Here is a 44,599-nt window from a genome sequence, read left to right on the forward strand (position 1 = left end):
CTTCCCCGCGACCGCGCGCGGCCGCCGGGGCACGGGTGTCAGACCCAGGTGCCGCGGTCCTCCATGACCTTGCGCAGTGTGTCGATGTGATCGGTCATGATGCCATCCACCCCCAGGTCCAGGAGCCGGTGCATCCGCTCCGCCTCGTTGATCGTCCATACATGAACCTGCAGCCCGCGCGCGTGGGCGGTGCGCACGAAGCGGTGGTCGACCACCTGGATGCCCGACTGCTCCTCGGGGACCTGGGCGGCGACGGCCGACGGGCGCAGCGCGGCCGGCAGCCCCCAGGACCGCAACCGCAGGTTGAGCACGCCCCGGGTGCCGTACGAGGTGGCCAGCCGGGGGCCGGCCAGCCGCTGGGCGCGCACCAGGCGGGCCTCGGAGAACGAGCCGAGGCAGATCCGGTCCCAGGAGCCGGTGCGCCCGACCAGGTCCAGGAAGGGCAGCAGGGCCGGTTCGGCCTTCACGTCGACGTTCCAGCGGACCTCGGGGAAGGTCTCCAGGAGCTCCTCGAACAGGGGGACCGGTTCCTCGCCCGCCACGCGCGCCTGTGCCACGTCCCGCCACGGCAGGTCGGCGATCCGGCCGGCGCCGTCCGTCACCCGGTCCAGGGTGGCGTCGTGGAAGGCGACGAGCCGGCCGTCGCGGGTGGCGTGGACATCGGTCTCGATGTACCGGTAGCCCGCCTCGACGGCGCACCGGAACTGCCGGACGGTGTTCTCCAGGCCGTCCGCCGCGCCGCCCCGGTGGGCGAAGGGGATCGGGCCGGGGTGGTCGAGGTAGGGGTGGCGTATCCGCGGGGTCACGGACGCAGTATCGCCCTCCTCGGTTGACCGGTGGCAACGACCGTGCTGCCGTCGGCTGCCCGGGGGACGGCGAACGCGCGCAGGAACAGCTGGGCGAGCGGGCCGATCGCCACCGCGTACAGCACGGTGCCGACGCCCACCGTGCCGCCCAGCAGGAAGCCCGTGACCACCACCGTGATCTCGATGGCCGTGCGCACCAGGCGGATCGACACGCCCGTGCGCTGGTGCAGCCCCGTCATCAGGCCGTCGCGCGGACCCGAGCCGAAGCGCGCCGCGATGTACAGCCCGGTCGCCGCGCCGTTCAGCACGATGCCCGACACCATCAGCAGGACGCGGACGGCCGGGGGGTGCGCGTCCGGCAGCACGGCGAGCGTCGCGTCCATCGCCGCTCCGATCACCAGCACGTTGGAGACCGTGCCGAGCCCCGGGCGCTGGCGCAGCGGGATCCACAGCAGCAGCACCACCGCGCCCGTCACGGTCAGCACCACGCCCATCGACAGGCCCGTCCGCTCGGACAGGCCCTGGTGCAGCACGTTCCACGGTTCCAGGCCGAGGCCCGACCGCACCAGCAGCGCCGAGCTCGCGCCGTACAGCGCCAGTCCGGCGTACAGCTGGAACAGCCGCCGCCCGAGATGCCCGTGCCGGGACGACAATGTGGCCATGGAGTGCCCCCCTGTGGTGAAAAGTGGACCGATGCGTGACACCCTGTGGCGTGGTTGTTGATGTCATCCATGGCCAATCAGGTGAAGGTGGACTGATTGTATGGCGCAGTGGACCTCCGCGGTGGGGGCGGCGCAGCTCGCCCGGCTGCTCACGTCCCAGCAGGACCGGCCGGCCGGCCCCGGCACCCGCCGCCCGCCCGCCTACCGCGCGCTCGCCGACGGCATCCGCCTGCTCGTGCTCGAAGGGCGGGTGCCGGTCGCCGCGCGGCTGCCCGCCGAGCGGGAGCTGGCCCTCTCCCTGTCCGTGAGCCGCACGACCGTCGCCGCCGCCTACGAGGCGCTGCGCGCCGAGGGGTTCCTGGAGTCGCGGCGCGGCGCGGGCAGCTGGACCGCGGTCCCGGCGGGCAACCCCCTGCCCGCGCGCGGCCTGGAACCCCTGCCGCCCGAGTCGCTCGGCTCGGTGATCGACCTCGGCTGCGCCGCGCTGCCCGCCCCCGAGCCGTGGCTGACCCGGGCCGTCCAGGGCGCCCTGGAGGAGCTTCCGCCGTACGCGCACACCCACGGCGACTATCCCGCCGGGCTGCCCGCGCTGCGCGCGATGATCGCCGACCGCTACACCGCGCGGGGCATCCCGACCATGCCCGAGCAGATCATGGTGACGACGGGGGCCATGGGTGCCATCGACGCCATCTGCCACCTCTTCGGCGGGCGCGGCGAACGCATCGCCGTCGAGTCGCCGTCGTACGCCAACATCCTGCAGCTGATGCGGGAGGCCGGCGCCCGGCTGGTCCCCGTGGCCATGGCCGAGGGCCTGACCGGCTGGGACATGGACCGCTGGCGCCAGATCCTGCGGGACGCGGCGCCCCGCATCGCCTACGTCGTCGCCGACTTCCACAACCCCACCGGTGCCCTCGCCGACGAGGACCAGCGGCGCCGTCTGGTGGACGCGGCGCGCTCGGCGGGCACGGTGCTGGTCGCCGACGAGACGATGACCGAACTGTGGCTCGACGCCGACGTGGAGATGCCGCGCCAGGTCTGCGCCTTCGACCCGGCCGGGTCCACGGTGATCACGGTCGGCTCGGCGAGCAAGGCCTTCTGGGCCGGGATGCGCATCGGCTGGGTGCGCGCGGCCCCCGACGTGATCCGCAGCCTGGTCGCCGCCCGTGCCTACGCCGACCTGGGCACACCGGTGCTGGAGCAGCTGGCCGTGAACTGGCTGTTCGGTACCGGCGGCTGGGAGCAGGCGGTGGAGGTGCGACGGGCCCAGGCCCGGCAGAACCGGGACGAACTGGTGCGCGCGGTGCGGCGGGAGCTGCCCGACTGGGAGTTCGAGGTGCCCCGGGGCGGGCTCACCCTGTGGGTGCGTACCGGAGGCCTCTCCGGTTCGCGGCTCGCCGAGGCGGGCGAGCGGGTCGGCGTGCGGGTGCCGTCCGGGCCCCGCTTCGGGGTCGACGGGGCGTTCGAGGGATATGTGCGGCTGCCGTTCACGGTGGGCGGCGCCGTCGCCGAGGAGGCGGCGGTACGCCTGGCCGCGGCGGCCCGGGTGGTGGAGAGGGGCGGCACGACGGGGGCGGAGGCGCCGCGCACTTTCGTGGCGTAGGGGCGTAGGGGCGTAGGGGTGCGGGGGCGTAGGCGCGGGCGCAGGAGGTGTGCGGTCGGCGCGGGCGGGGCTGGTGGGGGCAGGCGCGGTCGGCGGGTCCGACCGCGCGCGGTCCCGGACGTGACTCCCGGGGGTGCGGGGACGGCACCCCTCAGGAGGACGACTCCGCCACCGCCGCCTCCGCGGGCACGGGCTCCTTGGACGCGGCCTCCTCGGTGGCCCCGTCCGGCGTCCCCTGTTCCGCGGGCGCCTCGGCCCCGGCGGTGACCGCCACCGCGGCCGCCTGCTCCGTCGGCACCTTGTCCAGGCTCTTCTCCGTCGTCAGTTTGTCCAGGCTGACGAAGACCGGCCGGTTCACCGGCACCACGTGTCCCGGCTCCAGCCGCTCCGGCTCCTCGTCCGCCGGTGTCGTACGGGGCGGCAGCAGGTCCAGGACCGCCTGCCGGTCGGCATCGCTGGTCGCGTCGTCGTACGGGTCCGGCGTCGCCGGGACCTGAAGACGGTGCACCGGCCCCGAGCCCAGGCGGGCGTAGCCGCGCCCCGGGGGGACCTGGTCGAGGGGAGTGGTGTGCGGCGGCGCCCCCAGGACGGCCTCCACCTGGCCCGCGGTCGCGGGACCGAGGACGACCCGCGCCCGGGTGTGCTGCCGCACCGGCTCGCCGAGGGCGTCCAGGCTGTCGAGCTGGTCGGCGACGACCACGGTGACGTTCGCCGGGCGGCCGTGCCGCAGCGGGACCTGGAGCAGTGACCGGGGGTCCTTGCGGTCGTCCGCGGCGGCCGGCCGCGCGAACGCGCTCGGCCGGTCCAGCAGGAGCCACAGGGGGCGTCGGGTGTCCTCGGGTGTCGGCTCGCCCGCCCGATGCGCCCGGTTGGCGGCGATCAGCCGCCGCTCGGTCTCCTGCGCGACCCATTCCAGCAGGGCCAGGGCCCCCGTCAGACCGCACTCGACGGCGAGCACGCCGTCCCGGCCGGTCAGGCAGGCGTACTCGCCGGTGCCGCCGCCGTCGACGATCACCACGTCGCCGTGGTGGAGGGCCTGGAGCGCGATGGAACGCAGCAGGGTCGAGGTGCCGCTGCCCGGCTGTCCGACCGCGAGCAGATGGGGTTCGGTGGAGCGGACACCGGTGCGCCAGACGACGGGGGGCACGTCGCGCTGCTCCTCGCCGTGGGTGCCGTGGGTGAGGGGCAGCGTCCGCTGCACCCCGGTGGGGTCCGTGAAGCCGAGGACCGTCTCGCCGGGGGCCGTGACGAAGGGCTGCGCCGCGATGTCGGTGGGCAGGGGCGCGAGGACGCGGACCGTGAGCCGGTTGCCCTCCTCGTCCCAGACGAAGTGGTACTCGCGGCCGCGCCCCGACTTGGCGCTGAGCAGATGCTCGATCCGGGCCCGGGACGCCGGCTCGCCGTCGGTGAAGTAGGCGGGGTAGCGGATCACCAGGTGGGTGATGCGGCCGGTGCCGTCGAACTCGTACTCGGAGAAGGTCCCGGTCCAGTCACCGCCGTGGGCGTAGAGCGGTTCGGGGTCCTCGGCGGCCGAGAAGTACGGCACCAGGGCCTCGTAGAGCGACTTCAGGCGCTGGGCCTGCGGCGCGTCGGGTCCGCCGGGGGCCGACGGGGCGCGGTCCCGGCCCTGCCAGGCCGCCGCCGCCATCAGGGTGATGACGGCGAGCAGCGGGCCGTACGGCGCCAGTGCCACGACCAGCACGACCGACGCCACCAGGAAGAGCAGCGCGCCGCGCTTGTCCTTGGGCGTGCCGGCCCACCTGCGCCGCCCGGCCGAGGCCAGCCGGCGCAGACCGCGCGTGATGGTGATCAGCGGGTGGAGGACATCCGTGGCGCTGTCGGCGGCCGTCCTGGCCAGCTCCCGGCTCCGGGCGAGCTGTGCGCTGCCGTTGCTCAGAATGCGGGGGAGAGGGCGCCGGGCCACTGCTGCCTCCAGAGGGTGCGTACGGGCGGGCGGGGCGTGGTCGGGCGGGTCAGAACTTGAATCCGCCCAGGAGGCCGGCCAGGCTCTCGCCGCCCGCCTTGATGCTTGGCGCGATGGCCGTGCTGGCCAGATAGAAACCGAACAGCATCGCCACCAGGGCGTGTGACGCCTTCAGTCCGTCCTTGCGGAAGAAGATGAAGACGACGATGCCGAGCAGGACCACGCAAGAGATCGAGACGATCATGTGAGTTCTCCTGGTTCGCGGGGACAGTCACCATGAGTCCTTCCAGGCTCACAGAATGTATCTATACGATAAAAGGTGCAACTGGGTGGTTTCTCGGCATTTACCCTCGGATGGTCCTGCTGTGATCCTTACCTCGGGCACATCCGCTCATGTGCCCCGCGAGCCAGTACGCTGGCGATTCACCCGTACGGCTCTGCACCGCTCGCAGACGTACGTCCTGTCCCCCGATGCGCGCCGCAGGCGCGCGTGCAGTGAGAGGCGGTCCGGCCGATGACCGATGCCCCCGACCCCGAGGTCGTGGAGCTGGCGACCAAGATCTTCGATCTGGCCCGGCGCGGCCGCACCGAGGAGCTCGTGGCCTATGTCGACGCGGGCGTGCCGGCCGACCTCACCAACGACCGCGGCGACTCGCTCGTGATGCTCGCCGCCTACCACGGCCACGCCGACGCGGTCCGCGCGCTGCTGGAGCGCGGCGCAGACGCCGACCGCGTCAACGACCGGGGCCAGACGCCACTCGCGGGGGCGGTCTTCAAGGGCGAGACGGCCGTCATCGAGGCCCTCCTCGCGGGCGGTGCCGATCCGTCCGCCGGCACCCCCTCCGCGGTCGACACCGCCCAGATGTTCGGCCGCACGGAACTGCTCGCGCTGTTCGGCGAGCGCTGAGCGACATGCTCTGACCAGCGACGACACGGAAAACGGGGGAGGCGGTACAGGGCCGCCGAAATTTCGGTCGCGGTAGATGTGACCGCCGGGTCATCATGACGACGTGATTCACGGACGCGATGGCTGGGCAGGTGTTGCCGCACCGCGCGGGCCGTGATCGGTCCGCATGGGCCACCGACGAGAGGCAGAGAGAAATGGTCTACAGCGAGCAGGAAACGGCGGGCGCCCCGACGTGTTGGCACGCGGCCAGGTAAGGCACGTTCCCGGTTGCGTCGACGCTTGATGTGAGGCTGTTTCCCATGTTCGATCCGGTCATAGCGCCCAGCGGTACGCTGCTCGGCCTGCTCCAGCGGGGCCGCGGCGACGGCACGCTGCACGCGCTCACCGCCCCGCGAGCAGAGGCGCTCGCGGCGTTGAACCACTGTGTGCTGCGCGACCCGCGCCACGACTGGCAGGTGGAGAACCGCTCCCTGTACTACGCCCGCCTCTACCTCGATCTGCACGGCGGACTGGACGCGATCGAGGCCCATCTCTTCGACCCCGAGGACGTCCTCGACACGGACGAGTCGCGCACCGGACTCGCCCTGGCCGTCCTCGGACACCTCGCCTCCTACGGCAGGCGGGAGGCCCTCGAACTGCTGCGCAGGTACGCCGCCCACGGCACCAACTGGGCCTGGGCCCTGGACGAACTGGCGCTGCGGGACGACGACGCGGGCCTGCGCGCCCTCGCCGCCCCCGTCCTCGCGCGGTTCGCCACCGACGCCGAGGGGGAAGCGGAGCTGGCCGCCACCGTCCGCGACGCCTTCGAGCCGCGGCCCTGGCGCCTGTGGGCCGACGACCCGCGCGAATCCATCGCCGGACGGGTGCGCGCCGCCCAGGAGACCGGCTGCTTCGACCGCTGGCAGCGGCAGATGCGTCCCACCGGGCCCCGCCCCGGCTGGAGCGTCGCGGCCGTCTTCGAGTGGGCCCAGCAGGGCATGGAGCGCGGCGCCGCGCTGCACGTCCCGGCCGCCCGCTGTCTCGCCGCCGTGGCGGGACCCGAGGACCGGCCCGAGATCGTCCGGGCCGCCCAGGACGGCACCGAGGGAGCCCGGTGCACCGCCCTGCGCTACCTCGCCGACAGCAACGACCCCGACGCCCTCACGCTCATCGAGGGCGCCGTGGCCACCGGCTCCGCCGCCGTCGTGGAGGCCGCCGTCGACGCCTTCGAGCGGATGCGCAGTCTCGCCGCCGTCGACCGGGCGCGCGGCTGGGCCCGCCGGCCCGACGCGCTGGGCGCCGCCGCCGGCCGGGTCCTCGCCTGCCGGGGTGGGGCGCGGGACCGGGACCTGGTCCTCGCGGCGCTGCGGGAGGCGGTACGGGGCGAGGGCCCCGACGCGCCCACCCTGTGGACGCTCGTCGACGGCGCCGGACGCCTCGGCATCACCTGCGCCGCCCCCGTGCTGCGCCACATCTACCGCGAGACCGCCTCCTCCCACCTGCGGGGCCGGGCCGCCCGCGCCCTGGCCGCGACCGACCCCTCCTTCGGCACCGGCTTCGCCGTCGAGTGCCTCTGGGACTGCGAGGAGACCACCCGCGAGATCGCCGCCCGGCACGCCGAGACCGGCGACACCCGCGTCGTCGAGCGGCTGCGCCGGCTCGCCGCGGACCCGGCCGAGGAGGCCGAGGTGCAGACCGCCGTACGCAGCCGTATCGGTCCCGAGGAGACCGCCGTGTGACCGCCCGGCCCCCACGCGGCGTGAACGGCGGATGGCCCGCGGGTCAGGTGCGTATGGATGCCACCTGACCTGCCCGGGCGAGGGGTCCAACGCTCACGGCACGTTCCCCGCGCGGAAAGATCCACGTTGACGTGACCACGTCCGGCGCGGCGACAACACCGGTATGCGTGTCGTCATCGTGACCGAATCCTTTCCCCCCGATGTGAACGGCGTGGCCCACTGCGCGCTCCAGACCGCCCGGCACCTCGTCGCGCGCGGCCACGCCCCCGTCGTCGTCGCCCCCGCCACCGCGGGCGACGTACCCGACGACGGGGCACCGTGCCCCGTCATCCGTGTCCCCTCCCTCCCGCTCCCCGGCTACCCGCAGGTCCGCGTCGCCCTCCCCAGCCGACGCCTCACCGCCGCGATCGCCGAGCACCGGGCCGATGTCGTCCATCTGGCCAGCCCCTTCGTCCTCGGCGTACGCGGAATGGCCGCCGCCGCCCGCCTGGGCCTGCCCGCCGTCGCCGTCTACCAGACCGACCTCGCCGGATACGCCCGTACGTACATGGGCGCGGGCGAGGCGGCCGCCTGGCGGCGCATCCGCTCCGTGCACACCGCCGCCGACCTCACCCTCGCCCCGTCCGGTGCCGCCCTGCGCGACCTGGAGGCGCACGGCGTGCCCCGGGTCCGGCTGTGGCCGCGCGGTGTCGACACCGAGCGCTTCCGGCCCGGCCTCCGTGACGAAACACTGCGCCGCGGCCTCGCCCCCAACGGCGAGCTCGTCGTCGGCTACGTGGGCCGGCTCGCCCCCGAGAAGCAGGTCGAACTGCTGGCGGAGGCGGGCGCCCTGCCCGGCGTGCGGCTCGTGGTCGTCGGCGACGGACCCAGCCGGCCCGGACTGGAACAGGCGCTCCCCGGCGCCGCCTTCCTCGGCCGCCGCACCGGCGACGACCTGGCCCGGATCTTCGCCTCGCTGGACGTCTTCGTGCACACCGGCCCCTTCGAGACGTTCTGCCAGACCGTGCAGGAGGCGATGGCGAGCGGAGTGCCCGTCGTCGCGCCCGCGGTGGGCGGCCCGCTGGACCTGGTCGCGCACGGGCGCACCGGGCTGCTCGTCCCGCCGCGCGACGCCGCCGCCGTACGCGACGCGGTGTGGTCCCTGGCCGCCGACCCCGGCCTGCGGGCCGCCTACGGGTCGGCCGGGCGCGCGATGGTCGAAGGGCGCACCTGGGCGGCCGTCGGCGACCAGCTGATCGGGTACTACGCGGACGTGCTCGCGGGCGGCCGTACGGCGGTGGCCGCGTGAACGCGTCGCTGCGGATCGTACGGCTGGCCAACTTCGTCGCGCCCGCGTCCGGCGGACTGCGCACCGCGCTGCGGGAGCTGGGCAAGGGCTACCGGGAGGCCGGCCACCGGCCCGTGCTCGTCGTCCCCGGGGAACGGGAGAGCGACCACGAGACCGAGCAGGGACGGGTGATCACCCTGCCGGGACCGCTGCTGCCCGGCACCGGCGGCTACCGCGTCCTCACCGACCGGCGGCGGCTCGCCGCCCTGCTGCACGACCTGGCCCCCGACCGCCTCGAGGTGTCCGACCGCACCACCCTGCGCTGGACCGGCAGGTGGGCCCGGCGGGCCCGGGTCCCGGCGGTCATGGTCTCCCACGAGACCGCCGACGGGGTGCTGCGCACCTGGGGCCTGCCGGAGCCGGCCGCCCGGCGCACCGCCGACGCCCTCAACATCCGCACCGCCCACACGTACGCGCGCGTGGTGTGCACCACCGAGTTCGCCGAGCGGGAGTTCGTGCGCATCGGGGCCCGCAACGTCGTACGGGCCCCGCTGGGTGTCGATCTGGTGCAGCGGCACCCCGCGCTGCGCGACCCGGGACTGCGGGCCCGGTACGCGCGCGGGGACGAGACGCTGCTCGTGATGTGCTCCAGGCTGTCCCTGGAGAAGCGGCCCGGGACCGCCCTGGACGCGCTGGAGGCGCTGCTGCGGCGCGGACGGCGGGCGGTGCTGGTGGTCGCCGGGGACGGACCGCTGCGCTCGCGGCTCGAACAGCGGGCGCGGGAGCACGCACTGCCGGTGGCCTTCCTGGGCCATGTGCGCGACCGCGGGCTCCTGGGGGCGCTCCAGGCGTCGGCCGACGTGTGCCTGGCACCGGGTCCCGCCGAGACCTTCGGGCTCGCCGCGCTGGAGGCCATGGCGTGCGGCACGCCCGTGGTGGCGAGCGCGTCGTCCGCCCTGCCGGAGGTGATCGGCGCGGCGGGCGCGGTCGCGGAGAACCGCGGGGAGGCCTTCGCGGACGCCGTCGAGCTGCTGCTGGAGCGAGCGGAGCCGGGCCGGCGCGAGGCGGCACGCGCGCGTGCCGAGTGCTTCGGGTGGGGGACGGCGGTGGCGGCCTTCCTCGCCGCCCACGACGCGCCGGTGCGCGCTACGGCGGCAGCGGCCGGCGGGACCGTGTTCCCGGTGCGGCCGGTCGTGCCCGGGGGGCTGTCGTGAGACCGCTGCGGTTCGTGGCCCTCGGGGACTCGCTGACCGAGGGGGTCGGGGACCGGGCCGGCGGCGGATGGCGGGGCTGGGCGGCGTTGCTCGCACCGTCGCTGGGCACGGAGCCGGTGCGGTTCACCAACCTCGCGGTGAGCGGGGCGCAGACGCGCGACGTGCTCGAACGGCAGCTGCCCGCCGCGCTGGCGCTGCGGCCCGGCCTCGTCTCCGTCGTCGTCGGCGTCAACGACACCCTGCGCCGCACCTTCGACATCCGCGACGTGGCGGCACGCCTGGACCGGGTGTACGCGGCCTGCACGGCACAGGGCGCCCTGCTGCTCACCGCCTGCCTGCCCGACCCGGGCGCGATGCTGGGGCTGCCGGGCGCGCTGGCCCGGCCGCTCGCCCGGCGGCAGCGGGCCGTGAACACCGTGGTGCACGTCCTGTCCGAGCGGTACGGCGCGGTGCACCTGCACGCCGCCGAGGGCGACTGGATCACCGACCGCGCCCTGTGGAGCGCGGACCGGCTGCACCCCGGCGAACCGGGACACCGCCAACTGGCCGTGCGCTTCCACGAGCTGCTCGCGCGGCGCGGCGTCGCGACCGGGCCGGCCCCCTCGGCCGAACCCGACTCCCCGGCGCCCACCCTGCGGGCGAGCGTGTGGTGGCTGGCCACGGCGGGCACCGGCTGGGTGGCCCGCCGGTGCACCGACCTGCTGCCGCAGCTGCTCTCCCTCGCCGTCGACGAGATGCGCCACCACGCGCGGGGCACCGGCATCCGCCTCGACCTGCGCGCCTCCGCCGCGGCCTCGGCGGCACTGGCCGCACTGGCGGCGGGGGAGCAACGCCCCGGCGCGGTCTGATGGGGCCGCCTCCGGGAAACGACGCAGGCGCCCGGCTCGGGCACGACCCGTACGGCGCCCCCGCGCGGTTCAGCGGCGCTGTACGGAGCGCGGCCGTCCGGCTCGGGCTCGATCGGTACGGGAGCCCCCGCGCGGTTCAGCGGCGCTGTACGGGGCGTCGGCGCCCGGGTTCGGTGCGATCCGTACGGCGCCTCCGCGCGGTTCAGCGGCGTCGTACGGCGGTGAAGCGGACCGGGGTGCCGGGGACGGCCTGGGCGGCGGCCGCGAGGTCGGCGGGACGCACCACCGCGATGACCGGGTAGCCCCCGGTGGTCGGATGGTCGGCCAGGAAGACCACCGGGGTGCCGTCCGGCGGCACCTGCACCGCGCCCAGCACCATGCCCTCGCTGGGCAGTTCGTCCCGCCGGGCCCGCTCCAGGGCCGGCCCGGTGGTGCGCAGCCCGATGCGGTTGCTCGCGGGGGACACCCGGTAGGTCCGGGACGTGAGGACCCGCACCGCGGCGGGGGTGAACCAGTCGTCGCGCGGGCCCGGGGTCACCCGCAGCACCAGCTCGTCCGGGGGCGCCGGCTGCGGGGCGGCGTCCACGCGCGCGGGGGGCCGCCGGGGCGTCCCGAGGGGGAGCACCGCGCCGTCCGTGAGCGGGGCCGGGCCGAGGCCGGAGAGCAGGTCCGTGGAGCGGCTGCCCAGCACCGGCTCGACGGCCACCCCTCCGGCGACGGCCAGATAGGCGCGTACCCCGGACGTCGCCGCCCCCACGTCCAGCACGGACCCGGCGCGCACGCGCACGGGCGCCCCCCAGGCGGCCGGGCGGCCGTCCACGGTGACCGGACAGGGCGCCCCGGCGACCGCCACGGTGACCGTCGAACGGGGGCGTACGGAACAGCCGTTGAGCGTCGTCTCCAGGACGGCCGCGTCCGGCGCGTTGCCGGCCAGCCGGTTGGCGAGCGCCGCCGCCGGCCCGTCCAGCGCCCCGGAGCGGGGCACGCCGACGTGCGCGTACCCGGGACGGCCCCGGTCCTGCACGGTGGTCAGGGCTCCCGCCCGTACGACGACGAGCGCGCGGTCCGTCATGCCGCGGGCCCCGTCGTGGCCACCGGGACGAAGCGCACGCGCGTGCCGGGGGAGAGCAGCGCCGCCGGCACGCGCGTGTGGTCCCACAGCACGAGGCCGGTCGTCCCGATCAGCTGCCAGCCGCCCGGCGAGGACCGCGGATACACGCCGGTGTACGGGCCCGCCAACGCCACCGATCCGGCCGGTACCGCCGTGCGCGGGGTGGGCCGGCGGGGCACGTCGTAGCGCGGCGGCAGACCGGTGAGGTAGCCGAAGCCGGGTGCGAAACCGCAGAAGGCGACGCGGAACTCGGTGCCCGCGTGGATGCGGGCCACCTCGCCCGGGGAGACACCCCAGTGCGCCGCGACCTCGGCGAGGTCCGGGCCGTCGTAGCGCACCGGGATCTCGACCGTCCCGCCCGCGCGCGGGGGCACGGCCGGCAGGTCGCGCGCGGACAGTTCGGCGGCCACCCGGGCGGGCTCGGACACGCCGTCGAGCAGCACCGTGCGCGCCGCGGGAACGATCTCGCCGATCCTCAGGGAGCCCTCCGCGCGGCGTCGCAGCAGCTCCGCGTGGAGCGCCTGGGCCTCCTCGCCCGAGGCGACCTCGACGAGCAGGGCGTCCTCGCCGGCGGGCAGCACCCTCATGCGAAGGCCTCCACCCGGACGCCGGACGCCTCCAGGGCGTCCCGCACCCGGCGCGCCAGTTCCACCGCGCCGGGCGTGTCGCCGTGCAGGCACAGCGAGCGCGCCCGCACCGCGATGCGCCGCCCCGACCGGGCGTCGACCTCCCCGTGGCGGGCCAGGTCCACCGAGCGCGTCACCACCGCCTCGGGATCCGTGACCACGGCGCCCTCCTCACGGCGCGGCACCAGCGTGCCCCCGTCGGTGTACGCCCGGTCGGCGAACGCCTCCGTGACGACCGGCAGCCCCGCCTCGCGGGCCAGGTCCAGCAGACGTGAGCCGGGCAGGCCGAGCACGGGCAGCGTGGCGTCCGCGAGGACCACCCCGTCGACGACCGCGCCCGCCTGCTCCTCGTCGCCCACGACGCGGTTGTAGAGCGCCCCGTGCGGCTTCACATAGGCCACACGGGCGCCCGCCGCGCGGGCGAACACCTCCAAGGCTCCGATCTGGTAGGCCACTTCGGCCGCCAGTTCGGCGGGCGGCACGTCCATGGCGCGCCGCCCGAAGCCCGCCAGGTCCCGGTAGGAGACCTGGGCGCCGATCCGTACCCCGCGCTCGGCCGCCAGCTCGCACACTCGGCGCATGGTGGCCGCGTCCCCGGCGTGGAAACCGCAGGCCACGTTGGCGCTGGTGACGACGGCCAGCAGCCGTTCGTCGTCGGTGAGCCGCCAGCGGCCGAAGCCCTCGCCGAGGTCGGCGTTCAGATCGATCGAGGTCATATTCCTTCGTCTCTCCTGCTCGTCCCGCACGGCCCGTCAGGCCACGCGGTACTGCTCGTCGCGGGCGTCGCTGAGGAACATCTGCCCCGGTGCGTGCGTGAGGGCGAACGGCGGGCGGGACGCCATGACCGCGGCCTGCGGCGTCACCCCGCAGGCCCAGAACACCGGGATGTCGTCCGGCTCGAAGTCCACCGGGTCGCCGAAGTCGGGGCGGCCGAGGTCGTCGACGCCCAGCCCGGAGGGATCGCCGCAGTGCACCGGACCGCCGTGCACCGCCGGCAGCAGGCTGCTCTCCCGGATCGCCGCCGACAGGTGCGCCGGCGGCACCGGACGCATGGACACCACCATCGGCCCGTGCAGCCGCCCCGCCGGACGGCACTGCCAACTCGTCACGTACATGGGAACGTTGCGGCCCTGCTCCACGTGCCGCACCGGCACGCCCGCCGCCGTCAGCGCCCACTCGAAGGTGAAGCTGCACCCGATCAGGAACGACACCAGGTCGTCGCGCCAGTACGCCCGCACATCCGTCGGCTCGTCCACCAACTCGCCGTTCTCCCACACCCGGTAGCGCGGCAGATCGGTGCGCAGGTCCGCGTCCGGGGCGAGGACGGTGGTGGCCGATCCGGCGTCGGTGACGTCCAGGACCGGACACGGCTTGGGATTGCGCTGGCAGAACAGCAGCATGTCGTACGCCCAGTCGGCGGGCACCGAGATCAGATTGGCCTGGGTGTGGCCCACGGCCACGCCGGCGGTCGGGCCCGTCAGGCCCTCCCGGAAGCGGGCGCGCGCCGTGCGCGGGCTCCACGCGCGCGCGTGCGGGTCGACGAGGGCCACGGGGCGGTCCTCCACGGCGGTCGGCGTGCGGTCGTCGGTGTGCTTCACTCCAGTTCCTTCCCGCGCGTCTCGGGCAGCCCCAGCAGTGCCAGCGCCGCGAGGCCGTAACCGATCGCGCCGAAGACCAGCGCCCCGCCCACACCCCAGCTGTCGGCCAGGAAACCGACGGTCGTGGGGAAGACGGCGCCGACGGCGCGCCCGGTGTTGTACGTGAAGCCCTGGCCCGTACCGCGGATCGCCGTCGGGTACAGCTCGCTCAGGTAGGAGCCGAAGCCGCTGAAGATCGCCGACATGCAGAACCCCAGCGGGAAACCGAGCACCAGGACCAGGGTGTTGGCACCGCTCGGGATGTTCGTGTACGCCAGGATGCAGACCGCGGACAGCAGGGCGAAGAGCCAGATGTTGCGCCGGCGGCCCAGCCGGTCGGTGAGGTAGCCGCCGGTCAGATAGCCGATGAAGGCTCCCGAGATCAGGAACGTCAGATAGCCGCCGGTGCCGACGACCGACAGGTCGCGCTCGGTCTTCAGATAGGTCGGCACCCAGGTGGCGAGCGTGTAGTAGCCGCCCTGGACGCCGGTGGAGAGCAGCACGGCGAACAGCGTGGTTCGCAGCAGGCCCGGTGAGCCCGCCCGGTCCGGCCGGAAGATCGCCGCGAACGAGCCCTTGTGCGCGCTCTTCTCCCGCGCGGCGGCCGCCTCGGGCGCGTCCCGCACGCTGCGCCGCACCCATACGACGAGCAGCGCCGGCAGCGCACCGGTCCAGAACATCACCCGCCAGGCCAGGTCGTCGTCGACCAGGGAGAAGACGGCCGTGTACACGATCACGGCCAGCGCCCAGCCCACGGCCCACGAACTCTGGACGGCGCCGAGGGTGCGGCCCCGGTGCCGGGCGCTCGCGTACTCGGCGACCAGGATGGCGCCGACCGCCCACTCGCCGCCGAAGCCGAGGCCCTGGAGCGCGCGGAACACCAGCAGCGTCTCGTAGTTGGGTGCGAAGCCGCAGGCCACGGTGAACACCGCGTAGGTGATCACGGTCAGCAGCAGGGCCCTGACCCGCCCGATGCGGTCCGCCAGCACCCCGGCGAGGGCGCCGCCGACCGCGGACACCACCAGGGTGACGGTCGTCAGCAGCCCGGTCTGGCCGCTGTTCAGACCGAAGTACGCCGACAGCGTGACCATGGTCAGCGGCAGCGTGAAGTAGTCGTACGAGTCCAGGGCATAGCCGCCGAACGCGCCGCCGAAGGCGCGCCGGCCGCGCGGTCCGAGGGCCCGCAGCCAGCCGAACGCCCCGTCACCGGAGTCGGGTTCGGACCGTGCGGGGCGTGGTTCGCCGGCCAGTGCCTGCGGTGGAGGGGTCGTGCTCATGGGCACCTCGCAGAGGGAGACGGAGGGTGCGGGAAGGGGTGAGCCGTGCCGTGCCGTCCCAGCAAGGTAGAGGATCGTTGAACAATCCTTCAATACCCCTGTTGTCTCGTCCTTCCGTGTGCGATTGAATTCCGGGCATGGCAGAGCAGCTGAGCGGACTGGCCGACGACCGTGCCCTGTTGGGCCGCACCAGCACCGCCGAGCGGGTCGCGGACATCCTCAGGAGCCGGATCGCCGAGGGGTACTTCCCGCCCGGCACCCGCCTGTCGGAGGACAGCATCGGCGGCGCGCTCGGCGTCTCCCGCAACACCCTGCGCGAGGCGTTCCGGCTGCTCACACACGAACGGCTGCTCGTCCACGAGCTGAACCGGGGCGTGTTCGTACGGGTGCTGACCGTCGAGGACGTCGAGGACATCTACCGCACCCGGCGGCTCGTCGAGTGCGCCGTCGTCCGCGGCCTCGGCGACCCGCCCTACGCGCTCGACGCGCTCGCCGAGGCGGTGGAGGAGGGGCGGGCCGCGGCGCGCGAGGGTGACTGGAAAGGCGTGGGTACGGCCAACATCCACTTCCACCGGGAGCTGGTGGCCCTCGCCGACGGCGAGCGGACCGACGAGCTGATGCGCAGCGTCTTCGCCGAACTGCGGCTCGCCTTCCACGTGGTGGACGAGCCCAGGCGACTGCACGAACCGTACATCGCGCGAAATGTCGCCATTCTCCAGGCTCTGCAGGACGGCGACCGGACGAAGGCCGAGCAGTTGCTCGCGGCCTACCTCGACGTCTCGCTGGAGCGGGTGGTGGAGGTGTACCGGCGCCGGGTCGGGGAGGACGGGCAGGGCGGCTGAACCCGGCCTCCGGCGGGCGCGCGCACGCGGTGTGACAAGCGTGACGGCGGGACGCATCTGCCTCGTTTGGGCTGTTGTCAGACCGAGGACCTAGTCTGTGCACCGTGACTTCACCAGCATCACCGGACAGTGCTGCGCCGCAGCTCAGCGCGGGGCCGCGGCCGGCGCCGGGCCCGGCCGCCGACGAGGGTCTGGCGCGGCGGCTGCGCGCGCTCGCGTGCACCGCGCCGCTGCACGACCTCGACGCGCGCAAGGCCAACCTGGCCGGTGAGTACTCGGTGTACGGCATGGCGGAGATCGCCCTCGCCGCCATCGACCTGGTCACGCTGAACATGGACTTCGACACCGGCGCCGACCACGACCAGATCGTCGCCCGGCTCGTCCCGCGCATCGCCGCCCAGGCCCCCCGCCGCCCCGCCGCCGAGCACGAGCGGGTGGCCCGCTGGGTCCTGGAGAACCTGATCAACGTCGGCAGCGTCGACCGCGGCTTCCGCGCGGTGTACGGCGTCTTCGGCGCGGACGGCACCTATGTGCGCCGCGACTACGACTTCAAGCTGGTCGAGGAGGTCCCGGGCCCCGGTGGCACGGTGTACCTGCGCACCACCGACGAAGCGGTCAACGTCCTCGTCGGCGCCCTGGACACCGACGTCACCAGCGCCCAGATCGCCGCCGAGGTCAAGCTGGAGGTGCTGATCAGCCGGGGCAGGCTGGCCGACGCCCAGCTCGCCGCCGAGCAGGCCCGCTACCGGACGGTGCAGTACTCCGAGACCCTGCGCCGCGCACTGGACGCCACCCGCCGCAACGTCCGCGCGGTGGACTGGCTGAGCGCCGTGCCCGACATGATCGCCGAGGCCCTCGACCACGTCGCGGACCGCTACCGCCACGAGAACGCGATCCTCACCAACATCCGCAAGGCCCGCGACGAGACCGAGGAGCCCGAGCACAAGCGCCGGGCCGCCGAGCTGGTGGACATCGTCAAGGACTGCATCCGCCGCCACACGCAGCTGCAGTCCCGGCTGCTGGAGGCCGGCCCGCTGTTCCGCGCCGAACAGGACCGGCAGGCCTTCGCCACCCCCGCCGCGACCGCGGGCACGGACCTCTACGGCCACCTCCTGGCGCCGCTGCTGCCCCTGCCCGTGGAACAGGCGGCCCGGGTCACCGACGCCTTCTTCGCCCACGGCACCGGACTGCGCACCCCGGTGTCCGTCCGGGTCGCCGACCTCGTCGAGATCCTGCTGACACCGCCCGTGGAGCGGGAGCACCTCGGCGCCGAGATGCCGGAACCCGACCTGATCGCCACGCCCGACGACAGCCGCTTCAGCGAGGAGCAGCTGTCGGCCGCGACGCAGCTGCTCGACCTCCCGGCCGACGCCCCGCGCCGGCTGTCCGGGCTGCTCGCCGACGCTCGCCGCCAGGACCCGGAACTGCCGTACCTGGTCGCCCTGCTGGCCATCCACGCCGCCAGCCCGCCGTTCGGCACCGCCTACCGCCAGGGCGAGCGCAAGCTGCTGTTCGCCGTGGACGACGGCACCGAGCTCGACGACCCCGAGTTCGGCGGCGCCGACCTCATCGTCGGCACCGCCCTGCTGGACGCGGCCGGCATGGCCGCGGACCGGACGGAGGCGGCATGAGCATCCCGCCGACGGGCGCCCGCGGCTCCACCGCGGCCGATCGCGGCACCCCCGTGGCAGCCACCCGCCCCGACGTCACCCAGAGCAAGGAGCCCCGACCGTGACCGAGCACGCCGAGTGGAGTGAGCCGGAGGCCGCGGCCGCACCGGCGAGCACCGCCGTCACGCCCGCCGACGCCGCCGACGCGGCGCGGCTCGTCGCCTTCGGCCTCCAACCAAAGCTCCAGCCCGCCCGCGACCAGGAGTACGCCGACCTGCTGCGCCGCTACCGCGAGGACCCGCCCTTCGCGCGGCTCGCCGACGCCGTCGCCACCGGCCTCGGACTGATCGTGCTGGAGGTGTCCCCGCGCGCCGGCATGGCCGTCACCGCCGCCGAGGACTCCGTCTTCGCCGTCCGCATGGGCGACTACGCGCGCCGCACCTCCGCCGACGGCAGCGACCGCTTCCTGCACGGACTGGCGCACCTCGCCGTCGCCGCCATGGCCTTCCCCCGCCCCGAGGACCTCGCCGACGACGGCTACATCGGACGCGTCACGGTCAACGGCGTCGACGCCTTCGTCCGGCAGGCCTGCAACCGCCTGGAGCAGCGCGCCGCGGAGCAGGGCGAGAACACCGACCCGGCCAGCGACGCGCCCGGCCTGGAGGCCGCCTGGCGGATCTGGGCCAGACGCAGCGCCACCGGCGCCACCAAGGACGCCCGCCGGCTCGCCGGCTCCACCACCGGCATCGTCGCCAAGGCCGTCGCCTTCCTCACCGACTCCGGCTTCCTGCAGCGCACCGGCGACGACAACGGCGGCACCTACCGCACCACCGCCCGCTACCAGCTCCAGGTGCGGGACATGGCGGGCAGCGCCGCCCTGGCCGAACTGCTGGACCTGGGCGTCGTCCCGGTCACCGACGGCACCCCCACCCTGCTGCCGCCCGACGACGCCGACGACCTCGACCTGGTCGCCGACGCCGGCCTGCCGTTCCACTCCGCCTAACCCCCCACCTCACACAGCCTCACGAGAGTCCGCCATGTACGAGCTGTCCCGGGTCCGCCTCTACTCCATCGGGCCGGCCGGTGCGCGCTACGCCGACACCGTGCTCGACCTGCGCGGCGTCGGCGGGGCCGTGCCCGACCCCGCCCCGACGCAGGCGGAGTTCTTCGAGGAGGAGCCGGTCGGCCCGCCGCGCCGGCCCGCGCCCGCCGGGGTGCTCTTCCTGGAGAACGGCGGCGGCAAGTCGGTCCTGCTCAAGCTGATCTTCTCCGTGATGCTCCCGGGCCACCGCAACACCCTCGGCGGCGCCAGCTCCGGCGTGCTGCGCAAGTTCCTGCTCGCCGACGACTGCGGCCACGTCGCGCTGGAGTGGCAGCACGTGCTGACCGGCGAGTGCGTCGTCGTCGGCAAGGTCAGCGAGTGGCGGGGCCGCCAGGTCTCCAACGACCCGAGGAAGTTCGCCGAGGCCTGGTACTCCTTCCGGCCCGGTCCCGGCCTCAGCCTGGACAGCCTCCCCGTCGCCGAGTCCACGGCCGTACGCCCGTCCGCCGAGGGCCAGTCCGGCGCGCGCGGCCGGCGCCGCACCATGAAGGGCTTCCGGGACGCGGTGACCGAGGCGGGCAAGACCTACCCGCACCTCGAGGTGCACTGGGAGGAGATCCACGAACGCTGGACCGAGCACCTCGGCGACCTCGGACTCGACCCCGAACTCTTCCGCTACCAGCGGGAGATGAACGCCGACGAGGGCGAGGCCGCCGGCCTCTTCGCGGTGAAGAAGGACTCCGACTTCACCGACCTGCTGCTGCGCGCCGTCACCGACACCCGGGACACCGACGGACTCGCCGACCTGGTCAGCGGCTTCGGCAACAAGCTGGGCCGCCGGGCCGAACTCATCGCCGAACGGGACTTCACCGCGGGCTCCGTGGACCTGCTCGGCCGGATCGTCGACGCCGCCGAGGCCCGCACCCGCGCCCGGGAGATCCACACCGCCGCCGAGCGCCGCACCCGCACCCTGGCCCGCCGGCTCTCCGCCCGGGGCGCGCGGGAACGCGTCCGCGCGGCCGACCTGGCCCAGCGGGTCACCGCCGCCGCCTACGCCGTCACCCACGCCGAGTCCGCCCGTGAGCACAGCGCGCTGGTCTCCGCCGAACTCGCCTACCGCCACGCCTCCCTGGCGCTCGCCGCCGCCGAGAAGTCCGCCGCCGCCCAGAAGCGCGAACTCGCCGACGCCCGCACGCTCCACGCGGCCTGGCAGGCCGCCGAGTCCGCGCTGCGCCACCGTGCCGCAGCCGACCGGGTCGCGCGCGTCTCCGCCGCCATCCAGGAGGCCGAGCGGGACGCGGCCCCCGCGCTGGCCGCCCGCGCCAGGGCCGCCGTCGACCTGGTGCGGGCCCTGCACGCGGCCGCGCAGAACGCCGAGAACCTCGCCAACGAGGAGGAGGAGCGGTCCGCCGCCCTCCAGGAGGTCAGCGACACCGCCTACCGCGACTCCACCGCCGCCGCCACCGCGGCACAGCGGGCCCGCAGCGAGATCGGGCACCTGCGGCAGCGGCTCACCGAGGTCGAACAGGAGACCGCCGAGGCGGTCCGCGCCGGCTGGCTCGACGACAGTGCCCCCGACGCCGACCCCGCCCGCGCCGCCCTCGCCGCCAGCGACGCCGAGAAGACGGCGGTCGCCGCCTGGGACTCCGCCCGCGAGGCGTCCCGCCGGGCCACCGAGCACGCACGTGAGGCGGCGGCCGCCGAGAGCCGCGCGGAACTCACCGCGGCCCGCGCGGCGGACGCCGCCACGGCGGCCGAGCGCGCCCACGAGGGCGAGCGCCGCACCGCCGAGGCGCTCGCCGCAGAGGCGCGGCCGGCCGAGCTGCTGAGCCTGCCGGCGGCCCGGGGCGGAGGGCGCGCCAGGGTGCCGGGCCCCCGCACCGACGCCCAGGACCCGCGGGGGAGTGCGGGGAGCCCCCTCGACGACGGCGCGCTGACCGCCGAGGAACTCGACCGGTTCGCCGACGACCTGCGCGACCTGCTCGACGACGCCGTCTCCTCCGCCGAACGGCAGCTGTTCGACCTGCGGACCGCCGCGGCCGACGACGCCCGGATCCTCGGCGCCCTCGGCGACGGCGGGCTGCTGCCGCCCGGCCCGGACGTGCTGGCGACCGTCGAGTTCCTCGGGGAGCACGGCATCCCGGCACTCCCCGGCTGGCGCTATCTGGCGCAGGCCGTCGACCCCGCCGACCACGTACGGGTCCTGGCCGCGCGTCCCGAACTGGTCGACGGCGTCATCATCACCGACCCGGGCTCCCACCAGCGGGCCCGCGAGGCGCTGAGCGACGCCGCGCTGCTGCCCCGGTCCACCGTCGCCGTCGGCACCGCCGCCGCGCTGCTCGCGCCCACCCCCGCGCCCGGCACGGACACCGGTGACGTCTTCCTCGTACCGCCGAACCCGGCCATGCACGACGAGCACGCCGCCGACGAGGAACGGCAGGCACTGCGCGCGCGGGCGACCGAACGCGACGAGGAGATCCGCGCGCTCGCCGCCCGGCTCGCCAAGGACCGCGAGCTGGCCGCCCGGCTCGCCTCCTGGCGCACCGGCTGCCCCGCCGGACGGCTCACCGAGCTGGCCGCGACCGCGCGGCAGGCGCGGGCGTTCGCCGAGGAGTCCGAGGCCGAACTGACCGAGGCACGCACCCTCCGGGCGGAGGCCGAGGAGGCCGCCGCCGAAGCCGCCCGGGTCCGGGACGAACGGCAGGAGGCCGCGCAGAAGGCCCGGCGCGCGGCCGACGCCCTCGCCGGCCTCGCCTTCCGGCTGCGCGAACGGGCCGGCTGGCAGGTCAAACTGCGGGAACTGGCCGACGACGCGGCCGAGGCGGAAGCGCGCGCCCAGGCCTGCCTGGAACGAGCGCGCGCCGCCGACGAGGACCGGCGCGGCGCCCAGCGCGCCGCCGACGACGCCCGCCGCACCGCCCGCGCGCTGCGCGCCGAGCGCTCCGAGATCGCGGGCGCCCCCGACGACGTCCCCGAGGACGGCGCCGGAGCGCCGGACGCCTCCCTGCCCGCCCTGCGCGAGGCCTACCGGGCCGCGTCCCAGGTGTACGAGAAGGTCGGCGTCGGCGCCGACCTGCGGGCCGAACAGGCCCGCGCGGAGAGCGACGAGAGCGCCGCCCGCGCGGAACTGGACCGCCTCAGCAACAAGGTCCGCACCCGCGCCGAGCAGCTGCTCCAGTCGCCCGACGGCTCCGACGGGCCCAGTCGGCAGGCCGCCGCCGCCCGCGCCGAGGAACTGGTGCAGCTGCTGGAGACCCGCATGTCCACCGCGAGCGAACAGCTCGGGCGGCTGCGCGGGGAGGCCGAGCGGCTCGCACCGCAGGACGGCGAGGCGCACACCGAGCTCCCCGAGGAGCTGCTGCCGCGCGACGCCGAGCACGCACAGGCCCTGCTGCGCACCGCGACGGCCGAACTCGCCACGCACAGCGGGGCGTTGGACCAGGCCCGGGAGGTGCACGCCGAACTGCTCGACGCCCACCGCGCCGCAGAGGACGCGGCCGCCGGCTTCGACGAGATCGCCGCCATGCTCCGCGACCTGCTGCGCGAACACACCCCGGAGGAGGAGCAGGAGCAGCCCGAGCCGTACCCGGGCGGTCTGGAGGAGGCACGGCAGTCCGCCGCGGAGGCCCGCCGCTCGCTGCGCGGCTGCGCCGCCGACCTGTCCGCCGCCGAGTCCTCCGTGCGCGAGGCGAGCGACATCCTCGTCCGGCACGCCAACTCCACGCGCTACGAACAGGTCCGCACCCCCGCGCGCCAGCAGATCCGCGAGCTGCCCGCCTCCGCGCTGCCCGAGCACGCCCGGAAGTGGGCGGACGCCTTCGCCCCTCGGCTGCGGGTCCTCACCGACGAACTGGAGCAGCTGGAGCGCAACCGCGACTCGATCGTGGACCGGCTGAGGGGCCTGGTCGAGTCCGCGCTCGCCACCCTCCGCTCGGCCCAGCGGCTGTCCCGGCTGCCGGAGGGCCTCGGCGAGTGGTCGGGCCAGGAGTTCCTGCGCATCCGCTTCGAGGAACCCGACCAGGCCACGCTCACCGAGCGTCTCGGCGAGGTCATCGACGAGGCGACCCGGGCGGCCGTCAAGAAGAACTCCGACCTGCGGCGCGACGGCATGTCCCTGCTGCTGCGCGGAGTCGCCGCGGCCCTCCAGCCGAAGGGCATCGCCGTCGAGATCCTCAAACCCGACGCGGTGCTGCGCGCCGAGCGGGTGCCCGTCGGCCAGATGGGCGACGTGTTCTCCGGTGGCCAGCTGCTCACCGCGGCCATCGCCCTGTACTGCACGATGGCCGCCCTGCGCTCCAACGACCGGGGCCGGGACAAGCACCGGCACGCCGGAACGCTCTTCCTGGACAACCCCATCGGCCGCGCCAACGCCACCTACCTGCTGGAACTCCAGCGGGCGGTCGCCGACGCGCTCGGCGTGCAGCTTCTCTACACCACCGGCCTGTTCGACACCACGGCACTCGCGGAGTTCCCCCTGGTCATCCGGCTGCGCAACGACGCCGACCTGAGGGCGGGCCTGAAGTACATCAGCGTGGAGGAGCACCTGCGGCCGGGGCTTCCCCAGCAGGACCCGGCCGAGGAGGCGCACAGCGAGATCACGGCGACCCGCATGTTCAAGCGGCCCGCCCCGGCGAACGGCTGACCGGGCGTCCTGCCGCCCGGCTCAGAACCCGTAGCCCATGCGCCGGGACAGCTCGGCCGCCGCCGTCGCCGTCCGGCTGCCCACCTCGGGCAGCCGGTCCGGGTTCAGCCGGTACACCGGCCCCGAGACGCTGAGCGCCGCGATCACCGTGCCGTCGTGTGCGCGGACCGGTGCCGCGACGGCCGCGAGTCCCAGCTCCAGCTCCTCCAGCGTGGCCGCGTAGCCCCGCTCGATCGCCGTCTCCAGCTCGCCGCGCAGCACCGACGCCCCGGTGACCGTGTGTTCCGTGAACCGGTGCAGGGGGCGGGAGAGGTGATCCTCGCGCAGCGCGGGTGCCATATGGGCGAGGAACACCTTGCCGCCGGCGGTGGCGTGCAGGGGAGTGCGTCGGCCCAGCCAGTTCTGCGCGGTGACCGCCGCCGTGCCGCGGGCCTGCATGATGTTGACGGCGGCGTCGTCGTCCAGCACCGCTATGTTCACCGTCTCGCCCAGCTCGTCGGCGAGGTCCCGGCACACCGGGACGCCTTCCTGCGAGATGTCCAGCCGCACCGCCGCCGCCCCCGCGAGGCGCAGCATCCCGGCCCCCAGGTAGTACTTCCCGCGGTCCTTGGCCTGGGCCACCAGTCCCCGGTTCTCCAGGACACCGAGCAGCCGGAAGGCCGTGGACTTGTGCACGCCCAGCTCAGCGGCGATCTCGGTGACGCCGGCCTCCCCGCGCCGGGCGAGGATCTCCAGCACGCTCACCGCACGGTCCACCGACTGCACGGCACTCGCCGGCCCCGTCCCGCTCCGCCCGGGCTGTTGCTGCGCACGGGGCATGGCTCGACTCACCGTCCGTCGGTCCGGTGCGGGACGTGCCTGTCGACCTCGCTGCGACGCCCACCCGCACAGGGACTGTTGCGCAGGACGCGGGCCTGTGCGCCCTGCGGAACCTCATGGTACCGAGGGCCCCGGCGGGGTCAGGAGTGCGAGAGCTGGCCGGCTCCGCCCCGTCGGCGTATTCGGGCCCGCGTCCGCTGGGCGGAGCGCTCCTGACGCCGGGCGCGGCGCCGCTCGCGCCGCAGGGCCCGCGCGGTGCTGCTGGGCGCGGACACCACGCCGTTGCGCTGGTTCCAGACCTGGCGGGTCACCCACACGTCCAGCACCGCCCAGGTGGCCAGGATCGTACTGGCCACGCTGCTGATGACCATGGGGAACGCCAGCCAGGACCCCGCCAGCGTGCACAGGAAGGCGACCATGGCCTGAATCAGCGTCACCGCGATGATGAGCACCGCCCGAACGGCGACCGTCCGCACCGGATCCGGCAGCCGGCGCCGCCGCGCCGGCTCCTCGACCCACAGCGGCCGGTACGCGGCCCGGTCCAGGACCTCGCCGCCGCCCGCCGGGGACGTCCGCTCACCGTCACCGGGCCTTCCCTCGCGCGCCGCCCCCTGTCCGGACGGTCCGCGTCCGGTCGCCGCGGCGCCCTGTCCGCCGGCCGCTCCGCTCCCGGCCGCGGATCCGCCGCGCCCCCGCGCTCCGGCGTCCGGCCGCGTCGTCGTCCGCGTCGCCACGCCGTCCTCCGGCGTCTCGCGCCGCTCCGCCGTGCCCATCAACGTGTCACTCCCCACCGCCGGCCGACCGCCCGCTCGTGTCCTGAGACCCGGTTATCCACTGGTTGCCCGGCTTGCGCTCTTCTACGCCGCCCGGGTGCGGGACACGGCTGCTGTGACCGATTCCGCCCCCATTTCCCACAGAGAAGGACGAACGGCGCGTCGCGAAGATTCCCGAGTGGGAAAGATTTCGGCCAACCGTTCCTGCTCCGTGGGGAGATGGGCGGGTGCGGGACGCGGTACGTTGCGGGAGGCAATCTCCCGCAATCACCGGACAACTCACCATCTCCCGCCACCGGCTCGGAGCTGCATGTTCCGGACGGCTCTTCGAGTTCGCCCCGGCTCGGTAGTAGGCTCGCGCCGTTTGTTGACGCACATGTGTGTACCCCCGGTCGATCGGGGGCCGAGCTGGGGGAGGCCATGCGCTTTCGCGGGAAGTCCATCCGCCGGAAGATCGTGGCGCTGCTTCTCGTGCCGCTGTTGTCCCTGACGACGATCTGGGCCTTCACCACGGTGATCACGGGCCGCGAGGCGAGCCATCTGTTCGACGTGTCGTCGGTGATGGAGGAGGTCGGCTACCCCGTCGAGGACACCGTCCGCGTCCTGCAGCAGGAGCGCCGGCAGACCCTCGTCCACCTCGCCGATCCCCGTTCCTCCGACGGACTCGCCGCACTCCGGCGCAGCCGCGCCGCCACCGACCGGGCCATCGCCGGCGTCCGCAGGAGCGCCGCGGACTCCGAGATCCACGAGGCCATGCACGGCGACACCGCCGAGCTGACCGCGGTGCTGGACTCCTTCGACGGCATCGAGTCCCTGCGCCGCAGCGTCGAGGACGGCACCGTCAACCGCTCCCAGGCCCTCGACCTCTACAACCGGCTGATCGACCCGTGCTACGTCCTGCTGGCCGACCTCCACGTCGTCGAGGACGTCGAACTCGACAAGCAGTACCGCGCCCTCGTCACCCTCGCCCGCGCGCGTGAGCTGCTCTCCCGCGAGGACGCCCTGCTCGGCTCCGCCCTGATCGTCGGCAAGCTGTCCCGGGCCGAACTGCGGGACGTCTCCGACCTCGTGGCGCAGCGCACGCTGATGTACGACGCCGGTCTGCCGCAGCTGCCCGTGGCCGAACGCGACCGCTACGAGACCTTCTGGAAGAACGCCGCGTCCGCTCCGCTGCGGGTGGGTGAGGAGGCCGCGATCTCCTCCGGCACCGGGACGCCCCGCGGCATCACCGCGAGGAGCTGGGACACCGCCGCCGGCAATGTGCTCTCCGAACTCGCCGCCCTCAACGACCAGGCCACCGACCGCTACCAGGAACGCGTCCGCCCCGTCGCCATGGGCGTCATCACCCAGGCCGTCGTCGCCGGCACCCTCGGACTGATCGCCCTCCTGGTCTCCCTCTTCCTCTCCGTACGCGTCGGCCGCGGGCTCGTCCGCGACCTGCGGCAGCTGCGTCTGGAGGCCCATGAGGCGTCCGGGGTGCGGCTGCCCAGCGTGATGCGCCGCCTGTCGGCGGGCGAACAGGTCGACGTCGAGACCGAGGTGCCGCTCCTGGAGTACGACAGGAACGAGATGGGGGAGGTCGGCCGGGCCCTCAACACGCTTCAGCGCGCCGCCGTGGAGGCCGCCGTGAAGCAGGCCGAACTGCGCGCCGGCGTCTCCGAGGTGTTCGTCAACCTCGCCCGCCGCAGCCAGGTCCTGCTGCACAAGCAGCTCACCCTCCTGGACACCATGGAGCGCAGGACCGAGGACACCGAGGAACTCGCCGACCTGTTCCGGCTGGACCACCTCACCACCCGTATGCGCCGGCACGCCGAGGGCCTGGTGATCCTCTCCGGCGCCGCCCCCTCCCGGCAGTGGCGCAAGCCCGTCCAGCTCATGGACGTCGTCCGCGCCTCGGTCGCCGAGGTCGAGGACTACGAACGGGTCGAGGTCCGCAGGCTGCCGAGGGTCGCCGTCACCGGACCGGCCGTCGCCGACCTCACCCATCTCGTGGCCGAACTGCTGGAGAACGCCACGGTGTTCTCCCCGCCCCACACCGCCGTCCAAGTCGTGGGCGAGCGCGTGGCCAACGGCTTCACCCTGGAGATCCACGACCGGGGGCTCGGCATGGCCGCCGACGCCCTCCTGGACGCCAACCTCCGGCTCGCCGAGACCCCGGAGTTCGAGCTCTCCGACACGGACCGGCTCGGACTGTTCGTGGTCAGCCGTCTCGCCCAGCGCCAGAACGTCCGGGTCTCCCTGCAACCCTCCCCGTACGGCGGCACCACGGCGGTCGTCTTCATCCCCGACGCCCTGCTGACGGACGACGTCCCGGACACCAACGGCGTCGGCTTCCGTCTCGACCGCCCCCGGCGCACCAAGGACCGCGAACCGGAGGAGAGCCGCCGCGCCGCGCTCTCCCAGCCCGTACAGCTGCCCCGGCTGCCCGCCTCGCTGCTGGACGGCCCCGTCGAACTGGAAGCCCCCGTCGACCTGGACGCCCTCGACGGCTTCACCGGCGCCCTCGGCGACGAGGAGGGTGAGGACGGCGGCCTCTTCCGCCCCCGCAGCTCCCTGACCGGCGGCGCCGACGAGCGGCCCGGCCGCGGCCCGCATCAGCCGGAACCCGGCGGGCACGAGGGCACGGACCCGGGCGCGGACGACCGGACGGGCGCCCCGGCCCCGCCGGGCCGCAGGGCGACACCCAAGCTGGTCAGCTCCCACGGACGCCCGGTGCGCGACCAGCGCACGCGGGGCGAACGCGCGGACGAGGACGACGCGGCCACGGCACCGGCCCGCGACGACTCGGCAACGGCACCCACGCTGCCGACCCGCCGCCGGGGCGAGGACCCCGTACGCCGCCGGACCACCCGCCGTACGGGCCCGGAGCCGCTGTCCCCGCTCCCGTCCCGCCGCCGCACCGAGCGTCTCTCCGCCGCCGACGAACCCGGCGGGCCGGACGCGGAGGCGCCCCCGCCGCTGCCCGCCCGCCGACGGCACACCGACCCGGCCCGCCCCGCGCACAGCGCCGGGGAGCGGGGCGCGTCCCCGTCACCCGCCGGCCCCGCGCGCGACGACCGCTCCGGCCCGCCGGCCGGCCTGCCCCAGCGGGTCCGCCGCCCCGCGAACACGGCGAGCGGCGCGGACGATGCCCCGCCGGCGGCCGAGGGACCGGACAGCGGCTCCCCGGCGCCCGGCGCCGGGGCACTGCCCCGGCGCGTACGGCAGGCCAGCCTCGCCCCGCAGCTCAAGCGCGGTGGGGAACGGCGGAACGAGGACGCCGCCCGGCCCGTTGAACGAGATGCCGACGAAGTACGCAGCCGCATGGCCTCGCTCCAGCGGGGCTGGCAGCGTGGCCGCGCGGAGAACGCCGCGGGCGACGACGCCGACAGCGGCACAGCACCACGACGAACGACAGAGGGGGACGGTCGATGACCGCACCGAAGGGCACCGGCCACAGCACGACGGACAAGGGCGAGCTGAACTGGCTTCTCGACGACCTCGTGGACCGCGTCGCCAGCATCCGCAAGGCGATCGTGCTCTCCGGCGACGGCCTGGCCACGGGCGCGTCGAAGGACCTGACCCGCGAGGACAGCGAGCACCTGGCCGCCGTCGCCTCCGGCTTCCACAGCCTCGCCAAGGGCGTGGGCCGCCACTTCGAGGCCGGCCAGGTCCGCCAGACCGTCGTCGAACTCGACGAAGCGTTCCTCTTCGTCACCGCGGCGGGCGACGGCAGCTGCCTCGCCGTCCTCGCGGACGCCGACTCGGACGTCGGACAGGTCGCCTACGAGATGACGCTTCTGGTGAAGCGGGTCGGAGTCCATCTGGGCGCCGCTCCGCGCACCGATGTGCCCTCGGGCGGGTAGTGGGGTGACATGAGCGCTGACGGTCAGGGGAGAAGCCACTGGTTCGACGACGAGGCCGGACCGGTCGTCCGCCCGTACGCCATGACGCGGGGCCGCACCACCAGTGCGGCCCAGCACCGCCTCGACCTGATCGCGGTGGTCGTCACGGAACCGGACGCGGACGATCCCGAGACGGATCCCACACTCTCCCCGGAGCATGTGGACATCGTCGAACTGTGCCGTGACGTCCCGCAGACGGTCGCGGAACTCGCGGCCGAACTCGACCTGCCGATAGGAGTCGTCCGGGTCCTCGTCGGAGATCTCGTGGACAGCGCGTTCGTCCATGTGAACCGGCCCGTACCCCCGGCGGAACTGCCGGACGAGAGTATTCTGCGCGACGTGATCAACGGCCTCCGGGCGCTGTGACCGGCGCGGAAGCGGGGTACTGACGTGACAGGCTGGCAGTTCTGGGTCGACCGGGGCGGCACCTTCACCGACATCGTCGCGCGGCGCCCCGACGGCAGCCTGCTCACCCACAAGGTGCTGTCCGGGCATCCGGCACCGGACCGCTCCCGGCCCCGGGCGGGCCGGGGGCCCGCCGGCAGCGACGCGGCCGTCCTGGGCGTCCGCGAGCTGCTGGCCGGGTCCGACGCCCCCGTCGACGCCGTGCGCATGGGGACCACCGTCGCCACCAACGCCCTCCTCGAACGCAAGGGTGAGCGCACCCTGCTGGTCGTCACCCGCGGCTTCCGCGACGCACTGCGCATCGCCTACCAGAACCGCCCCCGCATCTTCGCCCGCCGCATCGACCTGCCCGAGCCGCTGTACGAGCGGGTGATCGAAGTGGACGAGCGCATCGCCGCCGACGGCACCGTCCTGCGCGCCCCGGACCTCGACGCCCTCACCGGGCCGCTGCGCACGGCGTACGACGACGGGATCCGCGCCGTCGCCGTGGTCTGCCTGCACAGCCATCTGCACCCCGCCCACGAACAGGCGGTCGGGGAACTCGCCGCCCGCGTCGGCTTCCCGCAGATCTCGCTGTCCAGCGAGGTCAGCCCCCTGATGAAGCTCGTCCCGCGCGGGGACACCGCCGTGGTCGACGCCTACCTCTCGCCCGTGCTGCGCCGCTACGTCCGGCAGGTCACCGGCGAACTCGAAGGCGTACGGCTGATGTTCATGCAGTCCAACGGGGGGCTCGCCGAGGCCGGGCAGTTCCGCGGCAAGGACGCCGTCCTCTCCGGGCCGGCCGGCGGCATCGTCGGCATGGCCCGCATGTCGCAACTCGCCGGCTTCGACCATGTCATCGGCTTCGACATGGGCGGCACCTCCACCGACGTCTCGCACTTCGCGGGCGCGTACGAACGGGTCCTCACCACGCAGATCGCCGGAGTGCGGCTGCGCGCGCCCATGCTGGACATCCACACCGTCGCCGCGGGGGGAGGGTCGGTCCTGCACTTCGACGGCTCCCGCTACCGCGTGGGCCCGGACTCGGCCGGCGCGGACCCGGGTCCCGCCTGCTACCGCCGCGGCGGGCCGCTCGCCGTCACCGACGCCAACGTCATGCTCGGCCGCATCCAGCCCGCCCACTTCCCCGCCGTGTTCGGCCCGGACGGCGACCAGCCCCTCGACGCCGGAGTCGTCCGCGACCGCTTCGCCGCCCTCGCGCGCGACATCCGTGACCGGACGGGAGACGACCGCACCCCCGAGCAGGTGGCCGAGGGCTACCTGCAGATCGCCGTCGCCAACATCGCCCAGGCGATCAAGCGGATCTCGGTGCAGAAGGGCCACGACATCACCCGGTACGCCCTGACCACCTTCGGCGGGGCGGGCGGACAGCACGCGTGCATGGTCGCCGACTCCCTCGGCATCCGCACCGTCCTCGTCCCGCCCATGGCGGGCCTCCTGTCCGCGCTCGGCATCGGCCTCGCCGACACCACGGCCATGCGCGAGCAGTCCGTGGAGGCCCCGCTGGAGCCCGCCGCCATGCCCCGCGTCCACAGGACCGCCGACGACCTGGAGGCGGCGGCCCGCGCCGAACTCCTCGCCGAGGACGTCCCCGGGGAACGCGTCGAGGTCACCCGCCGCGCCCAGCTGCGCTACGACGGCACCGACACCACCCTCACCGTCGAGCTGACCGAGCCCGACACGATGCGGCGCACCTTCGAGGAACGTCATCGCGCCACGTACTCCTTCACACTCGACCGGCCGATCGTCGTCGAGTCCCTCTCCGTGGAAGCCACCGGCCTCACCGAACCCCCCGATCTCTCCGCCCTCGCCCCCTACGAAGGCACCCCTCGTCACGCCCCCGACGCCCCCCGGACCGTCCGCCTCCACACCGGCGGCACCTGGCGCGAGGCGCCCCTGCACCGCCGCGAGGACCTTCCCCCCGGCGCACCCGTCACCGGCCCGGCGATCATCACCGAATCCGGTGCGACGACCGTCGTCGACGAGGGCTGGCGGGCCGCGGCGACCGAGCACGGGCATCTGGTCATGGAACGCGTCGCGGTCACGCAGAGTTCCGACGCCGACACGGAAGTCGACCCGGTGCTGCTGGAGGTCTTCAACAACCTCTTCATGTCCATCGCGGAACAGATGGGCGCCCGCCTGGAGTCCACCGCCCAGTCCGTCAACATCAAGGAGCGCCTGGACTTCTCCTGCGCCCTGTTCGACCCGGACGGGAACCTGGTGGCCAACGCCCCGCACATCCCCGTCCACCTGGGATCCATGGGCACGAGCGTCAAGGAGGTCATCCGGCGGCGCGGCACCGCCATGCGCCCCGGCGACACCTACGCCGTCAACGACCCGTACCACGGCGGCACCCATCTGCCCGACGTCACCGTGATCACCCCGGTCTTCGGTACCGGGCCCGCCGACGCCACGGAGAGTGACCGGAAGGTCCTCTTCTACGTGGCCTCACGCGGCCACCACGCCGAGATCGGCGGCATCGCCCCCGGCTCCATGCCGGCCCACAGCCGCACCATCGACGAGGAGGGCGTCCTCTTCGACAACTGGCCGCTCGCCGAGAACGGCCGCTTCCGCGAGGAGGAGACCCTCCGCCTCCTCACCGGGGCGCCCCACCCCTCCCGCAACCCGCAGACCAACCTGGCCGACCTGCGCGCCCAGATCGCCGCCAACCACAAGGGCGTCGACGAGGTCGGCCGCATGATCGAGCACTTCGGACTCGACGTCGTCCAGGCCTACATGAAGCACGTCCAGGACAACGCCGAGGAGGCGGTGCGCCGGGTCGTCGACGCCCTCGACGACGGCGCGTACGCCTACGAGACCGACGCGGGCGCGGTCATCCGCGTACGCGTGCGCGTGGACCGCCGCGACCGCAGCGCGACCATCGACTTCACGGGCACGTCCGCCCAGCTGCCCACCAACTTCAACGCCCCCTTCTCGGTCGTCAACGCGGCCGTCCTCTACGTCTTCCGCACCCTGGTGGACGACGACATCCCGCTCAACGACGGCTGTCTGCGCCCGCTGAGGATCATCGTCCCGCCGGGCTCTATGCTGGCGCCCGAGCCCCCGGCCGCCGTCGTCGCCGGCAACGTGGAGACCTCCCAGGCCGTCACCGGCGCCCTCTACGCGGCCCTCGGCGTCCAGGCGGAGGGATCGGGCACCATGAACAACGTCACCTTCGGCAACGCGCGCCACCAGTACTACGAGACGGTCGCCTCCGGCTCGGGCGCGGGAGACGGGTTCCCCGGCGCCTCGGCCGTACAGACCCACATGACCAACTCGCGGCTCACCGACCCCGAGGTCCTGGAGTGGCGACTGCCCGTCCGACTCGAGGAGTTCGCGGTGCGCCGCGGCAGTGGCGGACCGGGGCGGTGGCGCGGCGGGGACGGAGCGGTGCGCCGCATCCGCTTCCTGGAGCCCATGACCGTCTCCACGCTCTCCCAGCACCGCAGGGTCCCCCCGTACGGCATGGCCGGCGGGGGACCGGGAGCGCGGGGCGCCCACCGGATCGAACGCGCGGACGGCACGGTCACCGCGCTCGGCGGAAGCGACAGCGCGGACGTCGGCCCGGGCGACGTGTTCGTGATCGAAACCCCCGGCGGCGGGGGATACGGCCCGCCGCCCGATTCCCATCAAGCAGGAGAAGTGATCGATGATCTTCGGGCGTTCTGAGCGCGGCAAGCCCCCGGTCGAGCCCGTCACGCTCAAGATCCTGGTGGCCGGCGGCTTCGGCGTGGGCAAGACCACGCTGGTCGGCGCGGTCAGCGAGATCAGGCCGTTGCGCACCGAGGAGCTGCTCACGGAGGCGGGGCGCCCGGTCGACGACACCAGTGGCGTGGAGGGCAAGCGCACCACCACCGTGGCCATGGACTTCGGCCGCATCACGCTCCGCGAGGACCTGGTGCTGTACCTCTTCGGCACACCGGGCCAGGAGCGGTTCTGGTTCATGTGGGACGAGCTGTCCGAGGGCGCCCTCGGGGCCGTCGTCCTCGCCGACACCCGGCGGCTGGAGGACTGCTTCGCGGCCATCGACTACTTCGAGCGGCGCTCCATACCGTTCGTCGTCGGCGTCAACTGCTTCGACGGAGCAACGCGTTACCCGGGCGAGGACATCCGCCGGGCCCTCGACCTCGACACCCACGTGCCGCTGGTGATGACCGACGCGCGGGACCGCGAGTCGGTCAAGGAGGTCCTCATCGGCGTCGTCCAGCACGCCATGGCGCAGGCCGCGCAGCGGAGGGCGGTCACCACCTGAGGCGACGACGGGTCCACGGCCCGTGCTCCCGCCGGCCGGAGCACGGGCCGCGGCGCGCGGACGCCGCACCACGCGCGTACGGTCAGCCCTCGCCTTCCTCCAGCAGGCCGAGGCTCCTCTCCACCGCCCTGCGCCAGTCGCGGTACTCGCGGTCCCGGACCGCCGCCGCCACGGCCGGCGTCCACTGAAGCGGGACGGGTTCACCGGCACTCCGGGGACGTCAAGGTGGCCGACAGCAACGGTTGTCGGCCACCCGGACGGAGAACCGGCCCGCCTGCCGTCAACCCGCCGGCGCCGGAGCCCTCTCGGTCCCGCGGCGGACCTCGTGGCCGGCCGCCCCCGCCCGGGCCAGCACCCAGCTCGTGCCGTGCAGCGCCTTGGCGGCCGTCTTCAGCGGGGCCAGAGACGCCGCCGCCTGCCGGTGGTCCGGCACGCTGCCCGGTGGGCACAGGACCGTGGCCAGCGACAGCGTGACGGGATGGCCGCCCGCCGCCCAGGGCGTGTCGAGGACCGAGCACGCCAACGCGTCCAGCGCCTCCGGATCGGACAGCACGAGGAAGTCGTCCCCGCCGATGTGCCCCACGCGGGTGGTGCCCGACGCGGCGTGCTGCACCGCCCGCCCCACCGCGCGGATGAGTTCGTCGCCCGCCGCGAACCCCGCCCCGTCGTTCACCCGCTTGAAGTGGTCCACGTCCAGCCAGCTCAGCGCGAACGCCCGGCCGCCCGCGATCCGCCGGTCCACCTCGGCGGTGATCGCGTCCGAACCGGGCAGCCGGGTGAGCGGATTGAGCCCCGCCGCCTCCTCCACCCGGGTCTCGGCGAGCGCGCGCACCAGGTCCGCCAGCCGGACCACCCCCACGCACCGGCCGTGCGCGTCCACCACGGCCACGTCGTCCGAGGTGCGGCCCCGGTCCCCGACCGCCACCACCTCCAGGACCTCCCAGGCGGTGGCGTCGACGCCCACCGTCCGGGGCGGGTCGCCGAGCTTGGCGGCGGGCCGGTCGGCGTACAGGGCGTGTCCGTAGCGCCCGGACATCGACAGCAGGAAGCGGGAGCGGTGGACCGACCGCACCGGAACCCCGGACCGGTCCACCAGCAGCACCCCGGACACGTCCGGACACCCGGTCAGCAGGGCCCGCACATGTCCGGCGGACGCGGTGGCGGGCAGCAGCGCGGCCGGCCGTACGAACTCCCGCACCGACGGCCCGGACCGGGGCGCCGTCACCGCCCCGGACGCCCGCGGCGGAACGTACACGTCCGCGGCGGGCAGCCGGGCCGGCGGCGCGAACAGGTTGCCCTGGGCCAGCTGGGCCCCGGCCGCCAGCGCCGTCGCGTACTGGCCTTCGGTCTCGACGCCCTCGACGGACAGCAGCGCCCCCAGTTCCTCGCACAGCGTGCGCATCGCCCGAACCGCGGCGGGCCGTGCCAGCAGCGACGCGTCCAGCTTGACCAGGTCGGGCGCGAGATCGGTGAGCCGGCTCAGCGGGATGTCCCCGTCCCCGACGCCGTCCGCGCAGACGCGGAAGCCGTGACCGCGCAGCGCGGTGACCGCGTCCAGCAGCGCCCCCCGCGGCACGTGCGTGTAGGGCGGGCCGATGTCGACCGTCACTTCCCACGGCAGTCGGCCCGCCTCGCGCACGGCGTCGTGCAGCGCGGCGAGGCCGCCGAGGTCGGCGAGGGTGCCGGCGAACACGTTCACGAACAGCGGGAGCAGCGTCTCCCTGCGGACCGCCGCCCGCACGGCCGACACCGCCAGCCGCAGGTCGAGTTCGGGATCGCGACGGGCCTCGGCCAGTACGTCGCCGCTCTCGGGGCGGGCCAGTATCTCCAGGCCCGCCACCGCGCCGGTCGTCAGGTTGACCACGGGTTGGAAGGCGAAGCGGAGACTGTCCGTCCAGGAGCTCACGGGAGCATGATGGCGCCGCACCACCCCGCCCAGGCGCAGTTCATGAGACGTTCACGCAGCATTTCGGAGCGGTCGCTCCCCGCTCGGCCGCCCGCGGAGCGCCGCGCGGTGTCCGTGTCCCGCGGACGGGGTGCTTCCCCGGCGCGGCCCACTCCTGATAGATGCAGGAGACATGACACGACTCTCCACCGCCGTCCGCGGTCTGGTCACCGCCCTCGCCGCCCTGCTCACCGCGACCGCCGCGGCCGCCCCCGCCCGGGCGGAGCCCGAGCCCCGAGCACCTGAGGACTTCGTGGCGCTGAACAGCGTGGACCCGACGATCATCCAGGAGATGCGCTACTTCACCCCGCACAACTTCGTGGGCGAGCGCGTCGACGGCTACCGGCAGCCGCTGTGCATCCTCACCCGCCCCGCCGCCGAGGCCCTGCACACCGCACAGCGCGCACTGCTGCGCCGGGGCTACTCCCTGAAGGTGTACGACTGCTACCGCCCCCAGCGCGCGGTCGACCACTTCGTCCGCTGGGCAAAGGACCTCGACGACCAGGCCATGAAGGCCGAGTTCTACCCCGACGTCGACAAGACCCGCCTCTTCGCCGACGGGTACATCGCGGAGAAATCCGGCCACAGCCGCGGCTCGACCGTGGACCTCACCCTCGTGGAACTGCCCGCGCGACCGACCCGGCCCTACCATCCCGGACAGCCCCTCACCCCCTGCTTCGCCCCACAGGACGAGCGGTTCCCCGACAACTCCGTCGACATGGGCACCGGATACGACTGCTTCGACACCCTCAGCCACACCCTCGACCCCCGTGTCCAGGGCCAACAGCGCGCCCACCGGCTCCTGCTGAAGAACACCCTGGAGGACCTCGGTTACGTGAACCTCGCCGAGGAGTGGTGGCACTACACCTTCAAGCCCGAGGCGTACCCGGACACCTACTTCGACTTCCCGGTGTCCCGCCGGGCCCTCACCGGCCACCACTGAACGACCTACCGGAGACGCCCCCCGAGTGATCGGATACAGTCGCGCGCGTGTCCGAAACTCAAGCCTCCGTTCCCAACTCCGCGCCGGACTCCCACTGTTCGAGCTGCGGCACGCCCTTCGGAGAGGGCGTCTCCGGCTGGCCCCGCACCTGCCCGGCGTGCGGCACCGTCGCCTACCGCAACCCGCTGCCCGTCGCCGTGGCCCTTCAGCCCGTGTACGACACGCAGGGCACCTCCCTGGTCGTCATCACCCGGACGATCGAGCCCGCGCGCGGCGGCACCGCCCTGCCCGGCGGCTACATCGACGACCGGGAGGACTGGCGCCACGCCGTCGTCCGTGAACTCCAGGAGGAGACCGGCATCGTCGCGGAGAGCCGCGACGTGCGGCTCGCCGACGCCATGAGCTCACCCGACGGACACCTGCTGCTGTTCGGGCTGCTTCCGGAACGTCCGGCGGAGGACCTGCCGCCCTCCGCCCCCACCGACGAGACCTCCGGGAGGCACCTGCTCCGCCGCCCCGAGGAACTCGCCTTCCCCCTGCACACCCTGGCGGTACGCGCCTGGTTCGAGGGCCGCTACATCTGCCCCTGAACGTGGCCCAGCCCGCGGACGCGCACCGGGCAGGACGGCTCACCCACACCGTCCCCGCACTCCCGCTCGACGACGATCCGCGGGCCCGACCACCGGACCGTGTAGCGCTCGATCTCCGGTTCCTCCCACCCGTCGCCGGCATCCGGCACGACCAGCCCGCCCCCGGTCCGCCCCCGTTCCGGAGCCCACACCTCCAGCTGCGGACCGCCGTCCTCCGCCCGCACCGGCAGCACGGCCCCCGCGCGGGCGAACACCGGTATCCGGCCCAGGGGCGCATCGACCAGCACCTGCCCCGGACCCGTGTACGCCCGCTCCGTCGCCGTGTCGTACCACCGTCCGCGCGGCAGCCGCACGGCCCGCCGGACCGCCCCCGGCTCCAGCACCGGCGCCACCAGCAGACAGTCACCCAGCAGGAAGGCGTCCTCGCAGTCGCGCACCGCCCGCTCCTCGGGCACCGACCACCACAACGGCCGCGCACACGGCGCCCCGGTACGCCGGGCGAGATGGGCCAGCGTCACGAAGTACGGCAGCAGCCGCCGGCGTTCGGCGAGCGCCGCGCGCGCGTGCTCCAGCACCTCGGCACCCAACTCCCACAACTCCCCGCGTCCCCCGCGCGGACCGGCGTGCGTGCGGAACAACGGCAGATACGCGCCCAACTGGAGCCGGCGCACCGACAACTCGGACGACGACTCCCCATCCGGACCACTGGAGTCCGGGCCCGCGTGGGGCACCCCGCACAGCCCCAGCCCCAGAACCAGGGCCAGCGACGCGCGCAACCCGTCCCACCCCGCCACCGCCTCGCCCGTCCACGCTCCGCCGTGACGCTGCATACCGGCCCACCCGGAACGCGAGAACACGAACGGCCGCTCGTCCGGCGCCGGCCCCCGCAGCCCCTCGTACGCCGCCCCGGCCATGCACAGCCCGTACACGTTGTGCGCCTCACGATGGTCGCCGCCCCGCCCGTCCAGGGCGTGCCGCGCCGACCGCGGCAGCGTCGGCTCCCCGAACGCCGTGGACGACGTCGGTTCGTCCGAGGTGTGCCACACACCCGAGAACCCCTGAGCCAGCCGCTCCGCGTACAGCCCGCCCCACCACTCCCGCACGCCCGCGTGCGTGAAGTCCGGGAACACCGCCTCCCCGGGCCAGGAGACCCCCCGCACCACCTCACCGGAGGCATCCCGCACGAACGCGTCCCGGCCCGCCCCCTCGTCGTACAGGGCGGTGCCGGGCGCCGTACCGACCGCCGGAGCGACGACCGACACCAGCCGGACCCCCTCGCGCCGCAGCTCCTCCGCGAGGACCGGCAGCTTGGGGAACCGCTCCTGGTCGACCGTGAACACCCGACGGGAGTCGAGGTGGCCGGCGTCCAGGTGCACGGCGTCGAGCGGCAGCCCGTGTTCGAGGTGCCCCGCGACGACCCGTCGGACCTCGTCCTCACCGCCCGAACCCGCGAGCGCGTGCTGGTGGCCGAGCGCCCACGCGGGCGGCAGCGCCGGCGCACCGGTGAGCGACGCCCAGGCGAGCAGCACCCGCGCGGGGGTGCCCACCATCACCCAGCAGCGCAGCGGGCCACCGTCCATCCGCAGCTCACTCACCCCGTCCCGGTCGTGCCCGGAACCGGCGCCCTCCGCACCCTCCCGCACCGTCACGCTGCCGTCCCACGGGTTGTCGTGGAACACCAGATGCGTGCCCGCGTCGGCCACCACCAGCTGCACCGGCATCGTGATGTGCAGCGGATCGTCACCGGGCCCGAAGGCACGCCCCGGGTCGGTGTTCCACAAGCGGTACGTGCCGTCCCGCAGCCGGGGCCCCGACGCACGGCCCCCGAGCCCGAAGAAGCGGGCGTCCGCCGCCACCTCCGACCGCAGCATCCAGCGCGCGGCGCCACCGCCGACCGGCTCCCACCACCGCGGCGGCAGATCGCGCCGCAGCGTCACACCCCCGGGGGTGAGCACCTCCACCGCGCCCTGCCGTGACACCACGACCGTCACCCGCCCGGCCACCACGCGCCAGCCGCCCTCCTTGTCCGGCTCCAGCGCGGCCCGGGGATCCGGGTCGGGGCAGCGGCCGGCCAGCGCGTAGGACGGCTCGGGAGCCGCCCCGTCCCAGCCCCAGAAGACGGCACCGTTCACCGCGACGAAGATCCGCAGCTCCGAGCGGCCGAACCTGATCAGCCCGCCACCCGGCCCCGGCTCCACCTCCGTGACCGTCCCGGGCACCCGGGCCCGCTCCGGCCCCCGCGGCGGCAGCCCGGTGGCGTCCGCCCGCCGCCTGCGCCACGCTGCACGTACGGCACGCAACCCCTGAGCCGCCCCCACCGAACCGACCGCCTTCACAGAACGCACCAGGTCACGACCGTCCATGGTGCTCACCCTGCCATCGACAGCGCCCGGGGAGCGGGTCGTTCAACTGCCGTTCACCCGTGACCGCGCCACATCTTCACGCCAGGGACTATGTGGGGGGCACCCTGGTGCAGAAGTCGATCACGTGGCATCGTCCCTGTCAGCCGCGTCACGCGCACACCCCAGCCCGTGCGCGGAGGACGCACACGACGCGCACAGTCCGGGAGCCGCCCCATGTCGACCACGAACCCCCAGCCGCTCTGGCAGCCGGATCCGGAACAGATCGCCCAGGCACGGATCACCGAGTTCCAGGCCTGGGCCGCCGCCCACCACGGCGCCCCCGCCGAGGGCGGCTACGCGGCACTCCACCGCTGGTCCGTGGACGAGCTGGACACCTTCTGGAAAGCGGTCACCGAATGGTTCGGCGTCCGCTTCTCCACCCCCTACGCGCACGTCCTGGGCGACCGCTCGATGCCCGGCGCCCAGTGGTTCCCCGGCGCGACCCTGAACTACGCCGAGCACGCCCTGCGCGCGGCGGACTCCCGCGCGGACGAACCGGCCCTCCTGCACGTCGACGAGACCCACGACCCCCGCCCCGTCACCTGGGCCGAGCTGCGCCGCCAGGTCGGCTCCCTGGCCGCCGAACTGCGCTCCCTCGGCGTGCGCCCCGGCGACCGCGTCAGCGGCTACCTCCCGAACATCCCGCAGGCCGTCGTCGCCCTCCTCGCCACCGCGGCCGTGGGCGGCGTGTGGACCTCCTGCGCACCCGACTTCGGCGCCCGCAGCGTCCTCGACCGCTTCCAGCAGGTCGAACCCGTCGTCCTGTTCACCGTCGACGGCTACCGCTACGGCGGCAAGGAGCACGACCGCCGCGAGGTCGTCGCCGAACTGCGCCGCGAGCTGCCCACCCTGCGCGCCGTCGTCCACATCCCCCTGCTCGGCACCGAAGCGCCCGACGGCGCGCTGGACTGGGCAGCCCTCACCTCCGCGGACACGGAACCGGTCTTCGAGCAGGTCCCCTTCGAACACCCCCTGTGGGTGCTCTACTCCTCCGGCACCACGGGACTGCCCAAGGCGATCGTCCAGTCCCAGGGCGGCATCCTCGTCGAACACCTCAAGCAGCTCGGACTCCACTGCGACCTGGGCCCCGAGGACCGCTTCTTCTGGTACACCTCGACCGGCTGGATGATGTGGAACTTCCTCGTCTCCGGCCTCCTGACCGGAACGACGATCGTCCTGTATGACGGCAGCCCCGGCTTCCCGGACACGGGCGCCCAGTGGCGGATCGCCGAACGCACCGGAGCCACCCTCTACGGCACCTCCGCCGCCTACGTCATGGCCTGCCGCAAAGCCGGCGTGCACCCCTCGCGCGACTTCGACCTCTCGAAGGTCAAGTGCGTCGCCACCACCGGATCCCCCCTGCCCCCCGACGGCTTCCGCTGGCTGCACGACGAGTTCGCCGAGAACGGCGCCGGCCTGTGGATCGCCTCCGTCAGCGGCGGCACGGACGTCTGCTCCTGCTTCGCCGGAGCCGTCCCCACCCTCCCCGTCCACATCGGCGAGCTCCAGGCCCCCGGCCTGGGCACCGACCTCCAGGCCTGGGACCCCAGCGGAAACCCGCTGGTCGACGAGGTCGGCGAACTCGTCGTCACCAACCCCATGCCGTCCATGCCGATCCACTTCTGGAACGACCCCGACGGCAGCCGCTACCACGACAGCTACTTCGACACCTACCCCGGCGTCTGGCGGCACGGCGACTGGATCACCATCACCCCCCGCGGCTCCGTCGTCATCCACGGCCGCTCCGACTCCACGCTCAACCGCCAGGGCGTCCGCATGGGATCCGCCGACATCTACGAAGCCGTGGAACGGCTCCCCGAGATCAGGGAGTCCCTCGTCATCGGCGTCGAACAGCCCGACGGCGGCTACTGGATGCCCCTGTTCGTCCACCTGGCACCCGGAGCCACCCTCGACGAGCACCTGCTGAACCGCATCAAGCAGACGATCCGCGAGCAGCTCTCACCCCGCCACGTACCCGACGAGATCATCGAAGTCCCCGGCGTCCCGCACACCCTCACCGGCAAGCGCATCGAGGTCCCGGTCAAGCGACTCCTCCAGGGCACCCCGCTGGACAAGGCGGTCAACCCGGGATCCATCGACAACCTCGACCTCCTCGCCTTCTACGAGGACCTCGCCCGCAAGCGCGCCTGAGCCCGCTCCCGGGCCTCCCGGGGTTCGCCAGCGTCTCCTCCCGCACCCGTTGTCAGTGCCGCCGATTACTGTGAGTGAGCATTGATCGACTGTGCACAGGGGGAGACATGGCGTACACCGACCACCGCACCTTGCGACGCGTCCTGCGCCGCGAAATCGTCGGCACCATCGGACTGCTGACCGACGAGCACGACTTCCGCGCCATGCGGCGCTACGACAGCTTCGTCTTCGACGACCACACCACCTACCTCAAACACGTGGAAGCCGTCCTCAGGACGCGCGCACTGCAGGGCAGCCACACCACGGTCGCGCTCTTCGACCCCGAGGACTACGCCGAGTTCTGCGCCAGGACCGGCCTCGACCCCGACAGCCCCACCAGCCGTACCCGGTACACGGCCGCACTCGCGTCCACCGGCCCCGCCGTCCCCTACGACGGCCGGCCACTGGCCGACCTCCTGCCGACCCTCGTCGACGAAGCGGTCCGCCAGGCGACCTGGGAGTACGCCACCATGCAGCTCGCCCGTCTCGGCGGCTGCGCCGTGTGCGGGGAGGACCTCGGCCGCGCCGCCTTCACCCGCGCCTCGTACCTGCTCGCCCGCGTCCTCGACACCGCGCCACCCGGCTTCCGGCACCTCGTGTGCAGCGTCTCCGGCCCGGCGGACACCCTCGTCGCCGTCCTGCACTCCGACGCCACCGACGGCCCCGGGGCACCGGACGAGGCAGAGGCCCTCGAGTTCACCACGGTCCTGGCGCTCGGCCTGGCCACCGGGAGCCCCGGCGGACTGGTCATGCGGATCAGCGAACCCGGCACACCCGACCGGGTCCACGGCTGGCGACTGCGCGCGTACGGCCTCGCCCCCCTCACCGCCGGGGAGGTCTTCGACGCGTACTGCACCGACGCCGAATCCGGGGACCTCATCCCACCGGAGTCCAACGTCGACTACTGCGCACCCCCCGACCTCGGAGAGGAGCCCCCGGGCCCGGCCCACCACCACTGAGCCGGGGCAGCGCGAAGAGGGGCGCCCCACCTCGGGTGGAGCGCCCCTCAGGGAAACCGATCACCGACCGGGCCCGGTCCGGCTACTCGCCCGACAGCACCGCCTGAGCGGCGTCACGGGCATCCGCGGCGCTGTCCGCCGCCCGCGCCGCGGCGGCGGCCCGCTCGCACTGCGCCAGCGTGACCTTCGCCAGTGCCGCCCGCACGTAGGGAATGGACGCCGCACCCATGGAGAGGGAGGTGACCCCCAGACCGGTCAGCACACAGGCGAGCAGCGGGTCGGACGCGGCCTCACCGCAGACACCACAGCTCTTGCCCTCGGCCTTCGCCGCCTCGGCGGACAGCGCCACCAGGTCGAGCAGCGCGGGCTGCCACGGATCCTGCAGCCGGGAGACCGCCCCCACCTGACGGTCGGCGGCGAAGGTGTACTGCGCGAGGTCGTTCGTGCCCAGCGACAGGAACTCCACCTCCTGCAGCACCGAGCGCGCCCGCAGGGCTGCCGACGGGATCTCGACCATGGCACCGAACTTCGCCCGGAGCCCCGCGTCCCGGCACGCGTCCGCGAAGGCCTTGGCATCGGCCCGGTCCGCCACCATGGGGGCCATGACCTCGAGGTAGACGGGCAGCCCCTCGGCGGCCTTCGCCAGCGCCGTCAGCTGCGTGCGCAGCACCGCAGGGTGGTCCAGCAGCGTCCGCAGACCGCGCACGCCCAGCGCCGGGTTCGGCTCGTCCGCCGGAGTGAGGAACTCCAGCGGCTTGTCCGCGCCCGCGTCCAGCACGCGCACGACGACCCGGCCCTCGGGGAACGCCTCGAGCACCTGACGGTAGGCGGCGACCTGCTTCTCCTCGGAAGGAGCCTTCTTGTCGTCGTCCAGGAACAGGAACTCGGTCCGGAAGAGACCGACGCCCTCGGCGCCCGCCTCGACGGCGGCCGCCACATCCGCCGGCCCACCGATGTTGGCCAGCAGCGGCACCTTGTGACCGTCGGCGGTCGCACCGGGCCCGGTCGACGCCGCGAGCGCCGCCCTGCGCTCGGCCGCGGCGGCCTCGAGCTGCGCCTTCTTCTCCTCGCTCGGGTCGACGAAGATCTCGCCGGTGCTGCCGTCGACCGCTATCAGCGTGCCCTCGGCCAGCTCGCCGGCACCGGGCAGCGCGACCACGGCCGGGACGCCGAGCGCGCGGGCGAGGATCGCGCTGTGACTGGTCGGCCCGCCCTCCTCGGTCACGAAACCGAGCACGAGCGTCGGGTCGAGCAGCGCCGTGTCCGCGGGCGCGAGATCACGGGCCACCAGGACATACGGTTCGTCGCTGTCCGGCACACCCGGCATCGGCACCCCGAGGAGCCGCGCGACGATACGGTTCCGCACGTCGTCGAGGTCGGCCACCCGGCCCGCGAGGTACTCACCGGCATTCGCCAGCAGCTCGCGGTACGCGGCGAACGCGTCGTACACCGCCCGTTCGGCCGTGCTGCCGACGGCGATGCGCCGCTCCACGTCGGCCATCAGCTCGGGATCCTGGGCCATCATGGCCTGCGCCTCGAGCACCGCCTGGGCCTCGCCCCCGGCAAGATTGCCGCGGGCCATCAGATCGGCCGCCACAGCCTCGACGGCCTTGCGGGCGCGCCCCTGTTCGCGTCCCGCCTCCTCGGCCGGGATCTGCTTGGCCGGCGGCTCCAGCACCGCCGTACCCATGTGCCGGACCTCGC

General features: G+C 74.3%; 33 protein-coding genes (1 of these 33 running past the window's edge). 19 read left to right on the top strand and 14 right to left on the bottom strand.

The window, feature by feature from the left end; genetic code table 11:
• Positions 1-38: 38 nt before the first annotated feature.
• The gene (locus FHX78_RS29490) at positions 39-806 is read right to left on the bottom strand and encodes a glycerophosphodiester phosphodiesterase family protein (RefSeq protein ID WP_145870429.1); all 768 of its coding nucleotides are present in this window, start codon (positions 804-806) and stop codon (positions 39-41) included.
• The gene (gene yczE / locus FHX78_RS29495) at positions 803-1,468 is read right to left on the bottom strand and encodes a membrane protein YczE (protein ID WP_145870430.1); all 666 of its coding nucleotides are present in this window, start codon (positions 1,466-1,468) and stop codon (positions 803-805) included. Before yczE ends, FHX78_RS29490 begins: the two co-directional genes overlap by 4 nt.
• A 100-nt stretch (positions 1,469-1,568) precedes the next feature.
• Here yczE and FHX78_RS29500 point away from each other — a divergent pair, with 100 nt between their 5' ends.
• Positions 1,569-3,068: an SCO1417 family PLP biosynthesis transcription factor gene (locus FHX78_RS29500; protein WP_145870431.1), complete on the top strand. Its 1,500-nt coding sequence runs from the start codon at positions 1,569-1,571 to the stop codon at positions 3,066-3,068.
• Between the two features lie 151 nt (positions 3,069-3,219).
• Here FHX78_RS29500 and FHX78_RS29505 read toward each other — a convergent pair whose 3' ends face one another.
• Entirely contained in the window at positions 3,220-4,992 is a 1,773-nt protein-coding gene (locus FHX78_RS29505; RefSeq protein ID WP_145870432.1) for a P-loop NTPase family protein, read from the bottom strand.
• Between the two features lie 49 nt (positions 4,993-5,041).
• Entirely contained in the window at positions 5,042-5,236 is a 195-nt protein-coding gene (locus tag FHX78_RS29510) for a hypothetical protein (protein WP_030867896.1), read from the bottom strand.
• Positions 5,237-5,506: 270 nt separating this feature from the next.
• Here FHX78_RS29510 and FHX78_RS29515 point away from each other — a divergent pair, with 270 nt between their 5' ends.
• The 5 genes from FHX78_RS29515 to FHX78_RS29535 all read left to right on the top strand — a co-directional run bounded on the left by FHX78_RS29515 (position 5,507) and on the right by FHX78_RS29535 (position 10,946).
• The gene (locus FHX78_RS29515) at positions 5,507-5,899 is read left to right on the top strand and encodes an ankyrin repeat domain-containing protein (protein WP_145870433.1); all 393 of its coding nucleotides are present in this window, start codon (positions 5,507-5,509) and stop codon (positions 5,897-5,899) included.
• Positions 5,900-6,198: 299 nt separating this feature from the next.
• Positions 6,199-7,617: a HEAT repeat domain-containing protein gene (locus tag FHX78_RS29520; RefSeq protein WP_145870434.1), complete on the top strand. Its 1,419-nt coding sequence runs from the start codon at positions 6,199-6,201 to the stop codon at positions 7,615-7,617.
• A gap of 163 nt (positions 7,618-7,780) precedes the next feature.
• A complete protein-coding gene (locus tag FHX78_RS29525) occupies positions 7,781-8,905 on the top strand; it encodes a glycosyltransferase family 4 protein (RefSeq protein WP_145870435.1) in 1,125 nt (374 codons plus the stop codon).
• Positions 8,902-10,098: a glycosyltransferase gene (locus tag FHX78_RS29530; RefSeq protein WP_145870436.1), complete on the top strand. Its 1,197-nt coding sequence runs from the start codon at positions 8,902-8,904 to the stop codon at positions 10,096-10,098. The genes FHX78_RS29525 and FHX78_RS29530 overlap by 4 nt, the downstream gene beginning before the upstream one ends.
• Positions 10,095-10,946, top strand: a complete 852-nt coding sequence (locus FHX78_RS29535) for an SGNH/GDSL hydrolase family protein (protein ID WP_145870437.1) — start codon at positions 10,095-10,097, stop codon at positions 10,944-10,946. Before FHX78_RS29530 ends, FHX78_RS29535 begins: the two co-directional genes overlap by 4 nt.
• Positions 10,947-11,148: 202 nt before the next feature.
• On the opposite strand, the gene FHX78_RS29540 is transcribed toward FHX78_RS29535, so the two are convergent.
• From FHX78_RS29540 to FHX78_RS29560, 5 genes are read right to left on the bottom strand one after another with little or no spacing between them, the layout of a single operon-like run.
• Positions 11,149-12,018: a 5-oxoprolinase subunit C family protein gene (locus tag FHX78_RS29540; RefSeq protein ID WP_145870438.1), complete on the bottom strand. Its 870-nt coding sequence runs from the start codon at positions 12,016-12,018 to the stop codon at positions 11,149-11,151.
• Entirely contained in the window at positions 12,015-12,644 is a 630-nt protein-coding gene (locus FHX78_RS29545) for a 5-oxoprolinase subunit B family protein (protein WP_145870439.1), read from the bottom strand. Before FHX78_RS29545 ends, FHX78_RS29540 begins: the two co-directional genes overlap by 4 nt.
• Positions 12,641-13,399 (bottom strand): LamB/YcsF family protein, encoded by a 759-nt coding sequence (locus FHX78_RS29550; RefSeq protein ID WP_145870440.1) that lies wholly within the window; start codon positions 13,397-13,399, stop codon positions 12,641-12,643. The genes FHX78_RS29545 and FHX78_RS29550 overlap by 4 nt, the downstream gene beginning before the upstream one ends.
• 36 nt (positions 13,400-13,435) lie before the next feature.
• On the bottom strand, positions 13,436-14,281 hold the full coding sequence (locus FHX78_RS29555) for a putative hydro-lyase (protein ID WP_145870441.1): 846 nt from the start codon (positions 14,279-14,281) through the stop codon (positions 13,436-13,438).
• Positions 14,278-15,597, bottom strand: a complete 1,320-nt coding sequence (locus FHX78_RS29560; RefSeq protein WP_145870442.1) for an MFS transporter — start codon at positions 15,595-15,597, stop codon at positions 14,278-14,280. Before FHX78_RS29560 ends, FHX78_RS29555 begins: the two co-directional genes overlap by 4 nt.
• Before the next feature lie 137 nt (positions 15,598-15,734).
• Here FHX78_RS29560 and FHX78_RS29565 point away from each other — a divergent pair, with 137 nt between their 5' ends.
• The 4 genes from FHX78_RS29565 to FHX78_RS29580 all read left to right on the top strand — a co-directional run bounded on the left by FHX78_RS29565 (position 15,735) and on the right by FHX78_RS29580 (position 23,733).
• A complete protein-coding gene (locus tag FHX78_RS29565; protein ID WP_145870443.1) occupies positions 15,735-16,439 on the top strand; it encodes a GntR family transcriptional regulator in 705 nt (234 codons plus the stop codon).
• A 104-nt stretch (positions 16,440-16,543) separates the two neighbouring features.
• On the top strand, positions 16,544-18,070 hold the full coding sequence (locus tag FHX78_RS29570) for a hypothetical protein (protein ID WP_145870444.1): 1,527 nt from the start codon (positions 16,544-16,546) through the stop codon (positions 18,068-18,070).
• A gap of 100 nt (positions 18,071-18,170) precedes the next feature.
• A complete protein-coding gene (locus FHX78_RS29575) occupies positions 18,171-19,052 on the top strand; it encodes a hypothetical protein (RefSeq protein WP_145870445.1) in 882 nt (293 codons plus the stop codon).
• A 34-nt stretch (positions 19,053-19,086) separates the two neighbouring features.
• On the top strand, positions 19,087-23,733 hold the full coding sequence (locus FHX78_RS29580) for a hypothetical protein (RefSeq protein WP_145870446.1): 4,647 nt from the start codon (positions 19,087-19,089) through the stop codon (positions 23,731-23,733).
• Positions 23,734-23,754: 21 nt separating this feature from the next.
• Here FHX78_RS29580 and FHX78_RS29585 read toward each other — a convergent pair whose 3' ends face one another.
• Together FHX78_RS29585 and FHX78_RS29590 are read right to left on the bottom strand one after the other, a co-directional pair.
• The gene (locus tag FHX78_RS29585) at positions 23,755-24,552 is read right to left on the bottom strand and encodes an IclR family transcriptional regulator (protein ID WP_189908750.1); all 798 of its coding nucleotides are present in this window, start codon (positions 24,550-24,552) and stop codon (positions 23,755-23,757) included.
• Positions 24,553-24,692: 140 nt separating this feature from the next.
• Positions 24,693-25,325, bottom strand: a complete 633-nt coding sequence (locus FHX78_RS29590) for a hypothetical protein (protein ID WP_145870447.1) — start codon at positions 25,323-25,325, stop codon at positions 24,693-24,695.
• Between the two features lie 420 nt (positions 25,326-25,745).
• Between FHX78_RS29590 and FHX78_RS29595 the strand changes: the two genes are divergently transcribed.
• Genes FHX78_RS29595 through FHX78_RS29615 form a run of 5 tightly spaced genes read left to right on the top strand, consistent with a single transcriptional unit; the run spans position 25,746 to position 33,866 of the window.
• Entirely contained in the window at positions 25,746-28,739 is a 2,994-nt protein-coding gene (locus FHX78_RS29595) for a sensor histidine kinase (protein ID WP_145870448.1), read from the top strand.
• Positions 28,736-29,170: a roadblock/LC7 domain-containing protein gene (locus tag FHX78_RS29600; protein WP_145870449.1), complete on the top strand. Its 435-nt coding sequence runs from the start codon at positions 28,736-28,738 to the stop codon at positions 29,168-29,170. Before FHX78_RS29595 ends, FHX78_RS29600 begins: the two co-directional genes overlap by 4 nt.
• Positions 29,171-29,179: 9 nt before the next feature.
• Entirely contained in the window at positions 29,180-29,575 is a 396-nt protein-coding gene (locus tag FHX78_RS29605; RefSeq protein WP_145870450.1) for a DUF742 domain-containing protein, read from the top strand.
• 24 nt (positions 29,576-29,599) lie between these two features.
• Positions 29,600-33,283: a hydantoinase B/oxoprolinase family protein gene (locus FHX78_RS29610; RefSeq protein WP_145870451.1), complete on the top strand. Its 3,684-nt coding sequence runs from the start codon at positions 29,600-29,602 to the stop codon at positions 33,281-33,283.
• Positions 33,264-33,866, top strand: a complete 603-nt coding sequence (locus tag FHX78_RS29615) for a GTP-binding protein (protein ID WP_145870452.1) — start codon at positions 33,264-33,266, stop codon at positions 33,864-33,866. The genes FHX78_RS29610 and FHX78_RS29615 overlap by 20 nt, the downstream gene beginning before the upstream one ends.
• Positions 33,867-34,146: 280 nt before the next feature.
• Here the strand turns inward: FHX78_RS29615 and FHX78_RS29620 are convergent, their stop codons facing one another.
• Complete coding sequence (locus tag FHX78_RS29620; protein ID WP_145870453.1) at positions 34,147-35,772, bottom strand: GGDEF domain-containing protein; 1,626 nt, start codon at positions 35,770-35,772, stop codon at positions 34,147-34,149.
• A 172-nt stretch (positions 35,773-35,944) separates the two neighbouring features.
• Here FHX78_RS29620 and FHX78_RS29625 point away from each other — a divergent pair, with 172 nt between their 5' ends.
• Positions 35,945-36,754: a M15 family metallopeptidase gene (locus FHX78_RS29625; protein ID WP_145870454.1), complete on the top strand. Its 810-nt coding sequence runs from the start codon at positions 35,945-35,947 to the stop codon at positions 36,752-36,754.
• A gap of 47 nt (positions 36,755-36,801) precedes the next feature.
• The gene (locus FHX78_RS29630; protein WP_145870455.1) at positions 36,802-37,344 is read left to right on the top strand and encodes an NUDIX domain-containing protein; all 543 of its coding nucleotides are present in this window, start codon (positions 36,802-36,804) and stop codon (positions 37,342-37,344) included.
• Here the strand turns inward: FHX78_RS29630 and FHX78_RS29635 are convergent.
• Positions 37,329-39,707 (bottom strand): glycoside hydrolase family 31 protein, encoded by a 2,379-nt coding sequence (locus FHX78_RS29635; protein WP_145870456.1) that lies wholly within the window; start codon positions 39,705-39,707, stop codon positions 37,329-37,331. The genes FHX78_RS29630 and FHX78_RS29635 overlap by 16 nt on opposite strands.
• A 213-nt stretch (positions 39,708-39,920) precedes the next feature.
• Between FHX78_RS29635 and FHX78_RS29640 the strand changes: the two genes are divergently transcribed.
• A complete protein-coding gene (locus tag FHX78_RS29640; RefSeq protein WP_145870457.1) occupies positions 39,921-41,897 on the top strand; it encodes an acetoacetate--CoA ligase in 1,977 nt (658 codons plus the stop codon).
• 107 nt (positions 41,898-42,004) lie between these two features.
• Positions 42,005-42,895: a hypothetical protein gene (locus FHX78_RS29645; protein ID WP_145870458.1), complete on the top strand. Its 891-nt coding sequence runs from the start codon at positions 42,005-42,007 to the stop codon at positions 42,893-42,895.
• 82 nt (positions 42,896-42,977) lie between these two features.
• On the opposite strand, the gene ptsP is transcribed toward FHX78_RS29645, so the two are convergent.
• A protein-coding gene (gene ptsP, locus FHX78_RS29650; RefSeq protein ID WP_145870459.1) for a phosphoenolpyruvate--protein phosphotransferase crosses the window boundary here: on the bottom strand, positions 42,978-44,599 show its 3' portion. The gene runs 49 nt beyond the window's last position; the window shows 1,622 of its 1,671 coding nt (coding positions 50-1,671); its start codon lies off the right edge, out of view; it ends in the stop codon at positions 42,978-42,980.

Source organism: Streptomyces capillispiralis, from assembly GCF_007829875.1.
Classification (GTDB): Bacteria; Actinomycetota; Actinomycetes; order Streptomycetales; family Streptomycetaceae; genus Streptomyces; species Streptomyces capillispiralis.

Coding starts and splice junctions, on each gene's coding strand:
- FHX78_RS29590 (WP_145870447.1), bottom strand. CDS start 25,325: ATGGGCACGGCGGAGCGGCGCGAGACGCCGGAGGACGGCGTGGCGACG.
- FHX78_RS29615 (WP_145870452.1), top strand. CDS start 33,264: ATGATCTTCGGGCGTTCTGAGCGCGGCAAGCCCCCGGTCGAGCCCGTC.
- FHX78_RS29585 (WP_189908750.1), bottom strand. CDS start 24,552: ATGCCCCGTGCGCAGCAACAGCCCGGGCGGAGCGGGACGGGGCCGGCG.
- FHX78_RS29635 (WP_145870456.1), bottom strand. CDS start 39,707: ATGGACGGTCGTGACCTGGTGCGTTCTGTGAAGGCGGTCGGTTCGGTG.
- FHX78_RS29625 (WP_145870454.1), top strand. CDS start 35,945: ATGACACGACTCTCCACCGCCGTCCGCGGTCTGGTCACCGCCCTCGCC.
- FHX78_RS29500 (WP_145870431.1), top strand. CDS start 1,569: ATGGCGCAGTGGACCTCCGCGGTGGGGGCGGCGCAGCTCGCCCGGCTG.
- FHX78_RS29640 (WP_145870457.1), top strand. CDS start 39,921: ATGTCGACCACGAACCCCCAGCCGCTCTGGCAGCCGGATCCGGAACAG.
- FHX78_RS29580 (WP_145870446.1), top strand. CDS start 19,087: ATGTACGAGCTGTCCCGGGTCCGCCTCTACTCCATCGGGCCGGCCGGT.
- FHX78_RS29600 (WP_145870449.1), top strand. CDS start 28,736: ATGACCGCACCGAAGGGCACCGGCCACAGCACGACGGACAAGGGCGAG.
- FHX78_RS29545 (WP_145870439.1), bottom strand. CDS start 12,644: ATGAGGGTGCTGCCCGCCGGCGAGGACGCCCTGCTCGTCGAGGTCGCC.
- FHX78_RS29550 (WP_145870440.1), bottom strand. CDS start 13,399: ATGACCTCGATCGATCTGAACGCCGACCTCGGCGAGGGCTTCGGCCGC.
- FHX78_RS29515 (WP_145870433.1), top strand. CDS start 5,507: ATGACCGATGCCCCCGACCCCGAGGTCGTGGAGCTGGCGACCAAGATC.
- FHX78_RS29540 (WP_145870438.1), bottom strand. CDS start 12,018: ATGACGGACCGCGCGCTCGTCGTCGTACGGGCGGGAGCCCTGACCACC.
- FHX78_RS29510 (WP_030867896.1), bottom strand. CDS start 5,236: ATGATCGTCTCGATCTCTTGCGTGGTCCTGCTCGGCATCGTCGTCTTC.
- FHX78_RS29645 (WP_145870458.1), top strand. CDS start 42,005: ATGGCGTACACCGACCACCGCACCTTGCGACGCGTCCTGCGCCGCGAA.
- FHX78_RS29525 (WP_145870435.1), top strand. CDS start 7,781: ATGCGTGTCGTCATCGTGACCGAATCCTTTCCCCCCGATGTGAACGGC.
- FHX78_RS29595 (WP_145870448.1), top strand. CDS start 25,746: ATGCGCTTTCGCGGGAAGTCCATCCGCCGGAAGATCGTGGCGCTGCTT.
- FHX78_RS29565 (WP_145870443.1), top strand. CDS start 15,735: ATGGCAGAGCAGCTGAGCGGACTGGCCGACGACCGTGCCCTGTTGGGC.
- FHX78_RS29560 (WP_145870442.1), bottom strand. CDS start 15,597: ATGAGCACGACCCCTCCACCGCAGGCACTGGCCGGCGAACCACGCCCC.
- yczE (WP_145870430.1), bottom strand. CDS start 1,468: ATGGCCACATTGTCGTCCCGGCACGGGCATCTCGGGCGGCGGCTGTTC.
- FHX78_RS29520 (WP_145870434.1), top strand. CDS start 6,199: ATGTTCGATCCGGTCATAGCGCCCAGCGGTACGCTGCTCGGCCTGCTC.
- FHX78_RS29605 (WP_145870450.1), top strand. CDS start 29,180: ATGAGCGCTGACGGTCAGGGGAGAAGCCACTGGTTCGACGACGAGGCC.